The 57,671-nt window shown below is 66.4% G+C and carries 53 protein-coding genes (2 of these 53 cut by a window edge); 8 read left to right on the top strand and 45 right to left on the bottom strand.

What is annotated here, in order from left to right:
- The 16 genes from ppc to Cocul_RS03185 form a co-directional block, all read right to left on the bottom strand.
- Window positions 1-2,692: the 5' portion of a phosphoenolpyruvate carboxylase gene (gene ppc / locus Cocul_RS03260; protein WP_055121851.1), read on the bottom strand. Its footprint begins 74 nt before the window's first position; the window shows 2,692 of its 2,766 coding nt (coding positions 1-2,692); the start codon lies at window positions 2,690-2,692; the stop codon falls past the left edge of the window.
- An 88-nt stretch (window positions 2,693-2,780) separates the two neighbouring features.
- Window positions 2,781-3,563 carry a triose-phosphate isomerase gene (gene tpiA / locus Cocul_RS03255; RefSeq protein WP_055121850.1) on the bottom strand — a complete coding sequence of 261 codons (783 nt, stop codon included), beginning with the start codon at window positions 3,561-3,563 and terminating at the stop codon, window positions 2,781-2,783.
- Between the two features lie 33 nt (window positions 3,564-3,596).
- Window positions 3,597-4,814, bottom strand: coding sequence for a phosphoglycerate kinase (locus Cocul_RS03250; RefSeq protein WP_055121849.1), 1,218 nt, complete (start codon window positions 4,812-4,814; stop codon window positions 3,597-3,599).
- Window positions 4,815-4,902: 88 nt separating this feature from the next.
- Window positions 4,903-5,910: a type I glyceraldehyde-3-phosphate dehydrogenase gene (gap, locus tag Cocul_RS03245; RefSeq protein ID WP_055121848.1), complete on the bottom strand. Its 1,008-nt coding sequence runs from the start codon at window positions 5,908-5,910 to the stop codon at window positions 4,903-4,905.
- A gap of 303 nt (window positions 5,911-6,213) precedes the next feature.
- Window positions 6,214-7,245: a DNA-binding protein WhiA gene (gene whiA, locus Cocul_RS03240; RefSeq protein WP_055121847.1), complete on the bottom strand. Its 1,032-nt coding sequence runs from the start codon at window positions 7,243-7,245 to the stop codon at window positions 6,214-6,216.
- Between the two features lie 14 nt (window positions 7,246-7,259).
- The gene (locus Cocul_RS03235) at window positions 7,260-8,219 is read right to left on the bottom strand and encodes a gluconeogenesis factor YvcK family protein (protein WP_055121846.1); all 960 of its coding nucleotides are present in this window, start codon (window positions 8,217-8,219) and stop codon (window positions 7,260-7,262) included.
- A 9-nt stretch (window positions 8,220-8,228) separates the two neighbouring features.
- Entirely contained in the window at window positions 8,229-9,116 is an 888-nt protein-coding gene (gene rapZ, locus Cocul_RS03230; protein ID WP_150114326.1) for an RNase adapter RapZ, read from the bottom strand.
- A gap of 16 nt (window positions 9,117-9,132) precedes the next feature.
- Window positions 9,133-11,205 carry an excinuclease ABC subunit UvrC gene (uvrC, locus tag Cocul_RS03225; protein WP_055121844.1) on the bottom strand — a complete coding sequence of 691 codons (2,073 nt, stop codon included), beginning with the start codon at window positions 11,203-11,205 and terminating at the stop codon, window positions 9,133-9,135.
- Window positions 11,206-11,230: 25 nt separating this feature from the next.
- Complete coding sequence (locus Cocul_RS03220; protein WP_055121843.1) at window positions 11,231-11,782, bottom strand: PH domain-containing protein; 552 nt, start codon at window positions 11,780-11,782, stop codon at window positions 11,231-11,233.
- Window positions 11,783-11,832: 50 nt separating this feature from the next.
- The gene (gene ribH / locus Cocul_RS03215; RefSeq protein WP_055121842.1) at window positions 11,833-12,315 is read right to left on the bottom strand and encodes a 6,7-dimethyl-8-ribityllumazine synthase; all 483 of its coding nucleotides are present in this window, start codon (window positions 12,313-12,315) and stop codon (window positions 11,833-11,835) included.
- A 5-nt stretch (window positions 12,316-12,320) separates the two neighbouring features.
- Window positions 12,321-13,592 carry a bifunctional 3,4-dihydroxy-2-butanone-4-phosphate synthase/GTP cyclohydrolase II gene (locus tag Cocul_RS03210; protein ID WP_425388769.1) on the bottom strand — a complete coding sequence of 424 codons (1,272 nt, stop codon included), beginning with the start codon at window positions 13,590-13,592 and terminating at the stop codon, window positions 12,321-12,323.
- 16 nt (window positions 13,593-13,608) lie between these two features.
- Entirely contained in the window at window positions 13,609-14,223 is a 615-nt protein-coding gene (locus Cocul_RS03205; RefSeq protein WP_055121841.1) for a riboflavin synthase, read from the bottom strand.
- The gene (gene ribD, locus Cocul_RS03200) at window positions 14,223-15,224 is read right to left on the bottom strand and encodes a bifunctional diaminohydroxyphosphoribosylaminopyrimidine deaminase/5-amino-6-(5-phosphoribosylamino)uracil reductase RibD (RefSeq protein ID WP_055121840.1); all 1,002 of its coding nucleotides are present in this window, start codon (window positions 15,222-15,224) and stop codon (window positions 14,223-14,225) included. Before ribD ends, Cocul_RS03205 begins: the two co-directional genes overlap by 1 nt.
- Window positions 15,221-15,880 (bottom strand): ribulose-phosphate 3-epimerase, encoded by a 660-nt coding sequence (rpe, locus tag Cocul_RS03195; protein WP_055121839.1) that lies wholly within the window; start codon window positions 15,878-15,880, stop codon window positions 15,221-15,223. Before rpe ends, ribD begins: the two co-directional genes overlap by 4 nt.
- 17 nt (window positions 15,881-15,897) lie before the next feature.
- Window positions 15,898-16,740, bottom strand: a complete 843-nt coding sequence (locus Cocul_RS03190) for an aldo/keto reductase (protein WP_055121838.1) — start codon at window positions 16,738-16,740, stop codon at window positions 15,898-15,900.
- 18 nt (window positions 16,741-16,758) lie between these two features.
- Window positions 16,759-17,448: an NADPH-dependent F420 reductase gene (locus Cocul_RS03185; RefSeq protein WP_055121837.1), complete on the bottom strand. Its 690-nt coding sequence runs from the start codon at window positions 17,446-17,448 to the stop codon at window positions 16,759-16,761.
- A gap of 91 nt (window positions 17,449-17,539) precedes the next feature.
- Between Cocul_RS03185 and Cocul_RS03180 the strand changes: the two genes are divergently transcribed.
- The gene (locus tag Cocul_RS03180; RefSeq protein ID WP_055121836.1) at window positions 17,540-18,115 is read left to right on the top strand and encodes a TetR/AcrR family transcriptional regulator; all 576 of its coding nucleotides are present in this window, start codon (window positions 17,540-17,542) and stop codon (window positions 18,113-18,115) included.
- Window positions 18,116-18,119: 4 nt separating this feature from the next.
- On the opposite strand, the gene Cocul_RS03175 is transcribed toward Cocul_RS03180, so the two are convergent.
- From Cocul_RS03175 to carA, 12 genes are all read right to left on the bottom strand, one after another.
- On the bottom strand, window positions 18,120-19,601 hold the full coding sequence (locus Cocul_RS03175; RefSeq protein WP_055121835.1) for an RsmB/NOP family class I SAM-dependent RNA methyltransferase: 1,482 nt from the start codon (window positions 19,599-19,601) through the stop codon (window positions 18,120-18,122).
- Window positions 19,598-20,542 (bottom strand): methionyl-tRNA formyltransferase, encoded by a 945-nt coding sequence (gene fmt, locus Cocul_RS03170; protein WP_055121834.1) that lies wholly within the window; start codon window positions 20,540-20,542, stop codon window positions 19,598-19,600. Before fmt ends, Cocul_RS03175 begins: the two co-directional genes overlap by 4 nt.
- Window positions 20,543-21,061: a peptide deformylase gene (gene def, locus Cocul_RS03165; protein WP_055121833.1), complete on the bottom strand. Its 519-nt coding sequence runs from the start codon at window positions 21,059-21,061 to the stop codon at window positions 20,543-20,545. It abuts the gene before it with no gap.
- A gap of 19 nt (window positions 21,062-21,080) precedes the next feature.
- Window positions 21,081-23,111 (bottom strand): primosomal protein N', encoded by a 2,031-nt coding sequence (locus tag Cocul_RS03160; protein ID WP_055121832.1) that lies wholly within the window; start codon window positions 23,109-23,111, stop codon window positions 21,081-21,083.
- A gap of 11 nt (window positions 23,112-23,122) precedes the next feature.
- Window positions 23,123-24,346: a methionine adenosyltransferase gene (metK, locus tag Cocul_RS03155; protein ID WP_055121831.1), complete on the bottom strand. Its 1,224-nt coding sequence runs from the start codon at window positions 24,344-24,346 to the stop codon at window positions 23,123-23,125.
- 55 nt (window positions 24,347-24,401) lie between these two features.
- Window positions 24,402-25,655 (bottom strand): bifunctional phosphopantothenoylcysteine decarboxylase/phosphopantothenate--cysteine ligase CoaBC, encoded by a 1,254-nt coding sequence (gene coaBC, locus Cocul_RS03150; protein ID WP_055121830.1) that lies wholly within the window; start codon window positions 25,653-25,655, stop codon window positions 24,402-24,404.
- Between the two features lie 116 nt (window positions 25,656-25,771).
- The gene (gene rpoZ, locus Cocul_RS03145) at window positions 25,772-26,062 is read right to left on the bottom strand and encodes a DNA-directed RNA polymerase subunit omega (RefSeq protein ID WP_055121829.1); all 291 of its coding nucleotides are present in this window, start codon (window positions 26,060-26,062) and stop codon (window positions 25,772-25,774) included.
- A gap of 65 nt (window positions 26,063-26,127) precedes the next feature.
- Window positions 26,128-26,700 (bottom strand): guanylate kinase, encoded by a 573-nt coding sequence (gmk, locus tag Cocul_RS03140; protein ID WP_055121828.1) that lies wholly within the window; start codon window positions 26,698-26,700, stop codon window positions 26,128-26,130.
- Window positions 26,701-26,703: 3 nt separating this feature from the next.
- A complete protein-coding gene (mihF, locus tag Cocul_RS03135) occupies window positions 26,704-27,027 on the bottom strand; it encodes an integration host factor, actinobacterial type (RefSeq protein ID WP_055121827.1) in 324 nt (107 codons plus the stop codon).
- A 204-nt stretch (window positions 27,028-27,231) separates the two neighbouring features.
- Window positions 27,232-28,053 carry an orotidine-5'-phosphate decarboxylase gene (gene pyrF, locus Cocul_RS03130; protein ID WP_055121826.1) on the bottom strand — a complete coding sequence of 274 codons (822 nt, stop codon included), beginning with the start codon at window positions 28,051-28,053 and terminating at the stop codon, window positions 27,232-27,234.
- Window positions 28,050-31,391 carry a carbamoyl-phosphate synthase large subunit gene (gene carB / locus Cocul_RS03125; RefSeq protein WP_055121825.1) on the bottom strand — a complete coding sequence of 1,114 codons (3,342 nt, stop codon included), beginning with the start codon at window positions 31,389-31,391 and terminating at the stop codon, window positions 28,050-28,052. The genes pyrF and carB overlap by 4 nt, the downstream gene beginning before the upstream one ends.
- Before the next feature lie 30 nt (window positions 31,392-31,421).
- A complete protein-coding gene (carA, locus tag Cocul_RS03120; protein ID WP_055122024.1) occupies window positions 31,422-32,621 on the bottom strand; it encodes a glutamine-hydrolyzing carbamoyl-phosphate synthase small subunit in 1,200 nt (399 codons plus the stop codon).
- A gap of 282 nt (window positions 32,622-32,903) precedes the next feature.
- Here carA and Cocul_RS03115 point away from each other — a divergent pair, with 282 nt between their 5' ends.
- Both Cocul_RS03115 and Cocul_RS03110 read left to right on the top strand, forming a co-directional pair.
- Window positions 32,904-33,428 (top strand): YbjN domain-containing protein, encoded by a 525-nt coding sequence (locus tag Cocul_RS03115; protein WP_055121824.1) that lies wholly within the window; start codon window positions 32,904-32,906, stop codon window positions 33,426-33,428.
- Window positions 33,429-33,430: 2 nt separating this feature from the next.
- The gene (locus Cocul_RS03110) at window positions 33,431-33,874 is read left to right on the top strand and encodes a YbjN domain-containing protein (protein WP_055121823.1); all 444 of its coding nucleotides are present in this window, start codon (window positions 33,431-33,433) and stop codon (window positions 33,872-33,874) included.
- On the opposite strand, the gene nusB is transcribed toward Cocul_RS03110, so the two are convergent.
- The 15 genes from nusB to aspS form a co-directional block, all read right to left on the bottom strand.
- A complete protein-coding gene (nusB, locus tag Cocul_RS03105; protein ID WP_055122023.1) occupies window positions 33,871-34,479 on the bottom strand; it encodes a transcription antitermination factor NusB in 609 nt (202 codons plus the stop codon). The two genes, Cocul_RS03110 and nusB, sit on opposite strands and share 4 nt — an antisense overlap.
- A gap of 8 nt (window positions 34,480-34,487) precedes the next feature.
- Entirely contained in the window at window positions 34,488-35,051 is a 564-nt protein-coding gene (efp, locus tag Cocul_RS03100; protein WP_055121822.1) for an elongation factor P, read from the bottom strand.
- 44 nt (window positions 35,052-35,095) lie between these two features.
- Window positions 35,096-36,187, bottom strand: coding sequence for an aminopeptidase P family protein (locus tag Cocul_RS03095; protein WP_055122022.1), 1,092 nt, complete (start codon window positions 36,185-36,187; stop codon window positions 35,096-35,098).
- Between the two features lie 94 nt (window positions 36,188-36,281).
- Entirely contained in the window at window positions 36,282-36,719 is a 438-nt protein-coding gene (gene aroQ / locus Cocul_RS03090; RefSeq protein WP_055121821.1) for a type II 3-dehydroquinate dehydratase, read from the bottom strand.
- A 3-nt stretch (window positions 36,720-36,722) separates the two neighbouring features.
- Window positions 36,723-37,796, bottom strand: coding sequence for a 3-dehydroquinate synthase (aroB, locus tag Cocul_RS03085; protein WP_055121820.1), 1,074 nt, complete (start codon window positions 37,794-37,796; stop codon window positions 36,723-36,725).
- Window positions 37,797-37,826: 30 nt separating this feature from the next.
- A complete protein-coding gene (locus Cocul_RS03080; RefSeq protein ID WP_055121819.1) occupies window positions 37,827-38,336 on the bottom strand; it encodes a shikimate kinase in 510 nt (169 codons plus the stop codon).
- The gene (gene aroC / locus Cocul_RS03075; RefSeq protein ID WP_055121818.1) at window positions 38,333-39,577 is read right to left on the bottom strand and encodes a chorismate synthase; all 1,245 of its coding nucleotides are present in this window, start codon (window positions 39,575-39,577) and stop codon (window positions 38,333-38,335) included. The genes Cocul_RS03080 and aroC overlap by 4 nt, the downstream gene beginning before the upstream one ends.
- A 13-nt stretch (window positions 39,578-39,590) precedes the next feature.
- Entirely contained in the window at window positions 39,591-39,989 is a 399-nt protein-coding gene (locus tag Cocul_RS03070; protein WP_055121817.1) for a prepilin peptidase, read from the bottom strand.
- An 11-nt stretch (window positions 39,990-40,000) separates the two neighbouring features.
- Window positions 40,001-40,831 (bottom strand): shikimate dehydrogenase, encoded by an 831-nt coding sequence (locus Cocul_RS03065; protein ID WP_055121816.1) that lies wholly within the window; start codon window positions 40,829-40,831, stop codon window positions 40,001-40,003.
- Window positions 40,828-42,018 carry an endolytic transglycosylase MltG gene (gene mltG / locus Cocul_RS03060; protein ID WP_055121815.1) on the bottom strand — a complete coding sequence of 397 codons (1,191 nt, stop codon included), beginning with the start codon at window positions 42,016-42,018 and terminating at the stop codon, window positions 40,828-40,830. Before mltG ends, Cocul_RS03065 begins: the two co-directional genes overlap by 4 nt.
- Complete coding sequence (gene ruvX / locus Cocul_RS03055; RefSeq protein ID WP_055121814.1) at window positions 42,015-42,533, bottom strand: Holliday junction resolvase RuvX; 519 nt, start codon at window positions 42,531-42,533, stop codon at window positions 42,015-42,017. Before ruvX ends, mltG begins: the two co-directional genes overlap by 4 nt.
- A 200-nt stretch (window positions 42,534-42,733) precedes the next feature.
- The gene (gene alaS / locus Cocul_RS03050) at window positions 42,734-45,415 is read right to left on the bottom strand and encodes an alanine--tRNA ligase (RefSeq protein WP_055121813.1); all 2,682 of its coding nucleotides are present in this window, start codon (window positions 45,413-45,415) and stop codon (window positions 42,734-42,736) included.
- Between the two features lie 87 nt (window positions 45,416-45,502).
- Complete coding sequence (locus Cocul_RS03045) at window positions 45,503-46,852, bottom strand: replication-associated recombination protein A (protein WP_055122021.1); 1,350 nt, start codon at window positions 46,850-46,852, stop codon at window positions 45,503-45,505.
- 5 nt (window positions 46,853-46,857) lie between these two features.
- On the bottom strand, window positions 46,858-48,114 hold the full coding sequence (locus Cocul_RS03040) for a phosphotransferase family protein (RefSeq protein WP_082422151.1): 1,257 nt from the start codon (window positions 48,112-48,114) through the stop codon (window positions 46,858-46,860).
- A gap of 32 nt (window positions 48,115-48,146) precedes the next feature.
- The gene (aspS, locus tag Cocul_RS03035; protein ID WP_055121811.1) at window positions 48,147-49,958 is read right to left on the bottom strand and encodes an aspartate--tRNA ligase; all 1,812 of its coding nucleotides are present in this window, start codon (window positions 49,956-49,958) and stop codon (window positions 48,147-48,149) included.
- A 127-nt stretch (window positions 49,959-50,085) separates the two neighbouring features.
- On the opposite strand from aspS, the gene ypfJ reads away from it, so the two are divergent.
- Window positions 50,086-50,967, top strand: a complete 882-nt coding sequence (ypfJ, locus tag Cocul_RS03030; RefSeq protein WP_055121810.1) for a KPN_02809 family neutral zinc metallopeptidase — start codon at window positions 50,086-50,088, stop codon at window positions 50,965-50,967.
- A 6-nt stretch (window positions 50,968-50,973) separates the two neighbouring features.
- Here ypfJ and Cocul_RS03025 read toward each other — a convergent pair whose 3' ends face one another.
- Window positions 50,974-53,070, bottom strand: coding sequence for a YhgE/Pip domain-containing protein (locus Cocul_RS03025; protein WP_055121809.1), 2,097 nt, complete (start codon window positions 53,068-53,070; stop codon window positions 50,974-50,976).
- Window positions 53,070-53,996, bottom strand: coding sequence for a hypothetical protein (locus tag Cocul_RS03020; protein ID WP_055121808.1), 927 nt, complete (start codon window positions 53,994-53,996; stop codon window positions 53,070-53,072). Before Cocul_RS03020 ends, Cocul_RS03025 begins: the two co-directional genes overlap by 1 nt.
- Before the next feature lie 196 nt (window positions 53,997-54,192).
- Between Cocul_RS03020 and Cocul_RS03015 the strand changes: the two genes are divergently transcribed.
- From Cocul_RS03015 to Cocul_RS03000, 4 genes are all read left to right on the top strand, one after another.
- On the top strand, window positions 54,193-54,813 hold the full coding sequence (locus Cocul_RS03015) for a TetR/AcrR family transcriptional regulator (protein ID WP_055121807.1): 621 nt from the start codon (window positions 54,193-54,195) through the stop codon (window positions 54,811-54,813).
- A 117-nt stretch (window positions 54,814-54,930) separates the two neighbouring features.
- Window positions 54,931-56,079 carry a CE1758 family FMN-dependent luciferase-like monooxygenase gene (locus Cocul_RS03010; RefSeq protein ID WP_055121806.1) on the top strand — a complete coding sequence of 383 codons (1,149 nt, stop codon included), beginning with the start codon at window positions 54,931-54,933 and terminating at the stop codon, window positions 56,077-56,079.
- Between the two features lie 51 nt (window positions 56,080-56,130).
- The gene (locus Cocul_RS03005; protein ID WP_055121805.1) at window positions 56,131-56,736 is read left to right on the top strand and encodes an FMN reductase; all 606 of its coding nucleotides are present in this window, start codon (window positions 56,131-56,133) and stop codon (window positions 56,734-56,736) included.
- A gap of 72 nt (window positions 56,737-56,808) precedes the next feature.
- Window positions 56,809-57,671: the 5' portion of an L-serine ammonia-lyase gene (locus Cocul_RS03000; protein WP_055121804.1), read on the top strand. 535 nt of this gene lie beyond the right edge of the window; only the first 863 of its 1,398 coding nucleotides appear in the window; its start codon is at window positions 56,809-56,811; its stop codon lies off the right edge, out of view.

The following is a 57,671-nucleotide window of genomic DNA, read 5'->3' as shown; positions in this document are numbered from 1 at the left end:
GATCTCCGGCGCGATAACGGCGCAGCAATTCCACCTGGATGATATTCAACGGCAGAAGGTAGGGGTAGCGCGAACGCACCGAGCGCGCCAGGGAGGGGTTATCCGCCAGGAGGTGTTCGCGTCCGGTGATCCGCTCGAACATCGCCAGGGTGAGGTCGTATTCCTCCTTGATCGTGCCGTAGATGCGCTCGGCCACCTCCTCGTTATCAATGAGGTTGGCGTAGAGCCTCGCCAGGCCCATCTCCGCCTTGCTCATCACCTGGGCCATGTTGGAGAGCACCGAGTTAAAGAAGGGCCAGCACTCGTTGAGCGCCCGCAATTCCTCCACGCGCTCCTGCGGGTTACTCCCCTGCTCGATCCACTCGTGAAGCGCGGTGCCCACGCCGAACCAGCCGGGCAGCATCACGCGGGACTGCGACCACGAGAGCACCCAGGGGATCGCGCGTAGATCGCTCAAAGACTTCGTCTGCTTGCGGGAGGAGGGCCGCGAACCGATGTTCAGGGCGCCTATTTCCTGCAAGGGGGTGGACTCCGTGAAGTACTGGATAAAACCGGGATCGCGGTGGGCGAGGTCGGAGTACTTGCGCTGGCTGGCCTCGGAGAGCCAGGCCATGATCTCGTAGGCGCGTTGGGGATCATCGAGGTCATTGACGTCAAGCACGCTGGCCTCCAGGGTGGCGGAGACGAGGGCCTCCAGGTTCCAGCGCGCGGTATCCCGCGAGCCGTACTTGGCGGAGATGATCTCTCCTTGCTCGGTGATCCGAACGGAGCCGGTAACCGCGCCATGAGGCTGTGCCAGGATGGCGTCGTACGAGGGGCCGCCGCCGCGCCCCACGGTGCCGCCGCGGCCGTGGAAGAGGCGTAGCCGCACCCCGTTCTCGCGGCACACGCGCACCACGTCCATCTCACCGCTGTACAGCGCCCAGTTGGCGGCAAAGTAGCCTCCGTCCTTGTTGGAATCGGAGTAGCCCAGCATGACCTCCTGGACGTCGCCGCGCTGGCGCAGGTACTCGCGGTAGAGGGGAATGCCCCAGAGCTTTTCCATAATGCCGGCGCCGGCATTGAGGTCGTCGATCGTCTCAAAGAGCGGGATGATATCCACCGTGCCGGTGGGGCTTTGTCCGTTGGCCTGGATCAGCCCCACCTCCTTGAGCAGAACCATCGGCTCCAGAATATCACTCACGGATTCCGCCATGGAGATGATGCAGTGTGGCACCGTCTGCGGGCCGAAGCGCTCCACGGAGGCCGCGGCCTGGCGGAAGATGCCCAGTTCGCGGTTGGTTTCCTCGCCATAGCCCGCGTGGCCGGTGGGCACGAGGGGGCGCGGGGTTTCCAGCTCGCGCACCAGAAGCGCGATCTTTTCCTCCTCGCTGAGATCCCGGTAGTTCTCGGTCACGCGCGCCACGCGGAGGATCTCGGTGAGCACATCGGCATATCTCTCGGAGTTCTGGCGAATATCCATCGAATACAGGTGGAAGCCAAAGCTCTGCACCGCCACGCGCAGGCGCGCCAGGCGGTCATCGGCGATGATGTCATCCTTGCTGATGCGCAGGGAGGCGTCGATAATGGCCAGGTCCGCGGCGAACTCCTCGGCGGAGGCGTAGGGCTCGTGGGTGCGGTGCCACTGCCCCTCCACCGCATCCTCCCCGATGAGCGCGGTGATGGTGGCGAGCATCCGGCCGCGCACGCCGTGCAGGGCGCGGCGATACGGCTCATCGACGCGGCTGGGCACGTCGTTGTGGCCGCGCTCGGCCAGCGCGTAGAGATCCACGCTGACCTCGCTCATGCGATCCGAGATGCTCAGCTCGTGCTCCAGCCTGTGCAGCTCCGAGCAATAGTATTGGAGCGCCGTGTGCGCGGCGCGGCGGGTGGCGTAATCCAGGGTCTCGGCGGTGACGTAGGGGTTACCATCGTGATCGCCGCCGATCCAGGAACCCGGACGGATGATCGCGTGCGGGGGAACCTCGCGGCCCAGGGCGCGGCGCAGCCGGGCGACCACCTCCAGGTTGATCCGCGGAATCTCCTCCAGCAGGCTCAACTTGTAATAGCGCAGGCCCACCTCGATCTCGTCCTCGATGCGGGGCCGGGCCACGCGGATCAGCGCGGTCTGCCACAGCACGGTGAGGCGGCGGCGAATGTCGGCGTCGATAGCCTCCAGGTCGCGCTGCGCGTACACGTTCTGCGGGCCACCGAGCAGCGCGTGGCGACGCCGCATGGCCTTGGCGATGTGCTTTTGGGCATCGAACACGGTGCGGCGGCGCGTCTCGGTGGGATGCGCGGTGAGCACCGGGGCCACCAGCGTGTGCGGCAGCTCCTCGGCCAGATCCTCGGGGGGAACCGCCGCCTCCCGGAACTTCGCCCAGGTGGCCTCCAGGGTGGAATCCGGGGCCGGGGCCCCGCTGCGCTGGTGCTCCAGGCGGGAGCGCTCATCATGAATGTCCTCGGCGAGGTTGGCCATGAGCGCAAAGTGGCTAAAGGCGCGGATCACCGGCTCGGCGCGGTCGGGGTCGATGTCGCGGAACATGTCCACGAGCGCGCCCATATCGGCCTCCTGCCCGGCAACATCAAAGGCCTGGCGGCGGGCCGATTCCACGAGATCAAAGACCTCCGGGCCCTCCTGCTGGGCGATGACCTCACCGAGGATACGGCCGAGGTAACGAATATCGTCTTGGAGATTAATCGGGTTCTCCACGGGTGTGGGGTGTCCTTCCTAGCAACGCCGCGATACCACCCAGGCGGGTGCGCTGGGGGCATCGCGGCGTTTTCTCGGGTGCTTCCGGTTAGTTCAGCGGGCCAGCGGCGTTAGCGGCGAGTTTGGCAAAGGCCTGCCCGTCCAGGGAGGCCCCGCCCACCAGGCCGCCATCCACGTCCGGCTGCCCCACGATCTCCGCCACGGTATCGGCCTTAACCGAGCCCCCGTAGAGGATGCGCATGCCTTCGGCCACCTCCTCGCCGGCGAGATCGCGGATCAGGTTGCGCAGGGCGTGGCACACCTCCTGGGCGTCGGCGGCGGAGGCCACCTTGCCGGTGCCGATGGCCCACACCGGCTCATAAGCGATCACGGTGCGGGAAAGCTCCTCGGCGCTCAGGCCCTCCAGGGAGGCTTTAGTCTGCTCCACCACGTACTCCACGTGGGTGCCCTTCTCCCGAACCTCCAGCGGCTCGCCCACGCACACGATGGGCGAGATGCCCTTGCCCAGGGCGGCCTTGGACTTGGCCGCCACCTGGGCGTTCGTCTCCCCGTGGTATTCGCGGCGCTCGGAGTGGCCCGTGACCACCCAGGAGCAGCCCAACTTGGCCAGCATGGTGGCGGAAATCTCGCCGGTATAAGCCCCGGACTCGTGCTCGGAAACGTCCTGGGCGCCGTAGGTGATCTGGAGCTTATCGCCCTCCACCAGGGTCTGCACGGAACGCAGATCCGTGAAGGGGACGGTGACCGCCACATCGACCTTCTCGTAGTATTCCTTGGGAAGGGCAAAAGCGAGCTTCTGCACGGTGGCGATGGCCTCAAGGTGATCGAGGTTCATCTTCCAGTTACCGGCAATCAGGGGGGTACGTGCCATGAGGAAAAGCCTTTCTTGATTGGGGGTGTGGTTTTAAGAGTTGAGGACGGCCACGCCGGGGAGTTCCTTGCCCTCAAGGAACTCCAGGGAGGCCCCGCCGCCGGTAGAGATGTGGGAGAAACCCTCCTCGTCAAGCCCCAGCGCGCGCACGGAGGCCGCGGAGTCCCCGCCACCCACCACGGTGAAGGAGCCGTTCTTGGCCGTGGCGTCAATGATCGCCTGGGCCACACCCGCGGTGCCCCGGGAGAAGGCCTCGAACTCGAATACGCCCATCGGGCCGTTCCAGAACACCGTCTTGGACTCAGCCAGAACCTTGGCGAAGGCGCCCACGGACTCCGGCCCGATGTCCAAGGACTGCCAGCCCTCCGGGATGGCGTCGAGGGAAACCACGGTGTTCTCCGCATCCGCGGCAAAATCCGCGGCGGCCACCAGATCCACGGGCAACACGATCTTCTCCCCGAAGCGCTCCAGCAGGTCTGCGCAGGTGGACACCATTTCCTCCTGCAGAAGGGACTTCTGCACGTTATAGCCCTGGGCGGCAAGGAACGTGTAGCACATGCCGCCGCCGATGATGAGGTGATCGGCCTTCTGCGCCAGGGCCTCGATCACGCCGAGCTTATCGGAAACCTTGGAGCCGCCCAGCACCACCACGTAGGGGTGCTCGGGGTTGGCGGCCACCTTCTCTAGCACCTCAACCTCCTTGCTCACCAAGTACCCCGCGTAGGCCGGAAGGCGCTTGGCCACGTCGTACACGGAGGCCTGGGCGCGGTGCACCACGCCAAAACCATCGGAAACGAAGGCACCGTTATCGGCGGCCAGCGCCACGAGCTCATCGGCAAAGGCACCGCGCTCGGCCTCGTCCTTAGAGGTCTCCCGGGGATCAAAGCGCACGTTTTCCACCAGCAGAACGTCGCCGTCGTTGAGCCCGTTGGCGCGCTCGTGGGCGTCCTCCCCCACGACGTCGCTGGCCAGGGCCACGTACTGGCCCAGGGCCTCGGAGAGCGCCTCGGCCACCGGGGCGAGCGAGAACTTCGGGTTCACCTCGCCCTTGGGGCGGCCCAGGTGCGCGGTGACGATCACCTTGGCACCGCCCTCTACCAGGGCCTTGAGGGTGGGCAGGGAGGCGTGAATGCGGCCGGGATCGGTGATCTCCCCGGCGTCATTGAGCGGGACGTTGAAGTCTGAGCGCACCAGAATGTGGCGGCCTTCCACGCCCTCGTTGAGCAGGTCAGAAATGGTCTTGATGGTCATAATGTCTCTCATTCCTTTCAGAGCTAAGAAAAATGCGGCCCCGGTGTGCCGGAGGCACACCCCGGACCGCAGGGGACAAACGCACCAACTATGCAAGCTTGGAGGCCACGTGCTCCGTCAGGCGCAGCAGCTGGCAGGTGTAGCCCCACTCGTTGTCGTACCAGGAAACCACCTTCACCTGCTTGCCGATGACCTTGGTCAGGCCGGCGTCAAAGATGGAGCCGTGGGAATCGGTCACGATGTCATGGGAGACGATCGGATCCTCGGTGTAGGCCAGGGTATCGGCCATGGCGCCCTCGGCGGCGGCCTTGATAGCGGCGTTCACGGACTCCACGCTGACCTCTTCCTTGGCGGTGAAGGTCAGGTCGGTGGCGGAGCCGGTAATCACGGGCACGCGCAGAGCGTAGCCGTCCAGCTTGCCCTTAAGCTCGGGCAGCACCAGGGAAACGGCCTTGGCCGCGCCGGTGGAGGTGGGAACGATGTTCACGGCGGCGGCGCGGGCGCGGCGCAGATCCTTGTGCGGGGCGTCGTGGAGGCGCTGGTCGCCGGTGTAGGCGTGCACGGTGGTCATCAGGCCCTCCTCGATGCCAAAGGCATCGTTGAGCACCTTGGCCATCGGAGCCAGGCAGTTGGTGGTGCAGGAGGCACCGGAGATGACGGTGTGCTTCTCCGGGTCGTAATCCTCGTGGTTCACGTTGTACACAAAGGTGGCGTCCTCATTCTTCGCCGGGGCGGAGATGATGACCTTCTTTGCGCCACCCTCCAGGTGAGCCTTGGCGGCCTCGGCATCGGTGAAGAAGCCGGTGGACTCGATCACGATGTCCACGTTGTGCGCAGCCCAATCCAGGTTCTTCGGATCGCGCTCGGCGGAAACGGCGATGCGCTTGCCACCCACGGTGATGGAATCATCATCGAACTCGACGTCCTGGTCCAGCTTGCCCAGGATCGAGTCATACTTCAGCAGCGTGGACAGGGTCTGATTATCGGTCAGATCGTTCACGGCGACGACCTCCAGGGCCTCGCTGCGCTGAAGAACGGCGCGGAAGAAGTTGCGGCCAATGCGGCCAAAGCCGTTGATGCCAACACGAATGGTCACTATAAAACTCCTCTAGGTTTGAGAGTGGTGTCCAAAGCGCCCTGGAGCGCTTTGCCTCACGAGGACGAGTGTACCGGCCTCCGCCCGCGCCCGCAGGCAGATAACCAGAAATAACCTCACAAATACGGAAAAGAGAGAACCGGGAAATCGAGGGTTTTCCGCCCGCACGGGCTACCCTCCCCCACGAAAAGCGGAAAATTACCCCCACTTGGGGGCAGGCAAGCAATCCCCGCCACGCAATATCGCCCCACACCCCTAAAAAGTGATCCTTACCACTTTTTATTCGGCTTCCTCTTCCCCTTCCTATTCCTCGCCTTCGAAGCCCTCAAGCATCTCCTCGGTGAGCGCGGAGCGGGTGTCCTCCACCCCCTCCTCCTGGGCCTTCTTGTCCGCCATGGAGAGCAGGCGGCGAATCCTCCCCGCGATGGCATCCTTGGTCATCGGCGGATCGGCAAGGCGGCCCAATTCCTCCAGGGAGGCCTGGCGGTGCTCCACCCGCAAGTATCCGGCCTCCGCTAGGTACTCGGGGACGTCATCGCCCAGCAGTTCCATCGCGCGCTCCACGCGGGCGGCCGCCGCCACGGCCGCCCGAGCCGAACGGCGCAGGTTGGCGTCATCAAAGTTGACCAGGCGATTGGTGCCCAGCAGTTCCTCGCGTTCCCGGCGCAACACGTCCCATTCCAGGCGCGTGTGCTGGGCCCCCATGCGGGTGAGCAGGGCGCCGATGGCATCGGCCTCGCGCACCACCACCTTGTGCACGCCGCGCGTCTCCTTGGTCTTGGCCACCATACCCAGGCGACGGGCGCAGCCCACCAAGGCCAAGCCCGTTTCCTCCCGGGGGCAGGTCACCTCCAGGGATACGGCCCGCCCCGGGGCGGCCAGCCGACCCCGTGCCAAAAAGGCACCCCGCCAGGCGGCCTCCACATCGCTGATGGTGCCGGAGACCACCTGGGGCGGCAGCCCCACGACGATGACCCCGGTGGGGCCCACCAGCCCGGTGCGGCGCACCACCTCCATCGCCTCGTAGCCAAGGGTCAGCAGGTGCCGGGGGGCCTTGCGGCCCTGCCCGGATCCGCCGGGGCGCACGGTGCGCAGCCGGGCGCTGACGCCAAAGAGCGCCTCGATTTCCGTGCGCAGGCGCTTGGCGGCCGCCAGGGAATCCAACTCCGCCTCCACCAGCAGGGAGCCGCCATCGTTCATCATGGTAGAACTGCATCTCAGCATGGCGGCCACTTCCGCGATCCGGGCCGCCGCACTGCGGGTTTCCACGGCGGCCAGTTCCGCCTTCGCCTTAGCGGTCAGCTCCGCGCCGCCGAGTTCCTTCTGCCTTTCCATAGTGCCGAGCCAGTTTAGTCTGTGGCGGCAAGCGAGCGTAACGCGGCGGCGAGTTTCGCCGGGTCGTGTCGGTTGGTCCGGCGGCCGTCCTCCCCCACGGCCTCCACGTCCGCGAACTCCACCTCGGCACCCAGGCGGGCGGCGGCGCGCTCGATATGGGAGCGTTCACCCTTGGTGGGAATCGAGTAGGCGTCGATGAGGATACGATCCACCCGCAACGCCGGGGCATGTTGGGACAGCATGTGCAGGTGGCGCTCGGAGGAGAAGCCCTGCGTCTCCCCCGGCTCCGCAGAAAGGTTCAGCACCACGATCTTCTGCGCGGAGGTGGCGTTGAGGGCCTCCACGATGCCGGGTACCAGCAGGTGCGGGATCACGCTGGAGAACCACGATCCCGGGCCCAGCGTCACCACATCGGCCTGGGTGATCGCCTCCTGCGCTTCGGGGTTGGCGGCGGGTTCCTCCGGCAGGAGGCGCACCCGGCGCACCGATCCGGGCGTGGAGGCCACCGCCACCTGGCCGCGCACGGGGCGCATGATCCGGGGGTCGTCGTCAAGGCCGGAGACGTCCGCCTCGATGTCCAGCGGCTGCAAGCACATGGGAATCACGCGCCCGCGCGAACCGGTGAGCCGCGCGACGGTGTCCAGGGCCCGCTGGGTGCTGCCCAGCACCTCTTCCAGGCCGGAGATGAGCAGGTTACCCACGGCGTGCCCGGCCAGGGCCCCGTGGCCGCCAAAGCGATGCTGCAAGGCGGTGGCCCACATCTGATCCTCGGGAGCGTCCCCCGCCAGGGCCGCGAGCGCCATGCGCAGGTCACCCGGGGGGATCATTTGCAGCTCGCGCCGGATTCGGCCGGAGGAACCGCCGTCATCGGCAACGGTCACGATCGCGGTAATGGTCGTGGGTTCACACAGGCGGTCGGCGCGCAGCGTCTGAAAAAGGCCGTGCCCGCCGCCCAGGCTCACGATGTGCTCCATGCTCTCCCCTTAATCCCGGGCGATGTCGCGGTGCACGATATTCACGCTGAGATCCTCGCGCTCCCGCAGGCGCCGTCCGATCTCCTCCGAGATGGCCACGGAGCGGTGGTGCCCGCCGGTGCATCCGATGGAGACGGTCACGAAGTTCTTGCCCTCGTGGCGGTACCCCTGCTGCATGGAATCAAGCATCTGCAAAAAGTTACGCACGAAGGGCTCCGCGTCCTGCTGTTCTAGCACGTATTGGGCCACGGCGGCGTCGGTACCGCGATAGGCGCGCAGCTCCGGCTTCCAGTAGGGATTGGGTAAAAAGCGCACGTCCACCGTGATGTCCGAGTCCCGGGGCACGCCGTGCTTAAAGCCAAAGGATTGCACGGTGACATGGCGGCGCTTATCGACGCTCCGGCCAAAGGTTTCCTCGATCCTGCGGCGCAGATCGTGCACGGAAAGGTCGGAGGTATCCAGGGTGACGTCCGCGTCCTCCTTGATCTCGCTGAGCACCCGACGCTCGCGGGCGATGCCCTCCAGCAGGGTATCCTCCCCCTGCAAGGGGTGGGTGCGGCGCACGCTATCGAAGCGCTTAATCAGCACGTCATCGCGGGCGTCGAGGAATAAAATGGTGGGGGCCAGGCCACGGGCGCGCAACTCCTCTAGGGTTTGGAGCATGTTGCCGCGGAACATGCGCGCCCGCACGTCGGTGACCATAGCCACCTTGCTCACCGGGGAATCCTCCGCGTCGCACAGGGAGGCCAGTTGCAGAATCAACTCCGGGGGGAGGTTATGCGCCACGTACCAATCCCGATCCTCAAAGACCTTGGCGGCCGTGGACAGGCCCGCCCCGGACATTCCCGTAATCAGCATGGGGGGTTGAACAAGATGGTGCAGCGTCGTGGCGGTCATGGCGGCCATTGTAGCGCTAGGCCTCCGGGTGCAGGCCGGCGTAGACCGCCTGCGCCAGGGCCGGGCCAAAACCCTTGACCGCCTCGATCTCCTCCACGCTGGCCTCCTTGAGCTTTTTCAGGGAGCCAAAGTGCCGCACCAACTCCGTGCGCCGGGCCTGGCCTAAGCCACGAATATCGTCCAGCTCGGAGCGGCGCATCCTCTTGGAGCGCTGCTGCCGGTGATAGGTGATGGCAAAGCGGTGGGCCTCGTCCCGAATCTGTTGCAGCAGGTAGAGCCCCTGAGAGTTGCGGGGCAGGATCACCGGATCCTCCTCTCCCGGCACCCACAGTTCCTCTAAGCGCTTGGCCAGGCCCACCAGGGTGACGTCGATGATGCCCAGCTCATCAAAGACCCGCTGCGCCGCCGCCACCTGGGGCGCGCCGCCGTCCACGATGAACAATTGCGGAGGGTAGGCAAAGCGCCTGGTCGCGGCGCTCTCCGTGCTCATCTCCGTCACCTTCTCATCGCTAAACGTGGAGCCGTCAAACTCCTCGGCCTCCGGCACCTCGGAGCTCTGGGAGTGATGGCGCAGGAAGCGCCGCCTGGTGATCTCCGCGATGGAACCCACGTCATCGCTGCGCCCCTCCCCGGCCGCCTCCTTGATGCGGTACCGGCGGTAATCGGACTTCCTGGGCAGGCCGTCCTCGAACACCACCAGGGAGGCCACCACGTCGGTGCCTTGAAGGTGGGAAATATCCGTGCACTCGATGCGCAGCGGCGCCACCTCCATGCCCAGGGCGTCCTGAATGTCCTGGATCGCCGCCGAGCGTGCCGTCAAATCGCCCACCCGCTTCAACTTGTGCTGGCGCAGGGCCTCCCTCGCGTTGCGCTCCACCGTCTCCGCCAAGGCGCGCTTATCGCCGCGCTGCGGAACGCGAATCTCCACCGGGCCGCCGCGCATTTCGCGCAGCGCGCGGGCGGTCTCCTCCGGGTCCTGGGGTAGAGCCTGCACCAGGATCGTGCGGGGAATCACCTGGCTGCGGCGCTGCGGCTGGTGGGAGAGCTGATCCACTCCACGGCGGCGAACCCACTCCGCGTCCTCCTTGTCCTCCTGATCCGCGCGTTCGGCGGCATCTCCATAGAACTGCACCAGGAAGTTCTGCATGAGCGCCGGGAGGGCGGGATCGGGCTGGCCCTCCTCCAGGGGCTCGCTGCCCCCGGCCTGATCCCCGGACTTTTCCACCACCCAGCCGCGTTGGCCGCGCACCCGGCCGCCGCGCACGTGGAAGATCTGCACCGCGGCCTCCAACTCGTCGGTGGAAAAGGCAATGATGTCGGCGTCGGTTCCGTCGCCCAGCACCACGGATTGCTGCTCCGTGAGTTTTTCCATCGCCCCCAGGTCATCGCGCAGCCGGGCGGCGCGCTCAAACTCCAGCTCCTCGGCGGCGCGCTCCATCTGCGCGGTGAGGCGCTTGCGCACGGCGTCGGTATGCCCCTGGAGGAAGGAGCAAAAACCCTCCGCGATCTCCCGGTGCTCCGCCTCGGTTACCCGGCCCACGCAGGGCGCGGCGCATTTGTCGATGTAGCCCAAAAGGCAGGGCCGCCCCAGCTGCTCATGGCGGTTGAATATCCCCTTGGTGCAGGTGCGCATGGGGAAGATCCGGGTGAGCAGATCCAGGGTCTCGCGCACCGCCCAGGCGTGGGAATAGGGGCCAAAGTACCGCACCCCCTTGCGGCGCGGGCCCCGGAAGAAAAACGCGCGGGGAAACCGCTCGTTCATGGACACCGCGAGCATGGGGTAGGTTTTATCGTCCCGATACTTCACGTTAAAGCGCGGGTCGAAGCGCTTGATCCACGTGTATTCCAGTTGCAGGGCCTCCACCTCGCTGCCCACCACCGTCCACTCCACGGAGGAGGCGGTGAGCACCATCTGGCGGGTGCGCGGGTGCAGCTGGGTGATGTCCTGAAAGTAATTGGACAGGCGGGAACGCAGGTTCTTTGCCTTGCCCACGTAGATCACCCGGCCGTCATCCCCGCGGAACTTGTACACCCCGGGGTCGGTGGGAATGGTGCCGGGGGCGGGGCGGTAGGTGGTGGGATCGGCCATTCTTTCCGTGCCTTCCTTCCCCCCGCTAATCCTGCGGCATGTACTGAGTTTCTAGGGCGCGGAAGGCCTCCACGTCCTTGACGATGCTGGCCCGATCGGCGGACTGCATGGCCCACATGGGCACGTACTCAAAATCGGGCAATTCCAGGCGCGCCATGCGCGAACCCCGGGGAAAGGCCAGGCCATAGATCACGGACCAGTGATAAAACCGGGTGCCGATGAAGTTGCGCACCTCCACCCCGTCCTCGTTCACCCGCACCCTGGGGCGGGTGAAACCGATGAACACCACGATGGAGATCACCACGCCCACGCCGAAGAACGCGAAGCGATCAATGGTAGTCAGGGCGGCCCCGGTATCCCCCACCCCCACCACGGCGGACATGAAGATGTGCACTGCCATGATGACCGCCACGGCCACCCAGGCCAGCAGGCGCATGCGCGGAGAGGTAATCACCAGCTCCCACGGCTTCGTGGACACCATCGCGGTGGGGTCTGCGGCGTTATACCGCTGGAGGTCGGCCTCACTGAGCTCACTATGTTCACTGAGTGACTCGCTCGGTTGCTTGCTCGTATCCACCTTGTACTTACCTCTGCCTCGTGTGCTTGGCTCGCCCCAAAGAACTAACTTTAGCCCGTAATTCCCCGCAAGACCAGGGCGGTGTGCAGGGCAGCGACCGCCGCCTCCGAGCCCTTGTCCTCCAGCGCGCCCTCGCCCCCGGAACGCTCCACCGCCTGCTCGTAGGTGTAGGTGGTCAGCACGCCGTTGCCCACCGGGGTGGCCTCGGCGAGCGCGATGCGGGCCAGGCCCTCCATCACGGAATCGCAGACGTATTGGAAGTGCGGGGTGCCGCCCTCGATCACACAGCCCAGGGCCACCACGGCGTCGTAGCGTCGGGCCAGCTCCTGCGCCACCACCGGGATCTCCAGGGCGCCGATCACCCGGAACTCGTCCACGCTGGCCCCGGCCTGCCGGGCCGTGGCCACCGCGCGGGAGTGCAGCTGATCGCAAATCTCCTTGTTCCAGGTGGAGGTAATCACCGCCACCTTAAGGCCGGTGGCGTCGAGGGTGTCTGCCGAGGTGCCCACGGAGGGCAGGCCTTCCTTGGCCATCTTCTCTATTCTCCTTCCGGGAGGTTGTGCTGTGCCTCCCATTGAGCGAGGTCGGGCACGTGATGGCCCATGCGATCCCGCTTGGTGGCGAGGTATCGCGCGTTATCGTCGTTGATCTCCACGGGCACGGCCACGCGACCGGTGACCTCAAGGCCGTGCTCATGGAGGGCTTCGCACTTATGCGGATTATTGCTCATGATGGACAGGGAGCGCACGCCGAGGTCGCTGAGGATCTGTGCCCCGGTGTCATACTCCCGGGCGTCGGCGGGCTGCCCCAGGGCCAGGTTGGCGTCGATGGTGTCGAGCCCCTCGTCCTGCAAGGCGTAGGCCTTGAGCTTTTCGATGAGCCCAATCCCCCGCCCCTCCTGGCCCCGCAGGTACACGATGATCCCACGGCCCTTCTCCTGCACCATGCGCATGGAGTTGTGGAGCTGCTGGCCGCAGTCGCAGCGCCGGGAGCCAAAGACGTCCCCGGTGAGGCATTCGGAGTGAATCCGCACCATGACGTCCTCGCCGCCGTCGCGATCCGGCTCCCCGGCCACGAGCGCCACGTGCTCCTGCCCGCTGATGGGGTTGACAAAGCCGATGGCCCGGAAGAACCCGTGGTCGGTGGGCAGGGAGGTCTCCACCGTGCGCTCGATGAGCCGATCGTGGCGGCGGCGCCAGGCGATGAGCTGGTCGATGGAGATCATGCGCAGGCCGTGGCGATCGGCAAAGCGGCGCAGCTCCGGGCCGCGCGCCATGTCCGTGGGGTCCTCCTCGGAGACGATCTCACACAGCACGCCCGCGGGGTAGAGGCCCGCCGCCCTGGCGAGGTCTATGGCGGCCTCGGTGTGCCCGTCGCGCACCAGCACCCCGCCGTCGCGGGCCCGCAGGGGAACCACGTGGCCGGGGCGGGTGAACTCCGCCGGGGTGGACTGCGGATCGGCCAGGCGGCGAATGGTCTCCGCCCGAGAGGTCGCGGAGATGCCGGTGGTGCCGGTGGCGGCGTCCACCGTCACGGTATAGGCGGTGCCCCGGGCGTCCTCGTTGCGGCTGACCATCGGAGGGAGGCCCAGGCGATCGGCATCCGCGTTGGTCAGCGGGGCACAGATGTACCCGGAGGTGTAGCGCACCATGAAGCCCAGCAGCTCGGGCGTGGCCTTCTCCGCCGCAAAGATGAGGTCACCCTCGTTTTCCCGATCCTCGCTATCCACCACCACCACGGCCTCGCCCGCCGCGATGTCCGCAATAGCCGCATCGACGCTATCGAGGGGGATATTCTGCTCCGCATTCACAGTCACGTCGATCACTTTAGCCCTCCCGCGCCGCAGTGCGAGCGCCGGGGGCCAGCAACCTTTCCACGTACTTGGCTAGCACGTCCACCTCGATATTCACGCGGCTACCGGGCTCAAGCGCGCCGTGGGTGGTATCCCTCAGGGTGGTGGGAATCAGCGATACCTCGAACCAGTCCGCCCCCAGCGCGGAGACGGTCAGCGAGGTGCCGTTGAGGGTGATCGAGCCCTTCTCCACCACATAGCGCGCCACCGAGTCCGGCAGCGCGAAGCGCAGCACGTCCCAGTGCTCGGAGCGCTCGCAGCTCAGCAGGGGCGCGGTGGCATCCACGTGCCCCTGCACGATGTGGCCGCCCAGGCGCTCCCCCACGGCCATCGCGCGCTCCAGGTTCACCCGCGAGCCCGCTTGGAGTTCGCCCAGGTTACTGCGGTTAAGCGACTCCCGCATGACGTCGGCCGCGAAGGTGCGTTCACCCAGCGACGCCACCGTGAGGCACACGCCGTTGACGCTGATGGAATCCCCCAGCCGCGTGCCGTCGAGCACGGTGCCCGCCGCCACGGTCAGCCGCAGCGCGTCATCCTGCTCCACCACGGAGGATACCGCGCCTATCTCCTCAACGATCCCGGTAAACATCACTCGCCTCTTTCCATTTCTATCAACGTATCCAGCCCCAAGCGGCGCACCTCGCGGGTGCGCCAGCGCCGCGCCGCGCCCAGGGTAGGCACCAGGGGCTTATCGACGACCCCTCGGCCCCCACCCAGCAGGACGGGGGCAAGGTAGGCCTGAACGCTATCCACCACGTCGGCCTCCAGGGCGGAGTGGGCAAGGCCCGCGCCGCCCTCGATGAGCACGTCGCGGTCTCCTTTCTCCCATAACGCCGTCAGCGCCTGGGAGATTCCGGGGTACTGCTCAAAGCCCTGTTCGCGCATGTACTCCGGCAACTCCCTCCGGCCGATAACCACGCGGCGTGGCTGATGCGGATACAACCCGTTCTCCCCGCTCTCTGTGCGGGCGGTGAGCGCCGGGCGATCCGCCCAGGCGGTGCCCGTGCCGATGATGATGGCGTCGCGGCGGGATCGATCCAGATGCACCTGCGCGCGGGCCTCTTCCCCGGTGATCCACTGGCTCGTGCCATCAAGCGCCGCGGTAAAACCATCGAGGGTCTGCGCGAACTTCAGCGTCACGTGGGGGCGTTGCCTGCGCATGGCGGTAAGCCACGGAAGCAACGGGGCGATGTCCACAGAGATGCGGTGCACCTCTACTCCCCGGCTGCGCAGGTACTCGGCCCCGCCGCCTTCGTGCTCACCGGGATCGGGGTGCGCGTAATGCACCTCGACGATCCCCGCGCGCAACAGGGCCCGGGTGCACGGCCCGGTGCGACCGGTGTGATTGCAGGGCTCCAAGGTGACCACGGCCGCCCCTCCCCTGGCCGCCGCCCCCGCCTGGGCCAGGGCCATGACCTCGGCGTGCGCCCCGCCGGGCGGCTGGGTGGCCCCCACCCCAACGATGCTGCCGGAGGCGTCGAGAATAACGGCCCCCACCGGCGGGTTGGGGCTGGTGGTTCCCTTCACCTCCCAGGAGGCCCGAACGGCGAGGTCAAGGGCGCGGTTGATCGCGGCGTCGCTCAGGCTCATCGCCGGGCGAGGTCGCGCAGGGATTCCACCATCGGGGCCGGATCCTCTGCCTTGTACACCGCCGAACCCGCCACGAAGGCATCGCAACCCGCCTCCGCGGCCCGGGCGATGGTGGACTCGGAGATGCCGCCGTCGATCTCGATGAGGGTATTAAGGCCGCGCGCGTCGATCTCGTGGCGCAGGGTACGCACCTTGTTCAGCTGCTCCGGCATGAAGGACTGCCCGCCAAAGCCCGGCTCCACGGACATCACCAGCACCTCGTCGAAGTGCTCTAGATCGCCAAGGTACGGCTCGATGGGGGTTCCGGGCTTGAGGGAGAAGGCCGCGCGCACACCCAGCCCCCGGATTTTCTGCGCCAACCCCACGTGATCCTCCGTGGCCTCCACGTGGAAAATGAGGGTGTGCGCCCCCGCCTCGGCATAACGCTCCACCCAGCGCTCGGGTTCCTCGATCATCAGGTGGACGTCGAGGGGCTGATCCGTGAGGCGGCGGACGGTGGCGGTGATATCCGGGCCGAAGGAGAGGTTGGGCACAAAATGACCGTCCATGATGTCCACGTGAACCCAATCCGCGGTGGAAATGCGGGCAATCTCCTCGCCCAGGCGGGAAAAGTCCGCGGCAAGGATCGAGGGGGCGATGATCGGAGCGTGTTGCATGGAAGCCAGTGTAACCGCTACGCCAGCCGCAGCAGAGCCTCCAGCATGCGAGGATCCTGGTGGGTGAAGCCCGCGTTGGGCTGCCGACGATCCAGCCCCGCGATGGCCTCTATCTCCTCTGCGCTGAGGCTCAATTCCACGGCCTCCAGGTTGGCGCGCAGGCGCTCCGGTTTGGTGCTCTTGGCCACCATCGCCACGCCGCGCTGGGCCAACCAGGCGAGCATCACCTGCGGCACGCTCACCTCGTGGGCCTGGGCGATCCCGGTGAGCACCGGGTGCTCCAGCATTTCGCGGTTGCCCTGACCCAGCGATCCCCATGCTTGGAGCGCGGTGCCGTGCTGGGACATGAGTTCCTGCATGTCGCGCTGCTGGTGGAAGGGGTGGGTTTCGCGCTGGTTCACGGCCGGGGCCACGTCCATGTGGGTCACCAGATCCGCGTAGCGGTCGGCGTAGAAGTTGGATACGCCGATGGCGCGCACGCGGCCCTCCGCCAGGAGTTCTTCCATGACGCGCCAGGCGGAGTAGTAATCCCCGAAGGGCTGGTGAATGAGCCAGAGGTCGAGGTAATCCAGCCCCAGGTTATCCAGAGAGGTTTCAAAGGCGGCGCGGGTGGCCTCCGGGCCGTGATCCTTGAACCAGAGTTTGGTGGTGATGAAAAGCTCCTCGCGGGGAACCCCGGAGGCCTTGATGGCCGCGCCCACGGCTTTTTCGTTGTAGTAGCGCGAGGCGGTGTCGATGAGGCGATACCCCATGTTCAGGGCCTCGGGGATGGCCTGGGCCACCTGCTCGTCATTCATCTGGAATACGCCCAGGCCGAGGATCGGCATGTCTACGCCGTTGTTAAGGGTGAGGTTCTGCATGGTTTTTGCCTTTCCGGTTTAGTTGGCTCGGTGTACTTCGATGTTGAGGTCAAAGGTGCCGAGCAGTTGCGCCAGCTGGAAGTACAGGCGCATGTACATCTCCGATCCCCGCGCACCCGTGATTCCGCCGAGGTCGATGATACGGGCCTCCGGCCAGCCGAAGGAGTGGAGGATTTCCCGGGCGGTCTGCTTTGCCTCGGCATCGTCTCCGGCGATGAAGAGGGTGTGGTTGCCCGGAATCCGCTCCGGGTTCACCATCACCTCGCAGAACACCGTGTTGAGGGTCTTGACCACCTTGGTCTCCGGGAATGCGCGCTGAATCTGCTCCCCCAGGCTATCGGTATTGGCCACGGTGAGCGTGGGTGGCATGCCCTCGGAGAGGTCGAGGGGCAGAGCGGCGTCGATGAGCACCTTGCCCGCCATGCGCTCCCGTCCGATGAGGTCGAGGGGGCGCAGGGAGTTCGCGCCGTTGCTGGCGTTGATGAAGAGTTCGGCAAAGTCTCCGGCCTCCGCGTGAGGGAGCAGGCGTACCTCCGGATGCTCGGCTGCCCATTGGGCGTAGGGCGGGGTGCCCATGGCGTCCGGCTCCGTGCGGGACATGGTTGCACTGACGTTGCGCGTGGCAATGACCACCTGGTGCCCGAGCCCGGCTAGGCGCGCGGCGAGGGTTCGGCCAACCATGCCGGTGCCGATGACGGTGATGTTCATGACAATCTCCTTATTCCAACGGTTTCGTTGGAAACGACTGTAGTAGCATGACCCGGGAAAAGCAACGAAATCGTTGGAAAAGGGAGTTTTCATGGCTCGGGACACCGAAAAGACCAAGCAGCGCATCCTCGACGCCGCACTCACCGAGTTCACCGAACACGGCCCAGATGGCACCACCGTGGAAAGAATTGCCCGGTCCGCCGGAGTGAACAAAGAGCGCATCTACAACTACTTTGGCAACAAGCACGCCCTGTTTGCCCACATCCTCGACCAGGAGATGACCAGCGCCACCACCGCCCTCCCCGTGCCCTCCACCGGCGCCGCCGACATCGGAGAATACGCCGGAAACCTCTACGATTATTTAGAAGCTCACCCCGCGCTCCTGCGCCTCCTCCAATGGGAAGCACTCACCCTCCCCGCCCCCATCCCCGGCGAACAGCAGCGCACCCACACCTACGCACAGCGCACCGCCGAGTTCCGCGAGGGACAGCGCACCGGCACCTTCACAGATACTATCGACGCCGCCCACCTCAACATCCTCATTCTCGGGATCGCAGGCTATTGGCACCTTCTTCCCCAGGTCACCCGCATGATCGCCGCGCCCGATGAAGCCGCCAGCCGCCGCGCCGCCGTGGTGGAGGCCGCCCGGCGGCTGGTCACGCCCTAACTCCCTACTCCCTGCGCAACACGGCAAAGAACATCGCGTCCGTGCCGTGGCGATGCGGCCACATCTGCACCGAGGCGTATTCCCCCACGTTCTCCATTCCGGGAACCAGGCAGTGAGCGCTCATCTCCACGGCCCCCAGTTCCGCCACCGCCTTCTCCACGATTCCCCGGGTCTCCCGCAGATCGGGCGAGCAGGTGGAATACACCACCACCCCGCCCGGGCGGGTCAACCGCAGCGCCGAGCGCAGCAGCTCGTACTGCAACGCGGTGAGGTCTGCGATGTCGGATTCCCGCTTGCGCCAACGGGCCTCGGGGCGGCGTCGCAAAGCGCCCAGCCCGGAGCAGGGCGCGTCCACGAGCACGCGATCGTAGCCCGGTTCTAATCCAGGCTCGCGGCCGTCGGCGGTGTGCACTGTCACGGGGAGTCCGCGCACCGCTGAGCGCACCAACTCCGCGCGATGCGCGGCGGGCTCCACCGCATCCACCCGCGCCCCCTCGATCCGGGCCAGGGCACCCAGCAGGGCCGCCTTGCCGCCGGGGCCCGCGCACAGATCCAGCCAGCGCCCTTGATCTGCGCCCGCCACCGGGGCCTGGGCCACGGCGCGGGCGATGAGCTGGCTGCCCTCGTCCTGCACCGCCGCCAGCCCGCTGCGCACCGGCTCCAACTGCGCCGGGGCACCGGAATCCAGATACACCGCGTACGGGGAGTACCGGCCTTGCTCCCCGCCCACCACCAGGGCAAGTTCCTCCGCGCTCATCTCCCCGGGGCGGGCCACCAGGTGCACGGTGGGGCGCCGGGAATCCGCCTCCAGCGCGGCCTCTAGTTCCGTGGAATGGGAGCCCAGAGCCTCGGCAAAGGACCGCGCGATCCACTCCGGGTGCGCGTGGCGGAAGGCCGCCCCGGCGAGATCACCCGGCGGGGTAAGCCTGATAATCCACTCCTTAGCCGGGGTGCGCGCGATGGTGCGCAAGATGGCGTTGGCAAAGCCCCTGGCCTTCTCCTGCCCCGCCCCCACCACCAACTCCACGCTGGTATCCACCGCCGCGTGCGGCTCCACCCTGGTGTAGAGCACCTGGTACGCCCCCAGGCGCAGGGCATCGAGCACCTCCGGCGCGATTTCCGCAAGCGGGCGCGAGGAACACTCCGCGATCACCGCGTCCAACACCCCCTGGGTGCGCAGGGTGCCGTAGGTGATCTCCGTGGCAAAGGCGGCATCGCGGCCGCGTACCCGCCGCTCCTTGAGCGCCTTGGGCAGCACGAGGTTGGCGTAGGCATCCTGGGAGCGCACCGCGCCGATGACCTCGTAGGCCACGCGCCGGGGCGTATCCACCCGCGAGGTGGTTTGAGCGGGGCTCTGGGCGCGCTGCTTTCCCCGCTGCGGGGCGCGCCCCCGACCCCCTCCCTTGCCCGTCCGTCGGTCGGGTTGAGGCGCCGCCTGCGCGGCGGACTTGGAGCGGGAGCGGAAGCCCCCGGATCGGGTGCTCACTGGAATCGTTCCCCTTCCTTCGGCTGCGCGCCGCGCGCCCAATCGGCAGCATCCATCATCTTCTTCCCCGGCGGCTGCACGCGGGTCAGGCGCACCGGGTGCGTTCCCGTGCCCACCAGCACCTCCTTCTTCGTCGCCGCGATCTCCCCGGGTTCCAGCCCCCGTACTTGCGTATCCAGGGGAATCTCCACCGGGGCGAGCTTCACCCGCCGCTCCCCCCACGCAGTCCACGCCCCGGGGCCGGGGGTATAGGCGCGAATGGCCCTGGCGATCTCCTCCGCGGTGTCGTTCCAGCGCACGCGGGCATCCCCGGTGGCGATCTTCGGAGCGTAGGTGGCCGGGCCCTCCTGGGGGCGCGGGATCAGGGTGCCTGCCTCCAGGCCCGTCATGGTGTCCACCAGGAGATCCGCCCCCAGGTGGGCCAGGCGGGTGAGCAGGTCATCGGCGGTGTCGTGCGCGCGGATCTCCTCGTTGCGGCTGGCCAGGATCTCCCCGGTATCCAGCCCCTCATCAATGCGAAATGTGGTGGCTCCCGTGGCGCGATCCCCCGCCCGGATCGCCGCCTGCACCGGAGCCGCGCCCCGCCACCGGGGCAGCAGGGAGAAATGCAGGTTCACCCAGCCGTGCGGGGCCGCGTTCAACAGGTCGGGGGTGATGAGGTTGCCGTAGGCCACCACCGGGATGGCCTCGGGTTGAAGCTCCCGCAGGCGTTGCCGCAGCGCCTCCCCCTCCTCGGTGCCCGGCTTGAGCGTGCCCGGGGTGAGCACCTCGATCCCGTGCTCCACGGCGAGCGCCTTGACCGGCGAGGGGTGAAGGGTACGCCCGCGCCCGCGCGGGGCGTCCGGGCGGGTCAGCACCGCAACCACCTCGTGCGGGGAATCCAGCAGCGCCTTCAGCGCCACCACGGCGGGTTCCGGGGTACCGGCAAAAACGAGCCTCATCTACTTGTCTCCCTTCCCAAACCAGGCGGCGGCGCGGATCTGCGCCATCGCCGCCTTGCGCTCCTCCACCGCCGCGCGCTTGAGGTACAGCACCCCGTCGAGGTGATCGGTCTCGTGCTGAATACACCGGGCCAGCAGACCCGAGGCCGTGATGCTCAGCGGCTTGCCCGCCACGTCCGTCCCGCTGAGCCGAACCCGGCGATAACGCGGAATCGAGAGCGAAATATCCGGGATCGAAAGGCAGCCCTCCGTGCCCGCCTCCATCTCCTCGTCAAGCGGCTCCCACACCGGATTGACCACGTGCCCGCGCAGGCCCCCCTCCACGTGCGAGCAATCGAACACGAACACGCGCCGCAGCACGCCCACCTGGTTGGCAGCCAGGCCCACGCCCCCGGCGTCGGCCATCGTCTCTGTCATATCCTCCACGAGGGTGCGCAGCGCGGCGTTATACTCCGTGACCTCGCTGGCGCGGGTGGTGAGCACCGGATCGCCGAAAAGGCGGATGGGCAAAACAGTCATGGTGCCTCATTGTATCCGCTTAACCAATGCGCACCGGGTCCACCCGCACCCGCAGCGGCAAATCCTCCCGCCGGGCGATCCGCGCCACCATCGCGCTTTTCAGAGCCGAACCCAGCTCCCCCCGGGGCCCCAGCGGGGCGCGCACCAGCACGCGCTGCGCGGGGCCGAACCGACGCTCGTCGTATTCCCCAGGCAGGTGCTCACCGGGCGGCAAGTCCACCGGGCCGAGCACCTCCGCCCCCCTCGGCAGGCGCGCCTCCTTCAACAGGCTATCGACGGCCGCCGCCGCGCCGTCGATAGCCGCCATGTGCACCGCCGGGGGAAAACCAACCTCGCGGCGCTGAGCCAATTCCCGCGCGGCCGCACCCGGCATGTCCCACCGGATCAACTGCTGCACCACCGCCAACGCGGGATCGGCCACCACCACCACCTGCCCGCCCCGGCGATGCGGCTCCACCAGGGTCGCCACCGCCGTCCACGTGGCCAGGGCATCCTCCGTGGCCCGCAGGTCCTGCCTCCCCAGCAGCGCCCAGGTATCCAGCAGCACCGCCGCGCCGTACCGTCCGCCCTGCGCTACCCTCGGCTCCGCTCCCGGCGTGGCCACCACCAGGGCCGGGGCCTGGGCGATCTCCCTATGCACCTGGTTGCCCCCCGAGGAGATAACCCGCACCGAGGGGAAGGCGCGCCCCAATTCCTCGGCGGTGCGCTGATTGCCCAGCACCACCGCGCGCAACGAGGCGGAACCGCACTGCGGGCAGCGGTATCGCGCGTCCGGGCGCCCGCACCACCGGCAGGTGGGCACGGCGGCCTCTTGCTCCCTCCCCGTGGGCAGGCCCACGGGGCCGTTGCAGTGGCGGCACCGCGCCGGGGTGCGACACTGGCGGCAGGCCAGGGTGGGGATATACCCCTTGCGGGGGGTGTGCACCAGCACGGGCTTGCCCGCCGCCAGCCCCTCGCGCAGCGCGCGGAACGCCACCGCCGGAATCCGCGCCGAGCGGGCCAACGGGTCTTTTTCCAGCTCAAAGTCCGAGTCCGCCACCGCCTGCACCCTGGGCATCCGCGCCCGCAGGGCCTCCCTCCCGGCCACCAGGCCATGCGCCCAGCCAGATTCCACCAGCAGCTGCGCCTCCGCGGTGCGGGAATGCCCCGCGATCACCAGCGACGCCTCCGTGGCCGCCACCCTGGTTGTGAGCACCTCGCGGGAGTGCGCATAGGGGGCGCGCGGATCCACGTGGTTTTCATCGCCGTCGAAGAGCACCACCGCCAATTGGAGGTTTGCCACCGGGGCAAAGGCCGCCGAGCGCGTGCCGATCACCAGCCGCCCCTGGCCGTGCAGGATAGACAGGAAGCGGCGATATCGCGCCTGCGGCCCCAGGGAGGCCCCCAGCACGGTGATTTGTTTGGGCCCCACGTGCTCCCGCAACGCCGCCTCCAGAGCGTCCACGTCGCCTTGATCGGGGGCCACGATGAGCACCCCTCCGCCCCCCAGGGCCACCTTGGCTGCCAGGGCGGCCACCGCGGCGGCCCAGTCATCGCCGGGGGCGATCTGCCAGGCCACCCGCGCGCGCTGTCGCGCCAACACCGCATCCACAAAGGATTCCCCGTGCTCGTAGGCCGACCACGCGGAAAGATCGGGCTCCTGGGCCCGGCCCAGTTCCTCCCAGGGAGTGCTGGTATCGACGGATTCGGCGGCGGCGTGGCGCGCCGGAACCGCCGCCCGGATCAGATCCGAGCGGGTTCCCGCGTACCGGGCGCACAGCGCGTCCACCAGGCGGCGGGTGGGTTCCGGGTACACCACCTCCGGGGAGATCACGCGCTCAAGGTAGCGCAGCTGCCCCGGGTGGCTCGTCTCCTCAGCCCTTTCGATCAGCAGGGCATCGACGAGCCTCCCCGCGAAGCGAATCCGCACCCGCACCCCCGGCTGCGCCTGCGCGGACTGCTCCTCAGACACCTGGTAATCAAAGAGCCTATCCAGGTGCGCCAGTCCCAGAAGCGGCAGCACCCGCGCCACCGGCTGCTGTGCTGCGGGAACGCGGGGTGAGGTGGCCATGCTGGCCGATTTTACAGGCCGGCGGCCTGCCGCAGAAGGGGCGCGCGCTGCGTGCTCTCCCAGGGGAAATCCACGTCCGTGCGCCCAAAATGACCATAGGCGGCGGTGGGAGCATAGATGGGGCGGAGAAGATCCAGCTCGCGGATGATCGCGGCGGGGCGCAGGTCAAAGACCTCGCTGACCGCGCGCTGAATATCCACGTCGCTCAGGCCCTCCTTGGCGGTGCCAAAGGTCTCCACGTACAGGCCCACCGGGGTGGCCCGCCCAATGGCATAGGCCACCTGCACCTCGGCGCGATCCGCCAGGCCCGCCGCCACGATGTTCTTGGCCACCCAGCGCATCGCATAGGCCCCGGAGCGATCCACCTTGCTGGGGTCCTTACCCGAGAAGGCACCGCCGCCGTGGCGGGCCATGCCGCCATAGGTGTCCACGATGATCTTGCGGCCGGTCAGCCCGGCATCACCCATCGGCCCGCCCAGGGTGAAGGAGCCCGAGGGGTTAATCAACAGCGTGAGATCCTCGGTGAGGAAGTTCGCCAACCCGGCGTCATTTATCACCCAATCCAGGACGTGCGGGCGCAGCTGCGCCTCCAGCCAGGCTGAATCCACCTCGGGATCGTGCTGGGTGGAGATCACCACGGTGTCCAGGTAAAGGGGCTTGCCCTCCTCGTCATAGGCGAAGGTCACCTGGGTCTTGCCGTCGGGGCGCAGGTGCGGAACGATCCCCTCCTTACGCACCTGAGAAAGACGCCGGGACAGGCGGTGCGCCACAGCGATGGGCAGCGGCATGTACTCGGCGGTCTCGTTGCTGGCGTAACCAAACATCAAGCCCTGATCCCCGGCTCCGGCCTGATCGTCGTCCTCGTAATGCCCACCGGAACGCATCTCCTGGGAGGTATCCACGCCGTGTCCGATCTCGGCGGACTGCTCTCCGATGGCGATGTTCACCCCGCAGGTGGTGCCGTCGAACCCCACGTCCGAGGAGGTAAACCCAATGCGCACCAGGGTGCTGCGCACCAGGCTAGGAATGTCCACGTATCCGGTGGTGCGCACCTCCCCCACCACGTGCACCTGCCCGGTGGTCACCAGCGTCTCCACCGCCACGTGGGCGTGGGCGTCCTCCCTCAAGATCGCATCCAGGATCGTGTCGGATACGGCGTCACAGATCTTATCGGGGTGCCCCTCTGTCACGGACTCGCTGGTAAAAAGCCGCACGGAGCGCGGGGAAGGTGCCACGGATTTTCCTTTACTGCCCGGAAATGAATTATTACGTCAGGATAGACCAAGCGGTCTAGCGCTGCAAGAGCCTGGAGCCAAGCGCCACGTTGAGGGTATCAAGGTACGCCCCGGCGATGACGTGCTTGCTGGCGTCTTGAAGCTCGGTGACCTCCGCGGGCTGCCCCTCTCGGGAACGCAGCAGCCATCCCCTATTGCGCCGCTCTCCAAAGACCTTTCCCACGCCCACCTCGTTGCACATGAGCAGATCGCAGCCCTTGCGCTCCAACTTGGCCAGGCCGTAATCCAGGGCGGAATGGGTATCGTCTCCCGTCTCCGCCGCAAAGCCCGCGATAACCACGCGCGCCGGGATCTCGCCGCGCTCCCGCGCCCGCACCACGCCGCGCAAAATATCGGGATTCTCCACCAGGCTCAGGGTGCCCAGGGCGGCATCATCGCCGCCCTTTTTCAGCTTGGCCTCGGCCTGGGCGGCCGGGCGAAAGTCCGCCACCGCGGCGGCCATGATAACGGCGTCCGCCTGCGGAGACCACTCCGCCACCGCCTGCGCCATCTCCCTGGCGGACACCACGCGCCGAACCCGTGCCCCGATGGGTGCGGGCATATCCTCCGTGGCACCGGCGATCACCTCCACCCGGGCGCCGCGCTGGGCCGCCACCTCCGCGAGGGCAAACCCCTGCCGCCCGGAGGACCTATTGCCCAGGTAACGCACGGGATCGAGGTTCTCCTGGGTGCCACCAGCCGTAATCAGCACGCGCTTGCCCTCCCAGTCCCGGGGCAGCGCGGCCCCCGCCACCACCATGCGCGCCAGATCCGCGATCTGCTCCGCCTCCGGCAGCCGCCCCGGGCCGCTATCGACGCCGGTAAGCCGGCCGGAGGCCGGTTCCAGCACCGTGATACCCCGGCGGCGCAGCGTATCGACGTTCGCCTGGGTCGCGGGATTGAGCCACATCTCCGTGTGCATAGCCGGGGCGACGATGACGGGGCAGGTGGCCACCAAGACGGTGGCGCTCAAGAGATCATCGGCGCGCCCCGCCGCCAGCCGGGATAGCAGATCGGCGGTGGCCGGGGCGATCACCACGGCATCCGCCTCCTGCCCCAGGCGCACGTGCTGCACCTCATCGACGGCCTCGAACACCGTGGTGCGCACCGGATTGCCGGACAGCGCCTCGAAGGTCGCCGCGCCCACGAAGTTCAGCGCGCTGGGAGTGGGGATCACCCGCACCTCATCACCGGACTCCTTGAAGTTTCGCACCAGGTGACAGGTCTTGTACGCCGCGATGCCCCCGGCGACCCCCACGATGATCTTCACGCCGCTTGTTTCCTTCCCACTGTGATCGGACTGTACTGAACTCTACTGGCGCCACGGCAAAGGCCGCCACCCAGCATGGGCAGCGGCCTGGCGTCTTTCATCGAGTCACGTAAAGCCTAGCGGCCTTCCTCGTGTTCCAAGAGATCCCCGTCAATCTCGCGCAGGGCGATGGACAGCGGCTTCTCCCCGGCCTCCGGGGTAACGAGCGGGCCGATGAACTCAAAGACACCCTCGTCGGCCTGCTGGTAGTAGCTGTTAATCTGACGCGCGCGCTTGGCGGCGTAAATCACGAGGGCATACTTGGAGGAGACCTTTTCCAAAAGGCTGTCGATCGGCGGGTCAGTAATACCCACCGGCGGGTCAAAAACCGGCTGCTTCTTCTCGGTCTCGTTACTCACGTTTGTCACTTGCACCTTAAGATTTTTCGGTAGAAAAAGATTCCTCGGGGTACGCGCCGCTGCGCCACCCCGCACTACTCGCCCAGCAGGATACCACCGATGGCGGCCACGGCGGTATCAACGTCCTCGTTGACCACCACCTGATCGAACTCATCCATCGCGGCCAACTCCCCGCGCGCCGTGTCCAGGCGACGAGCGATCACGTCCTCCGGCTCCGTGCCGCGCCCCGTGAGGCGCTCCACGAGCACCTCCCAGGAAGGCGGGGCCAAAAACACCGTGGTGGCCTCAGGCATCATCGCCTTAACGTTGCGGGCGCCCACCAGATCCACCTCGATGAGCACGGGGCGCCCTGAAGCCAGCGCCTGCTCCACCGGGGCCGCCGGGGTGCCGGAGCGTTGCAGGCCGCCATGAATATCGGCCCACTCCAGCATCTCGCCTCGGTCGATGCGCTCCTGGAACTCCTCCGGGGTGACATAAAAATAATCCACCCCGTCCACCTCGCCCGGGCGCGGGCTGCGGGTGGTCATGGAGACGCTAAAGTACAGATCGCTGACGCTCCCGCGGAGGCGATGAACCACCGTGGACTTCCCCACGGCAGACGGGCCGGCCAGCACCACCAGCCGACCCCGAGGGTTCTCGCCGACCATGAATTATTCCTCGGTGTAGCCGAAGCGATCCAGCAGCGCGCGGCGCTGACGCTCACCCAGGCCGCGCAGGCGGCGGGTGGGAGCGATCTCCAGCTCCTCCATGATCTCCTTGGCCTTGACCTTGCCCACCTTCGGCAGCGCCTCCAGGAGCGCAGACACCTTGGTCTTACCCACGATCTCATCGTCCTGGGCCTTATCCAGGACTTCCTTCAGGGTCATGTCCCCGCGCTTGAGCTTTTCCTTCAACTCAGCACGGGCCTTGCGGGCCTCGGCAGCCTTAGCAAGGGCTTCCTTGCGCTGCTCATCGGTCAACTTCGGAAGGGCCACGGGGTTCCTCCAGTTCGTTTTTGTTTCTTTCTTTTCGGCGGTGCGCCTGGAATACCATCGCTACCTCACGCCGATGTTCGCTCAGTGTAACACCGCTAGGGGCGGGCCACCGCAATCGACGCAGGGCAGATGGGTTATCGAGCGGGAGATTCCGGCACAACTCTCCCTAAAATAGCAGGGCAAAAGCCCCGCCTCGGCAGCCGGTCACCCGTTAAGGTCAAAACCAAAAGATTCTGCGGCTTTGCGCAGGCCAGACACCTGCGGACCCGCGCCAAGAACGGCACGAGACACATTGGGATAGGCCAAATCCATCCTCGATCCCATGATTTGCGCTACGTCGCTGGCGCTACCCCCCTGCGCGCCCACCCCGGGCATGAGCACCGGGCCACCAAGCCGCTGGCAATCCGGAGCCTGCGCCACGGTCGCGCCCACCACCACGCCCAGGTTTCCCAGGCCGGGGTGGGCCGCGTTGCGCCGAGCCACCTCGTCGATCACCTGCTGGGAGATGCTGCGCCCCTCGGCGTCCTCGTGCCCCTGCAACACGCGGGCCTCCGGGTTCGAGGTGGCCGCGAGCACAAAGACGCCCCTGCCCGTGGCCTCCGCGAGATCAAAGGCCGGGTCCAATGCCCCCACCCCCAGGTAGGGAGAGACCGTCACGGCATCGCTGCACAGGGGGGAGGAATCATCCAACCAGGCCGAGGCATAACCCGCCATCGTGGAGCCGATGTCCCCGCGCTTGGCGTCCGCCACCACCAGCGCTCCCCCGGCCCGGAGCCCGGCGATGGTCTCTTCCAGCACCGCGAAGCCCGCGGAACCGAAGCGCTCATAGAACGCCACCTGCGGCTTGACCAGACAGACCGTGGGGGCAAAGGCCTCCACGCATATGCGGGAAAACTCCGCCAGTCCCGCCACCGTGTCCCCCAGCCCCCAGGCTTTCAGGAGGGCCGGGTGCGGATCAATGCCCACGCAGAGGCGGCCGCGCCGCTGCGCCAGCTCTGCGAGCCGATCGCCAAAGGTTTGAGTCACTTCCCTGCCGCCTTTGCCGCCGGGGTGTGATCCAATTCCTGAAGGGCACGCACGGCAAAACCCGCCCCGCGCAGGGCCTCGATGCCCTGCACCGCGGCGGTGACCCCCTGCACGGTGGTCACCGCAGGCACGCCCACGCTCACGGAGGCTGCGCGGATGTCATAACCATCGTGGCGCGCCCCGGAGGAACCCGCCGGGGTATTGAGGATAAGGTCTACCTCTCCCCCGCGGATTCGATCCAGGATGGAGGGCCCCTGGGCACCGGCGCGGACGTCAGAGCCCTTGAGCACCTCCTCGCACTCAATGCCGTTGCGGCGCAACATGCTCGCGGTGCCCGCCGTGGCCAGGATCTTAAAGCCCAGGGAGGCCAGGCGCTGGATGGGGAAGATCAGGGTGCGCTTATCCCGATTAGCCACGGAAACAAACACCGTTCCCTCGGTGGGCAGGCCACCAAAGGCCGCGGCCTCAGCCTTGGCATAGGCCGCGCCGAAGTTCGTGGCCACGCCCATGACCTCGCCCGTGGACTTCATCTCCGGGCTGAGCAGGGTATCCAGCATGGTGCCGTCCGGGCGGCGGAAGCGGTTGAACGGCAGCACGGCCTCCTTCACCGCGATGGGGGCGTCGATCGGCAAGGAGCCGCCGTCATACTCGGTGGGGATCATGCCCTCCCCGCGCAGTTGCTCCAGGGTGGCCCCCATCATGATGCGGGAAGCCGCCTTGGCCAGGTGCACGCCGGTGGCCTTGGACACAAAGGGCACGGTGCGGGAGGCGCGCGGGTTGGCCTCGATGACGTACAGCACGTCATCCTTGAGGGCGTACTGCACGTTCATCAGGCCCTTCACGCCGATCCCCCGGGCCAGGGCCGCCGTGGAGCGGCGCACCTTATCAATGTCCTCCGGGCCCAGCGTCATGGGCGGCAGGGCGCAGGCGGAGTCGCCGGAGTGAATACCGGCCTCCTCAATGTGCTCCATCACGCCCGCTAGGTACACCTCGGTGCCATCGGCAAGGGCGTCCACGTCAATCTCGATGGCGTTATCTAGGAAACGATCCACCAGCACCGGGTGATCGGAGGTGAGTTCCGTCGCGCGCTCGATATAACTGCTCAGGGAGGACTCATCATAGACGATCTCCATGCCGCGCCCGCCCAGCACGTAGGAGGGGCGCACCAGGACCGGGTAGCCGATGCTGGCGGCCACCTCGCGGGCCTCGCTAAACGACGTCGCGGTGCCGAAGGCCGGGGCGGGAAGCTCGGCGCGGCGCAGCACCTCCCCGAACTCACCGCGATCCTCCGCCAGGTTGATGGACTCCGGCGTGGTCCCCACCACCGGCACGCCCGCAGCCTCCAGGCGCTCCGCCAGGCCCAGGGGCGTTTGCCCGCCGAGCTGCACGATCACGCCCGCCATCGTGCCGGACTGGCACTCCGCGTGGTAGACCTCCATGACGTCCTCGAAGGTCAGCGGCTCGAAGTAGAGGCGATCAGCGGTGTCATAGTCCGTGGACACGGTCTCCGGGTTGCAGTTGACCATCACCGTCTCATAGCCCACCCGGGACAGTTCCAGGGCCGCGTGTACGCAGGAGTAATCAAACTCAATGCCCTGCCCAATGCGGTTGGGGCCAGAACCCAAGATGATGACCTTCTCTTTATCCCGCTGTTCGGTGACCTCGGACTCCGCGGCTGGATCGAGCTCGTAGGCGGAATAGTGGTACGGGGTGCGGGCCTCGAACTCCGCCGCGCAGGTATCCACCGTCTTGTACACGGGGCGGATTCCCAGCGACCAGCGCAGACGACGCACCCCCTCCTCCCCGGCAAACTCGGGGCGCAGGCGGGCAATCTGGGCGTCGGAAAGCCCAAAGACCTTGGCCCGGCGCAGCAAGTCCTCCGTGAGCACCTGGGCCTGGGTCAGCTCCTCGCGGAAATGCACCAGCTCCGCCAACTCCGCCAGGAACCAGGGATCAATGCCGGAGGCCTCATGCACCTGCTCGATGCTGGCCCCCCAGCGCAGCGCCAACTCCACGTCATACATGCGCCCCTCGGTGGGGCGGCGCAAATCAGTCAGGATCTCCTCCACGGAACCAAACTCCGGATCCGGCGCGGTCCAGAACCCGGCCTGCTTCTGCTCTAGGGAGCGCATGACCTTGTTGAGGCCGGCGATGTAGTTGCGGCCGATGCCCATCGCCTCGCCCACGGACTTCATGGTGGTGGTCAGCGTGTCATCGGAGCCCACGAACTTCTCAAAGGCAAAGCGCGGAGCCTTGACGATCACGTAATCCAAGGTGGGCTCGAACGCCGCCGGGGTGACCCCCGTGATGTCATTGGTGATCTCATCGAGGGTGTACCCAATGGCAAGCTTGGCCGCGATCTTGGCGATCGGGAAGCCGGTGGCCTTGGAGGCCAGCGCCGAGGAGCGCGAGACGCGCGGGTTCATCTCGATGGTAATCAGGCGGCCATCGCGGGGATTAAGCGCAAACTGAATGTTGCAGCCGCCGGTGTCCACCCCCACCTCTCGAATGATCGCGATGCCCTGATCGCGCATCTTCTGGTACTCGCGGTCCGTCAGGGTCATCGCCGGAGCCACCGTCACGGAATCGCCCGTGTGTACTCCCAGGGCGTCCACGTTCTCGATGGAGGCGATCACCACCACGTTATCGTCCCCATCTCGCATGAGCTCCAGCTCATATTCCTTCCACCCCAGGATGGACTCCTCGATGAGCACGTTCGCCTCCGGCGAGGCCGCCAGGCCACCGCCGGCGATGCGCTCCAGATCCTCCTCGTCAAAGGCCAGGCCGGAGCCCAGGCCACCCATGGTAAAGCTGGGGCGCACCACCACCGGCAGCCCCAGCTCCGCCACCGCCTCGTGCACCTCCTCCATGCTGTGGCACACGCGCGAGCGGGCGGATTCCCCGCCGATGGACGCCACGATGTCCTTGAACTTTTGGCGATCCTCGCCGCGCTCGATGGCCTCAATATCGGCGCCGATGAGTTCCACGCCGTACTTCTCCAGGATTCCCTGGCGGTCCAACTGAATGGCGGCGTTTAGGGCGGTCTGCCCGCCCAGCGTGGCCAGCACCGCGTCGATGGGGTGGCCCTGCGCGGCCTCCTTGGCAAAAATCTTGTCAATGTACTCCGGAGTGATCGGCTCCACGTAGGTGTGATCCGCAAACTCGGGATCCGTCATGATCGTGGCCGGGTTGGAGTTAATCAGGGTGACCCGCAGCCCCTCCTCCCTGAGTACGCGGCAGGCCTGGGTGCCGGAGTAATCGAACTCGCAGGCCTGGCCGATCACGATGGGGCCGGAGCCGATGACCAGGACGTGATTAATATCGTTGCGCTTGGGCATGAGATTCCTTAACTTACCTTCCTGGTCTGCTTACTTCTGTTCGCCCGCGTGCTTAGCGCTCGCGTGCTCGGCCATGAGGTCGATGAACTGATCGAAAAGCGGGCTGGCATCGTGCGGGCCCGCCGCGGCCTCCGGGTGGTACTGCACCGAATAGGCCAAGCCGCTTTCGAGCGCCACGCCCTCCACCACGTCATCGTTGAGGCACACGTGGGTGACCTTGGCCGGGCCGAAGTCCGTGTCAAAGACCTCCCCCGCCCTGCCCTTGAGCGCAAAGCCGTGATTCTGGGAGGTGATGTCAATCTTGCCGGTAACCACGTTCAACACCGGCACGTTGATCCCCCGGTGGCCGAACTTCATCTTGTATGTTTCCATGCCCAAGGCGCGGCCCAGGATCTGATTGCCAAAGCAAATACCAAAGAACGGAATCTTCTTGCCCAGCACCTCGCGCACCACGGCCACCATGGCATCGGCAGTGGCGGGATCGCCCGGGCCGTTGGATACGAACACCCCGTCCGGGCGATACTGCTCGATGTCCGCCCAGGTGGCGGTGGAGGGAACCACCACGGTGCGCACACCACGGGCGGCAAAGTTGCGCGGGGTGTTGGTCTTGATCCCCATGTCAAAGGCCACCACCGTGTAGCGGTGCTCGCCGTCCGGCTCCACCACGTAGGGTTCCTCGGTACTCACCTGCGCGGAGAGATCGGCCCCCTCCATCGCGTCCTGCTTTTGTACCAGGCGCACCAATTCCTCCACCGGGCACGCAGCCTCCGGGCCGGAGAAAATACCGGCCGCCACCGAGCCCTTATCGCGCAAATGACGCACCACGGTGCGGGTATCCACGCCACGGATACCCACGATCCCCTGCCTCTCCATCTCCTCGTTCAGGCCGCGCGAGGCCCGCCAATTGGACACCCGCGCCGAGAGGTCGCGGATCACCAGGCCCGCCACCCAGATACCGCGATCGCGGGACTCATCATCCTCATCGTTCCAGCCGGTATTGCCGATCTGCGGGGCCGTGGCCACCACGATCTGACGGTGGTACGAGGGGTCGGTCATGGTCTCCTGGTAACCGGTCATGCCGGTGGTAAACACGGCCTCGCCCAAGGTGGAACCCACCTTGCCCAGGCTGTATCCGCGGAAGGAGCGGCCGTCGGCAAGCACCAAAACGGCGGGAACGGGCGGGGTAGACGTCACAGTATTGACCTTTCGGTTATGCGTGCTGGGCTGCATCAAAGAGGATTGATTCATCGAGACCTCTCCCCCAATGCTAACCCCCCGTAATATATCGCTGCCTCCACGCAGCTGATGTGCCGGTGCGCGATGGACACGACGACGCCGTGCGCGCTCGTCTGACTCATCGTGACCTCCTTTCCCGCCTCTCTGTGCGGCCCTTAAAGGATGTCCAGTGATTACTCCCGTCAAAGGGATCCCCGCAAGCATATCACCGCAATTTGGCTACAGTGGCATACACAAGGCCCCGCGCCATAGAAAACCCCTACGACAAGGAGATGCGTGACTCACCCCGAACACGACACCCCCATCGCACCTGTATCCGAACACACCGTGGTGGATATTCTGGAGGCCGAAAACCTCGATTACCGTCTGCAACAAGACCCCACCCCGATGGTGCGCACCGGCTTCATCAACGCCGCCGTCTCCTTTGCCATCGAGGGCGACTACCTGCTGTGCGACTCCATGTGGCGCGGGCAGGTCGATGCCCAGCGCGCCGCCACGGCCCTGGCCGCCGTGAACGAATGGAACCTCACGCAGCTCACCCCCACCCTGCGTTTCTTCGAATCCACCCCCGGCACCCTCGCCTTTTCCGCCTGCCGACGCCTCCACATCGCCCAAGGACTCAGCCGCAACCAAGCGGGAGCCTTCGTGATGTCCACCCTGGACTCCATCGTGGCCTGCTTCCAGTGGCTTGAGGCCCAGTTCCCCGAGGCGATCACCTGGGAACAAGGCGATGATGAGCACACCCACGATGGGCACGACGATCGCCCCGGCCAAGCCGACGATGCCGAGGAGGAAAAGTAAAAATGAGCGAGCAGAAGATTCCCGCCCTGACCTTTGAGCGCGTCACCGACGCAATGAAGGGCTTTCACATCACCCTCTGGCCCACCGAAGATCCCAACGTGGCCACCGCAAACCTCAACGGCTTCCGGGTGACCTTCGCCCTCCTGAACTCGGTGCTCATCGTGCGGGCCGATAACCCCACCGACCTCTCCTCCGATTCCGGGGTGCCCACCCTACACCTGGCGGCTAACCAGGTGAACTGCTCCGGGTTCGGGGTCAAGGCCGTAGTGGCCGACCGGGAAGAAAACCTCATGGTGCGCACCGAGTGCGATCTCCCCATCGCGGCCGGGATCTCCGAGGAACAACTCTCCGCGGCCCTCCGCGGGGCCGTAGACGAGGTGCTCGCCGGCCAGGAGCGCGTGGCCCAGGCCGCCGAGGGGTTGCTTGACCAGCAGAAAGGAAGCTAGTCATTCGCCGTGGTGGCCTGGGAAGCCTCGGGGGTGGTTTCCGCTTCCTTAGCCTGATTTTCCGCGGTCTGATTCTCCACGGGATCGGCCTTGGCCTCAGCGTTCTCAACCGCCTCAGCAACCTCAGTAGCCTCGGCGCCCACCGAGGCCCGCACCTCCGCAAGGTTTTCCGCCACATCATCGAGCACCGCGTGAATATACGGCGCGCCCTGCTCCCCGGAATACTCGCTGGCGATCTCCACGCCCTCCACCACGGCGGTGGGGGTGGGCACATCGGGATTAAAGATCAACTCCCACACGGACATGCGCAAGATGGCGCGATCCACGGCGGGGAGGCGGCCCAGTTCCCACTGATCGCTGAGAAAGCGCTCGATGGTGCTATCCACCGCGTCTAGTTCCTCGGCCGCGCCCAAAACGATCTGCCTCGTGTACTCCGCAATGGGGGCCACCTGGTTTTCCGGCACCCGCGCCAACTCCGTGCGATCCTCCACGATGCGCATGGGGTCAATGTCGCGGGCCTCGGCCTCGAAGAGCACGTCCACCGCGCGACGACGGGCCTTATAACGAGCGCCGTGGCGGCGCCACTTCTCCTGGCGTTTGGTCACGGTGGCCACTAGTTATTAACGCGGGAAAGGTACTCGCCAGAGCGGGTATCCACCTTGAGCACGTTGCCGGTCTCGATGAACAGCGGCACCTGAATCTCCGCGCCCGTCTCCAGGGTGGCGGGCTTGGTGCCGCCGGTGGAGCGATCACCCTGCAAACCGGGATCGGTGTGCTCCACCTTGAGATCCACGGACACGGGCAGCTCCGCAAAGAGCGGCTCCTCGTCATGGAAGGACACCTGCACGCGCATGTTCTCCAGCAGGAAACGAGCGGCGTCCCCAAACTTATCCGCGTCCAGCTCCACCTGATCGAAGGTCTTATCGTCCATGACCACGTAGTTGCTGCCGTCGTGATACAGGTAGGTCATGTCGCGGCGATCCACGTTGGCGGTCTCCACCTTGACGCCGGCATTCCATGTCTTGTCCACCGTCTTACCGGAGACAACGTCCTTGAGCTTGGTGCGCACAAAGGCCGGCCCCTTGCCCGGCTTCACGTGCTGGAACTCAATGATCTGTTGCAGCTTGCCGTCGATCTTGAGCACAAGACCGTTCTTGAAATCAGCGGTGGTTGCCACTTAGCGGTTCTCCCTCGTGTGATCCGGTATCTAACTGTGCCAGTCTACAATACCGTGAGGTCCTTGCTCACCCGGGTAATCACTTCCGGGGAGCCGGGCGTGATGATGAGGGTATCCTCGATCCTCACCCCGCCCCGCCCCGGCACGTAGATTCCCGGCTCGATGGTCAGCGTCATGCCCTCGCGCAATTCCCCCTCCCCCGAGGAGGAGGCGTAGGGCCCCTCGTGCACCTCCAGACCCACGCCATGCCCTGTGGAATGAATGTAGTACTCCCCGTACCCGGCCTCCTCGATGATCTCCCTGGTGGCACGATCGACGTCCGCGAGCGCCGTGCCCACCGTGGCGGCCTCCACCCCGGCCGTTTGAGCCCTCTTGACCACCTCGTAGATCTCCGTGGAAAACTCGTCGGCCTCGCCCATGACCACCGTGCGAGTCATGTCCGAGTTAAAGCCCCCCATGAACGCCCCAAAGTCCACGGTCACCAGGTCTCCGCGCTGAAGCACCCGCTCCCCCGCCCCGTGGTGAGGTTTGGCGGAGTTGGGCCCGGAGGCAATAATTGTGTCAAAGCTCGTGTGCTCCGCGCCGGCCTTTCGCATGCGGTATTCCAGATCCGCGGCGATGTCCCGCTCCGCGCGGCCCACCGCCAGTTCCCCCGCCGCGAGAAGATCCCGGTACGCCTGCGAGGCTAGTTCCGCGACCTCGCGCAGGCTCTCCAATTCGCGGGGATCTTTGACCAGGCGCAGTTCCTCCACCACCCCGCGCACGGGCACTAAAGTGACGTCTTCCCCCGCCACCTTCTGAAGGGCCTCCCACTGCGCCACGCTTATCTCGTCAGCCTCGATGCCCACGCGGCGTGGGCCCTCCACCTGGGACAACAAGGCTGCGGCGCAGTTGCGAGCGATGAGCGCCTCAATATCGGGCACCTCCTCCGCCACCTGGGTGATGTATCGCCCGTCCGTGGAAATCTGCGGATTGAGTTCCTTGGAAAGCATGAGCGCCGCGTTGGAGCCAGTGAAACCGGAGAGGTATTGCACGTGAATGAGGTTGGTCACCAACATCATGTCAATGCGCTGTCCCGCCAGGCGCGCCGCAAGGGTGCGACGACGCTGGGAATAACGAGTATCGGCTAGGGCCATGATGTCCTCCTTGAATACGGATTGTCTGTGAGCGATCTCCACCGCTCAGTGTAAGCGCTTCCCTGCCTTATCTCCCCCAACTCTTACCCCCGCGCTATCCCCGGCGCGCCAGGTAACCCAGCGCCACCCGGTAGCCCTCCACTCCCAATCCCGCGATGACCGCCAGCGCGATCGGGGAGAGATAACTGTGCTGGCGGAAGGCTTCGCGCGCGTGCACATTGGAGATGTGTACCTCGATAAAGCCGGGCCCCTCGGCGATCTCCGCGAGGGCATCGCGCAGCGCCACCGAGGTATGCGTCAGGCCCCCGGGGTTGATAATCACGGGGTACCCGGCGTCCGCGGCCTCGTGCACCCACTCGATGAGCACGTGCTCCGCGTTGGATTGGCGGGACTCTACCTCCACGCCCAGGGTCCGGGCCTCCTCCAGGAGCATGGCCTCCACCTCGGCCAGGGTGGTGGAACCATAAATATGCGGCTGGCGCTTTCCCAGGCGGTTCAGGTTGGGCCCGTTGAGCACCATGATCGTGGTCATCTTTTACGCCTTTCCTTCCTGTCCCATGCCCGCTAACGCCCGGTACGCCGCCTTCAGTTCTGTCTCGCTGGGCCCCTCCAGGCGGGTGGTGCTCCCGGGTTCCCCGTCGAGCACCACAAACCGTATGGTTCCCTCGCGGTTCTTCTTGTCCTTCGCCATCGCAGCGTGGAGGGCTTCAAAGTGTCCCTGCTCGTAGGAAACGGGCAACCCCACGGAATCCAGGATGTCTCGGTGCCTGCGTACCAGGGCGGCATCGATAAGCCCCCGGCCGTGAGCAAGGTGGGCCACGAACATCATGCCCACGGCTACGGCGGAGCCGTGCCGCCATCGGTAATCCTCACGCAGCTCCACGGCATGGCCAAAGGTATGGCCGTAATTAAGGATCTCCCGCAATCCGGCCTCCTTGAGGTCCTCCCCCACCACCTGTGCCTTAACCCGCACGGATCGCTCGATGAGTTCCGGCAGGAACCCCTCGGGATCGAGAGCCGCGGCGGGGTTCTCCTCATAGCGATCCAGGATCACCGGATCCGCGATGAATCCGATTTTGATGATCTCCGCGGAACCCGCCACCATCTCCGCTCGGGGCAGGGTGCGCAGGTAATCGAGGTTAATGATCACCGCGGCGGGCTCGTGGAAGGCGCCCACCAAGTTCTTCCCCAGGGAGGTATTAATGCCCGTCTTTCCGCCCACGGCGGCGTCCACCATCGCCAGCAGGGTGGTGGGCACCTGCACCACGCGAATCCCCCGCATCCAAGTGGCGGCGGCAAAACCCGCCACGTCCGTGACCGCCCCGCCGCCCAGGCCCACCACGGTATCGCGGCGCGTCCAGCCGGCCCGGCCCACGCGGTCCCAGATCATCGCCAGCGTGTCCAGGCTCTTGCCGGCCTCCGCGTCCGGAACCTCGATGAGGAGGCTATCGGGACCGCATACCTCGGCCAGTTCCGCCGCCGCCGGGCGCATCACCGGCTGGTGAATGATCGCGGCGCGTCCCCGAACCTCGTCTCGCACCCGCTGTCCCAACCCGGAACCAATGGTCACGGTGTAGGGGTGGGGGCCTCGAACCTCAATGCTCGGCATGATTATCTCTCCGATCGCCGTCGCGCATGGTTATTGCTCTACGTCAAGAATCGCCAGAATCCTGGATACCACCTGGGCGGGGGTACGCCCGTCGGTGCGCACCCGGTGCGTGGACACCTCCTGGTACCACGGCTCCCGCTGCTCCAGAAGGCTGCGGTAGCGCGCGGCGGGATCCTCGGCCTCCAGCACCGGGCGAGTTCCCTCCGCCAGGGTGCGGCGCACCCCCTCCTCCGCGCTGACGTCCACCCACACCACCACGTGCTCCCGCAGCGCCTCGCGGCTCTCGGGGTGAGTCACCGCCCCGCCGCCCAGGCTCACCACGCCGCCGTGGTTAAGCGCCTGGGCCACGTACCGGGCCTCCACCTCTCGGAAGGCAGACTCACCGAGCTCCACAAACGCCTCGCCGCAGGGTTTGCCGCATTCCTGGGCGATGAGCTCGTCCGTATCCAGCACCGGGAGGTTCAGCGCGTTACCCAGGCGGCGCGCCACCGTGGACTTTCCCGCCCCGGGGGGGCCCACCAGGATCACCGCGGGGCTCATTGGCGCTCCCCCTCGGTATCGTCCACGCCCATATCCTCGGAATCGAAGGAGAGCCGCCGTTGCACACCCTCCAGGTACCCCCGGATATTGCGCCGAGTTTCCCCCAGGGAGTCTCCGCCGAACTTGTGCAGCACCGCGCGGGCGAGCACCAGGGCCACCATCGCCTCGGCCACCACGGCCCCCGCCGGGACGGCGCACACATCGGAACGCTGGTGAATGGCCGAGGCGGCCGCGCCGGTGGCCATATCCACCGTGCGCAGGGCGCGCGGCACCGTGGAGATCGGCTTCATCGCGGCACGCAGCCGCAGCGCCTGCCCGTTGGTCATGCCCCCCTCCAGGCCTCCCGCTCGGTTCGTGGTGCGCTCCACTCCCTGTGCGGTGCGCACCATCTCATCGTGTGCCTCGCTGCCCCGGCGGCGAGCCTCCTCAAAGCCGTCACCCACTTCCACTCCCTTGACGGACTGAATCCCCATGAGGGCCGCGGCGAGCTGAGAATCCAGGCGATCCTCGCCGGAGACATGGGAGCCCAAGCCGATGGGAAGCCCATGCACCACCACCTCCACGATTCCACCAAGAGTATCCCCGGACTTCTTGGCCGCCTCAATCTCCTCGATCATGGATGCCTCCGCCTCAGGGTCGCAGGCGCGCACCGGGGAGGCGTCGATGGCCTCGGTATCGCCGGGTTGCGGCTGCCCCTGGGAGGGCCGCGAAGCGCCGATGGAAACCACGTGCGAGAGCACCTCCACGCCCAGCGCCTCGCGGAGGAAGTTGCGCGCTAAGGTGGCGGCCGCCACGCGCGCGGCGGTTTCCCGCGCGGAGGAGCGTTCTAGCACCGGGCGGGCCTCGGTGAAGCCGTACTTCACCATGCCGGAAAAGTCCGCGTGGCCGGGGCGCGGCCGGGTCAGGGCCGCCCCGCGCCCGGAGTTCATCGCCGCAGCCACCTCGGGATCGGAAAGATCCACCGGATCGGCGGACATGATGGTGGTCCACTTGGGCCATTCCGTGTTGCCGATCATGATGGATACCGGGCTGCCCAGCGTCCGGCCGTGGCGCACGCCGCCTATGATGGTGACCTCGTCCGCCTCGAACTTCATGCGCGCCCCCCGGCCATACCCGAGGCGACGTCGCGCCAACTGGCCAGCAATATCCTCACGAGTAAGCGGAACGTCGGCCGGCATGTGCTCCACCAAGGCGATCAGCGCCTGGCCGTGTGATTCCCCAGAGGTAGTCCAACGAAGCATGCCCGCCATTCTTTCACATCAACGCGCCGCATAGCGTAGATAGAACCATCGACGGCCCGTGCGGCACCCTGCCGCGCCGCAGTACCACCATGAGCGCCAGAGAGAGGATTGAGGCCCCGAGGGTGGCCACGCACCAACCGCTTATCCCGCCCCCGGCACAGGCCATCACGCCCAGGCTGGCCGCCAATTTTACATCGCCCCCGCCTATTCCCCGCACCACCCAGCCGATCACGGCGTACATCACGGCCCACGCCGCCCCGCCAACGATCCACCACGGGTTCTGGTGCAGCGCCCAGGCCCAGGCCACCACGATGCCCGGCAACGTCAGCGCGTGCGGCAGTATTCCCCGCCGTGCGTCCCACCACACGAGCGCGCACAACCATAACCCCACCCCCATGTATGACCCCCACATGGGATACCAGGCTAGCCGATGTGCTCCTCCAAGGCGCGGTGCATGGCCGTGCGGGGGGCCGTAACGCCCGTGAACTGCTCGAACTGGCTATACGCCTGATGGGCCAGCATCACATGCCCGCCCACCGTGCGGAAGCCATTGGCCGCCGCCTGGGTGCACAGGGGCGTGGGCCAGGGATCATAGATCACGTCCAGCACCCGGCCGTGGGCCAAGTCCTGCACGTAGTCCGCTATCGCCGCGCTGGGCACGGTGGAGACGATGACCTCCGCGCTGCGCGCGAGCGCGGCTAGACCCACCGTCTCATCGCCAAGCCGGTGCCCCACCACCTCGCAGGGGGTTCCGGCCACCAGCGGGCGCAGCTCCGCCACCCGATCGCTGCGGTTGAGCACGTCCACGCGCCGTACCCCCATCTGCGCCAAGGCATAGAGGGCGGGCCGGGCCGTGCCGCCGGATCCCACCAGCAGCGCCCGCCGGGGAGAGCGCACCCCCAGTTCTCCTAGGGCGCCGAGGATCCCCTCCACGTCCGTGTTATCCGCCCGCCAGCCACCGGGCACGCGCACCAAGGTATTAGCCGCGCCGATGGCGCGGGCGCGATCGGTGGCCTCCGTGGCGTATTCCAACGCGGCAAACTTTCCCGGCATGGTCACGGAAAAACCCGCGTATTCCGGGCCGGCCTGCCCCACGATCCCGGGCAGATCCTCCGCCCGGCATTCCCGGCGGTGGTACTCCCAGCCCGTCAGATCCGCGGCCGCGTAACCCGCCCGGTGCAGCACCGGGGAAAGCGAATGCTCGATGGGCGCGCCCAGCACGGCCGCGCACCGAGGCTGATTGGCGTGGTTCATCGGTTGCTGTCGAGGATACCGCTGCCCATGGCCTCTTCCACGGAACGCTGGTGGGAATCAAAGTCATCGTTGAACACGGTGGTGCCCTGCTGATCCACGGTGACAAAGAAGAGCCAGTTACCTTCTGCCGGATTCTCCATCGCCTCAATGGCCTCGTCGGAGGGGGCCGCGATGGGGGTGTCCGGCAGGCCGTCCTTGGCATAGGTGTTCCACGGGGTAACGCGGGCGCGATCGCCGTCCGTGGTTGCCACCTCCTGCTCGGAGAGGCCATAGTTCACCGTGGAATCGAACTCCAGGCGCATGGGCTCATGCAAACGGTTGAGGATCACGCGGGCCACCTTGTCAAAGTCTCCGGCCGGGGCCTCGCGCTCCACCAGGGAAGCCGCAGTGAGCAGCTCGTAAGGGGTCAGGCCGATGGCCTGCGCGCGCTGCTCGATGTTGGTGGACTCGTAATAATCCGCGGAACGGGTGATGAGATCCTTGAGGATGGCCTTGGCGTCCATGCTCGGGTCAATCACGTACTGCGCCGGGCGGATCAGTCCCTCGATGCGGCGGGGATCATCACCGCGCTCCAGCACCGAGGCCACCGCCCAGTCCGGCACGCCCAGTTCCTGCGGGGCGGTGGTGGCCGCCACCTGGCGGAGTTGCTCGGCCGTCACGCAATTGCCCTGCCCGGCCTCCGCGCAGGAGACCTCGGAGATCATGGTGTAAATGCCCTTGCGGGTATCCCCCGCCACCACCGTCACGTCCATGAGGGTGGAGCCACCCTGAACGTCCAGCATCTCCACCTTGTTCGCGGGGTTAAGCAGAGCCGCCACGGCCGACGCCGCGCTCATCTCCTCCTGGAGGCGGTAAAAGCCCGGCTGGATGCTTCCCGCATTGGGGTTGCTAAAGGCGGCGCTCTGGTAGGCGGCGTCTGTCTTGACGATGCCGCGCTCCTCTAGCTCCTGGCCCAACTCGGACACGGAGGAGCCCTCCGGCACCTGCACCAGCTGCACCACACCGTTGCCCTCGCCCTCGTAGTCATTACCGCCCACGGCACCCACCACATTCAACGCGATCCACCCCAGGGCACCGACAATCAAGATGATGGCGGCCACCAGCACCGCGGCGCCGCGCTGACGGCGCTTCACGTACTTGGGGTCCATCCGACGCCCCTTGGGCGAGCGGCGCGGTTTCTTGGTCATTGAGACTTCTCCTCGTCGTCGGCAATGGCATGAGCGCGGCCATCGAGCCAGGTTTGCAGGATTTCCACCGCTGCGGCCTGATCGATGAATGCTCGCCCTTTCTTGGCGCTAACCCCCGAGGCCTGAAGGGCCTGGGTGGCGGCGACGGTGGTCAGGCGCTCGTCGGCAAGGCGCACGGGTGCCCTGCTTCCGGCCCTGCTCAACCGCCGCTTGATGCGAAACGCAATATCCTTAGCGTGTTTGACGCTGCGTGATCCATTTCCCTTGAGGTCACGGGGCAGCCCCACAACAACCTCCACGGCCTCGTAGGACTCGATGATCTCCATAAGGCGATCAATATCGCCCCGGTCATGATCCTTCAGCCCCGTCTCGCGGGGCACCGTCTCCACCGGGGTGGCCAACATGGCGGCGCGATCGCTCACGGCCACGCCGATGCGGACGGTCCCCACGTCAATCCCCACGCGCCGACCGGCACCGGGATCATCAGAACCGGGGGTGTCCACTCTGACCGCCATAAAAGACCGCGTACCTCCTGGGTTGGATAACAAAAAGAAAATGGTCGCAGAAACCGTACCTACCAGGCAATACTGATTGTCCGGCGCACCAAGACCACACATAGTGTAACGAAATGGTCACAGAACCGCTACTGGCCGTGACCTTTTCGCAATATACTTATACGGTAATTCCCCGGTTTATGCGAGCGGTGCGAGGAAGATTACAGCGATTCCAGCTCCCGCTTCACCGCGTCAAAGCCGTCTACCAGGCCTTCTTCCCTCACACCGGAGCCCTGCGCCATGTCTGCCTTGCCGCCGCCGCGGCCCTCCACATACTGGCCCAGGAGCTTGACCAGGGAACCCGCGTTGGCCCCCCGCTCCACCGCGGACTTCGTGGCCGCCACGATGAACGGCACGTTACCCTTCTCCTCGTTCTGAGAGGCAAGGAGAATCACCGCGTCCTCACCGCCAAAGCGCTGGCGCGCCTCCGTGGCCAGCACGCGCAGGTCACCCGCAGCGGTGTTCTTGGGAAGGCGAGCGGTGACCACTCGGAAACCGTTGATGACGGCGGCCGCCGCCGCGAACTGCGCGGACTGCGCTGCCAACTGCGCTCGGCGCAGGCGCTCCACGGCTTTTTCCGTCTCCTTGAGCTTGGCGGTGAGCTGCGCGATGCGTTCCGGGAGATCCTCGCTGGAGGACTTGAGCATGGTGGCAAGCCCCGAGGCCAAGGCCGTCTCCTTGGACATGTAGGCAAAGGCATCCATGCCGGAGTAGGCCTCAATGCGCCGCGCGCCGGAGCCCACGGAGGACTCCCCCAGCACGGAGATGGGGCCGATCTGGGAGGAATGGGCCACGTGCGTGCCGCCGCACAGCTCCATGGAGAACGGGCCACCAATCTCCACCACGCGCACCACCTCGCCGTAGTTCTCGCCAAAGAGGGCCATCGCGCCCATCTTCTTGGCCTGATCCAGAGAGGTCTCCACGGTGTTAACCTGCCAGTCCGCGTCCACGGCCTGGTTGGCGATGCGCTCGATCTCGCGCACCTGCTCCGGGGTCAACTGATCGGTGTAGTTGAAGTCAAAGCGCAGATAACCAGGGCGGTTCAGTGAGCCCGCCTGCACCGCCGTGGGGCCGAGTACCTGGCGCAGCGCGGCGTGGATCAGATGCGTGGCCGAGTGCGCCTGGCGCGCGCCGTGGCGCCAGGCGCCGTCTACCACCGTGGTCACGGGGCTGCCCACGTCGAGCCCGCCCTTGGTCACGGTGGCCTTGTGTACCCAGAGCTTCTTGCCGATCTTTTGCACGTCATGGACGTCCAGGAGGGCATCGCCGGTCTTGATCTGCCCCCGATCGCCCAGCTGTCCGCCGGACTCGGCGTACATGGGCGTGGAGTCCACGATGACCTCCACCTCCTGACCCTCGTGGGCCTCCCCCACCAGGGTGCCCTCGCTGAGCAGGCCCAGCACGGTGCCGGGAGCCTCCAGGGTGGTGTACCCCACGAACTCCGTGGGGTGGTTGTCCACGAACTCGCGGTACACGGAGAGATCGGCATGCCCGTGCTTCTTGGCCTGGCTATCGGCCTTGGCGCGGGACTTCTGCTGCGCCATCGCGGCCTCAAAGCCCGCCATGTCTACCTCCAGGCCCGCCTCCGCGGCCATCTCCAGGGTGAGGTCGATGGGGAAGCCGTAGGTATCATGCAGCGCGAAGGCCTGGTCGCCGGTGACGGTGCTGCTCTTATCCTCTTTGAGCGCGTTCACCGCCTGCTCAAAGAGGTGCGTCCCGGATTCCAGCGTCTTGAGGAAGGCGGTTTCCTCCGCCACGGCCACCTTCACGATGCGCTCGCGGTTCTCCGCGATCTCCGGGTACGAGGGCGTCATGGTGTCCATGATGGTGTTCATGAAGGTTTCCATCGTGGGCCCGGTGGCCCCCAACAGCCGGGCCGAGCGCACAATGCGGCGCAGCAGGCGGCGCAGGATATAGCCGCGCCCCTCGTTGGAGGGGGTCACGCCGTCCAAGATAATCATCATGGCGGTGCGCGAGTGATCCGCGATCACGCGGAAGCGAATATCCTGAGCCCGATCGCTGCGGGGATCCTCGTAGGAGGTGCCGGTGATCTTCTCGGCGGCCTCGATCACCGGGCGCAGCAAATCCGTCTCATACACGTTATCCACGCCCTGCAAGATGCAGGCCACGCGCTCCACGCCCAGGCCGGTATCAATGTTCTTCTTGGGCAGGGGGCCAAGGATCTCAAAGTTCCCCTTGCCGGTTCCCTCCCCGCGCTCATTCTCCATGAACACGAGGTTCCAGATCTCCATGTAGCGGTTATCGTCCGCGATGGGGCCGCCCTCTTTGCCGTATTCCGGGCCGCGATCGTAATAGATTTCCGAGGACGGCCCGCAGGGGCCGGGAACGCCCATGGACCAGTAGTTATCCTCCATGCCCAGGCGCTGAATCCGCTCGCGCGGCACGCCCATCTTCTCGTGCCAGATGTCGGCGGCCTCGTCATCGTCTAGGTACACCGTCACCCACAGGCGCTCCGGGTCAAGGCCGTATCCGCCCTCCTCCACGGAGCCGGTGAGCAGCGTCCAGGCGTGCGTGATCGCGCCCTCCTTGAAGTACTGGCCAAAGGAGAAGTTGCCCGCCATCTGGAAGAACGTGTTGTGGCGGGTGGTAATGCCCACCTCGTCGATGTCCAGGGTGCGCACGCACTTCTGGATCGAGGTGGCCGTCCCCTGCGCAAAGGGCGGATTCTGTTGCCCCAGGAAGTAAGGCTTGAACGGCACCATGCCGGCGTTGACGAACAACAGGTTCGGATCGTCCAGGATCAGCGAGGCGCTGGGCACCTCGGTGTGGCCGGCGGCCACGAAGTGCTGGGTAAACCTCTCCCGGATCTCATGAGTCTGCACGAGCGTCTCTTCCTTAACTATTCGTCCGTTACTACGGGTGGTTACTTTACCTCAGACGGCACCCCAGCCGGCACGCGGTCGCTTCCCCTACCGCCGCTTGGTTCCGCGCACCATGCGGCGCAGCCGTCCCAGGTAATCGCTGATGCGTTTTTCCCCGCCGTGCTCGGTGGGCTGGTAATACACCGCGTCATCCAGTTCCTCGGGGATATAGCGCTGCTCCACCACCCCGCGCGGGTCATCGTGGGGGTATCGGTACCCCACCGCGTTGCCTAGATTCTTGGCCCCCTCATAATGCCCATCGCGCAGGTGCGGGGGCACATGCCCGATTCTTCCCGCACGGATGTCCGCCTGGGCGGCGTCGATAGCCCGCACCACGGCGTTGGATTTGGGCGCGGTGGCCAGATGGATGGTGGCCTGGGCGAGCACGATGCGCCCCTCCGGGAAGCCGATCTTTTGCACCGCCTCGGCCGCCGCCACCGCCGTGGGGAGAGCCGTGGGATCGGCGAGACCGATGTCCTCGCTGGCGTGAATGATGAGCCTGCGGGCGATGAATCGGGGGTCCTCCCCGGCCTCGATCATGCGGGCCAGGTAATGCAGGGCGGCATCGACGTCGGAACCGCGTATGGACTTGATGAAGGCGCTAATCACGTCATAGTGCTGGTCGCCGTCGCGGTCATAGCGCACCACCGCGCGGTTCACGTTGGCCTGCACGGTCTCCGCCGTGAGTTCCCCGCCGTCCGGTACCGCCTCGGCCGCGGCCTCCACGTAGGTGAGAACGCGGCGGGCGTCTCCCCCGGCCAGTCGCACCAGGTGATCCACGGCCTGTTCCGCTACCGTGATCCGCCCGTCCAGGCCCCGGGGATCTGTCACCGCGCGGTGAACAAGCACCCGCAGGTCCTCTTCCGAAAGCGGCTGTAACTGGAGCAGCAGGGAGCGGGAGAGCAGCGGGGCAACCACGGAGAAGGAGGGATTTTCCGTGGTTGCCGCCACCAGCAACACCGTGCGGTTTTCCACCGCCGCCAGCAGCGCGTCCTGCTGCGTCTTGGAAAAGCGGTGCACCTCATCAATAAAAAGCACGGTGCGCTCCCCGCGCGCCAGGTCTCGGCGGGCCTGGGTAATGACCTCGCGCACCTGCTTCACCCCAGCGCTCAGCGCGGAAAGCCCCACGAAGTGCTGGCCCGTGGCCGCGCTAATGAGGGAGGCCACCGTGGTCTTGCCCGTGCCCGGCGGCCCGTAGAGGATCACCGAGGCCTCCCCCGAGCCCTGAATGAGCCGCCGCAGCGGGGTACCCGGCCCCAGCACGTGCTGCTGACCCACCATTTCCTCCAGGCTGCGCGGGCGCATCCGCGCCGCCAGGGGCGCGTCCGAGGAGGCCTCGAAGTAATCCGTAGCGCGATCTTCCCGATCCTCCGGGCCGAAGAGGGATTCCTGTGCCACTGCCACTAAACTTCCGACGCCCCGACGCCCCGCGCCTCGCGGGCCACGCCCTCCTGAAGGCGCGCCACCACGTCCCGCGCGAAGTCCGCCACCGGCCCGCCATCGCGGGCGGCGTAGCGGTATAAAGCATCAAAGGTCTCGTAGAGGTCCCGGCGGATCATCGTTTCCGCCTCGCTAAAGCCCCCCTGCTCCGCCGGGCGCAGCAGGCGCTCCACGGGCAGCACCTGATCCTCCTCCAAGCCGATGGAGGGGTCTCCCGCCGCCTCGGCCACCGCGTGCACCAGGTTGTGCGAGGTTCCCAGGTGCATGGAGGTGACCTCGCCCAGGGCCAATCCCACCAGCGCGGTGACCAGGCGGGAACGCAGGGTATCCTCGCCGCGATCCCCGCCGACCTCCGGCCATAGCTCTTCCACCTCCCGCGCCCAGGCGTCGATGAAGGCATCCGCCTCATCATCGCTGATGGTGCGGGCGAATAGGAACTGCGGGAAGCCCGCTACCACGCTGGCCAGGTCAAAGGCGGTATCCCGGAAATCGGCCCACTCGTAATCCAAAAAGTGCGTGCGCTCGGCCACGATGATGTTATCCGGGGAGAGATCAAAGGGGGTAAACGCCCGCTGCCCGCTGCGCAGGCGCCGGATTGCCTCCCGCGCCGTGCGCTCCACCGCGTCCGGTACCTCGATGCCCGCCCGGCGCACCAGATCAAGGCCCTGGCGGATACCGTACTCCTGGGAGGCCACCCGGTAGCGGTTGATCTGCGCCGCCTTGGGGTGCGCGCGCGCCATGCGGGAGCGCAGGGAAACAAAGTCCTGCTCGCGCCTGGCGGTGGCGGCGTGCATGAGCCCCAGGGCCTGCCCCAGGTTGCGCAGGATATTGATCCGCCGCTCCTCGTCCCCGCTGGTGAGCAGGTCCGCGAAGGTATCGCCGTCGCCGGAATCCGTAATCACGATGATCCGCTGGGCGATGTCATAGGCCAGCAGCACCGGGCCGGGACGCGCCTCCTCGCTCAGCGAGGTGGTGAACTGATAGGCCACCACCTCGCGCACCAGGGCGGCGTCATCGAGGGCATCGTCGGTGACGGGAATGTATTTCACCACCGCCGAGCGCTCCTGAAGGAAGGGATTGGGGCTCAGCTTCACCCTGTGCACCACGGCGTTACCACCCCCGGTGAGCAGTTCCGCGTCCACGCAACGCTGGGTTCCGCCGAAGCGCTTGGACAGCAGTGCCTCGGCGCGATCCAGAATCTCCTGGTTACTGGGCAGCAAATCGCCACATCCCTCGTCCATCTTCGGGGCAGTTAGCCCTGGTTTTCCGCCTTCTCTGCTTTCCCGGCCTTGGCCGGTTTGGCGTCAATGCCGGATTCCTTGCGCTGCTGCGCGGTGATCGCCGCCGGGGCGTCGGTCAGCGGATCGACGCCGCCGCCGGACTTGGGGAAGGCAATGACGTCTCGGATGGAATCGAACCCACCCAACAGGGAGACGATGCGATCCCAGCCAAAGGCGATGCCGCCGTGCGGCGGGGCGCCAAAGGCAAAGGCATCCAGCAGGAAGCCGAACTTCTCGCGGGCCTCCTCCTCCGCGATGCCCATCACATTGAACACGCGCTCCTGCACATCGCGGCGGTGGATACGGATGGAACCGCCGCCGATCTCGTTGCCGTTGCACACGATGTCATAGGCGTAGGCCGTGGCCTCGCCGGGGTTTTCATCGAAGGCATCCAGCCACTCGGGCTTGGGCGAGGTAAAGGCGTGATGCACGGCCGTCCACGCGGAATGACCCAGGGCCACGTCGCCGGAGGCGGTGGCGTCGGCGGCCGGCTCGAACAGCGGGGCATCTACCACCCAGGTAAAGGCCCAGTCGCCCTCCTTGATGAGGCCCAGCTTGGCGGCGATCTCCCCGCGGGCCGCGCCCAGCAGGGCCCGGGAGGACTTGGTGTCCCCCGCCGCAAAGAAGATGCAATCGCCCGGCCGCGCGCCCACGTGCTCGGCGATCCCGGCTCGCTCCTGCTCGGTGATGTTCTTGGCCACCGGCCCGCTCAGCTCGCCGTCCTCACCCACCAGGATGTAGGCCAGACCCTTGGCCCCGCGCTGCTTGGCCCACTCCTGCCAGGCGTCGAGCTGGCGGCGCGGCTGGGAAGCCCCACCGGACATGACCACGGCACCCACGTACTCATTCTGGAACACGCGGAACGTGGTGTCCTTGAAGAACTCCGTGCACTCGGTGATCTGGATGTCAAAGCGCAGGTCGGGCTTGTCGGAGCCGTATTTTTCCATCGCCTCCGCGTACGTCATGCGCGGGATCGGGGTGGGGATCTCATAGCCGATGAGCTTCCACAGCTCCACCAGGATCTCTTCCGCGAGGACAATCACGTCCTCCTGATCCACGAAGCTCATCTCCACGTCGAGCTGGGTGAACTCCGGCTGACGATCCGCGCGGAAATCCTCGTCCCGGTAGCAGCGCGCGATCTGGTAGTAGCGCTCCATGCCCGCCACCATGAGCAGCTGCTTAAACAGCTGTGGAGACTGCGGCAGCGCATAAAAGGTACCGGGCTTCAATCGGGCCGGAACCAGGAAGTCCCGCGCCCCCTCCGGGGTGGAACGGGTGAGCGTGGGCGTCTCGATCTCGGTGAAGTCATGCTTGTCCAGCACCACGCGCGCCGCGCGGTTGGCGCGGGAGCGCAGACGCAGCGCCTCCCCCTGCTCCTTGCGGCGCAGATCCAGATAGCGGTAGCGCAGGCGGGTCTCCTCGCCCACCTCGCCGCTGGCGGAGGGATCGTCGATCTGGAAAGGCAGGGCGGCGGACTCGTTGAGCACCTCCAGCTCGGTGACGTTCACCTCAATCTCGCCGGAAGGAAGATTGGGGTTCTCCGAGCCCTCCGGGCGGGCCTCTACCACGCCGGTGACCCGCACCACGTATTCGCTGCGCAGGTCGTGCGCGCGGGTGGCCACCTCGGAATCACGGAATACCACCTGGGCCACCCCGGAGCGATCGCGCAGATCAATAAAGATCACGCCGCCGTGATCGCGCCGCCGGGCCACCCAGCCCGTGAGGGTGATAGTTTGACCGGCATGTTCTTTGCGGAGTTCCCCCGCAAGGTGAGTACGCAGCACGGAGCCTCTGGTCCTTCCCCTAGAGATACTGTCAGGATAAATAGTACAACCGCGTAGTTTACCTCCCCGGGGCCTCCTCGGCCGCGATACCCCTGCCCGCGCGGGTGCCTGTGGCAGCATAACAATCATGACTTTCCGCAACGATGCCTCGTATGATGCCGGGCGCGCCTCCTCTTCCGACGGCCGGGGAGGCCTCATCGCCGGTGGCGGCGTGGGCACCCTGGTCTTGGTGGGTCTCTACCTCTTCCTCGGTGGTAACCCCTCCGACCTCGGCGGCCTCCTGGGCCAGAACGGGAACCTGGCCACCGACCGCAACACCGGAGGCTACAGCCTGGAGCACTGCCAGGGCACCGCCGAGGACGCCAACGCTTATGACGACTGCCGCATGATCGCCACCGCGCAGACCCTCGACGAGGTGTGGGAAACGCTGCTTCCCGAGCAGTCCGGCATCGCCTATACCCAACCCGGGCTCAACCTCTTCCGGGCCTCCGTGACCACCGGGTGCGGGGCCGCGAGTTCGGCCACCGGCCCGTTTTACTGCCCCGGCGATGAGACCGTGTACCTTGACGTCTCCTTCTTCGAGCAACTCTCCTCCCTGGGCGGCTCCGCGGGCCCCCTGGCGCAGATGTACATCGAGGCCCACGAGTTTGGCCACCACATTCAGCACCTGGAAGGAACCCTGGGCCTAAGCGATTACCGCAACCCCGGCGCGGATTCCAACGCCGTGAAGATCGAACTCCAGGCCGATTGTTATGGCGGGTTGTGGGCGCATCACGCCAACAACAACCACGGCCTTGAGGCCTTTAGCGAGGAACAGCTCAACCAGGCCATCGAGACCGCAGGGGCCGTGGGCGACGATAACATTCAGCGGCGCTCCGGGGGCGAGGTCAACCCCGAGGGCTTTACGCACGGCACCTCACAGGAGCGCAAAGAGGCCTTCCTCCGCGGCTATGAAACCGGGAAGATGGCCTCCTGCGATACCCTAGAGCGCGGCGTGTACCAGGGATAATGCCGGTTATACCTGCAACTCCGGGTGAAGATCCTTGTGCTTGATTACCCGGTGCCGCCGCGCGGCCATCGAGGAGAGGAACAAGGAGAGTGCACCCACGAAGATCAGCACGCCCACGGCGGTAATCGCGCGGTGATCCCCGGCCTCCGCGCCCAGGATGGCGTAGCGGAAGAGGTTCACGCTGTAGGTCATGGGGTCAACCGGGTGCACCCAGCCGAAGAAGGCGGGCTGCGTTTCCACCGGATAGAGCCCGCCCGAGGAGGTGAGCTGCACGGCCATGAAGATCATGCAGATCACGCGCCCTGCGGTGGCCCCCACCACGGCGTTAATCATCTGGCTCACCGCCACGAATACCGCCGAGACCCCCCACATGCAGCCCAGCATGAGGATCGGGTGCTCGGACTTCAGCCCGATGAGGAACTCCAGCACCACCCACACGATGGTGGCCTGGGACAGGCCCACGATCACACCGGGGAGGTAGCTGGCCAGCACGGCGCGCAGGGGGTTGGTGCCCGAGTCCACGGCGCGCAGTTGCAGGGGGCGCAGCACCATCCACATGGCGAAGGAGCCCATAAATAGCGCCAGGCTCATGAAGAAGGGGGCGAGCCCCACGCCAAACTTGGTCACGTCCTGATCCACCAGTTCCCGTTCTACGGGTTGACCGGCAGCGGTGGATGCGTCGTCAAGGCGCTGCCCCTCCCAGGTGGGTACCTGGGAGGCTCCCTGGCCCAGGCGCAGGCTGAGTTCGCCCGCGCCGTCGTCCAGCCGCCCCAGGCCATTGGCGAGGTCACCGGCCCCAGAATCCAGGGTCACCAGGCCATCACGCAGGGCGGTGGCGCCCACGGTGAGTTGTCGGCTGCCCTCGACAAGCTGGCTGGTGCCGTCGGCAAGCGTGTTTGCCCCCACTCTCAACTGCGCGGAACCGTCCTTGAGTTGGGAGATTCCGGCGGCGAGTTCCTGCGAGGCGCTGGCGGCGCGATCCATGCCGGAGCGGTATTCGGACACGGGGTTGCCCAGTTGATCCGCGATCTGCCGGGCGCCGTCTTGGAGTTGCAGCAACTGGTTGAGCCGATCCTGGCTCAGCCCGGATTCCCGGATGCTCGCGGCGAGACCCTCCACTTCGGCGGCCAGACCGTTAGTGGGTGGAAGATTCGCCTCGCGCAGCAGGCCCGCGGCGTTGTCCAGGCGGCCCACGAGGTTTTGCTGCACCCCGGCCACGGCGTTGAGGCTATCCACCACCTGATCCACACCGCCGGAGACCTGACCCGCGCCGTCGGCCAGGCGCTCGGTGCCCGCGCTGAGCTGTCCCAGGCCGTCCGCGAGTTGCTGAGAGCCGTCCTTGGCACGGCTTAAACCGTCATCGAGCTGTCCGGCACCGTCGGCGAGTTTGTGGGCGCCGGCATCGGCCTCCCCGAGTTTCTCGGTGAGCGTGCCGGATCCCTCGGTGAGCTGCTGGGAACCGTCGCGGGCCGTGGTGGAGCCGTCGGCAAGCTGCTGGGAACCGTCGCGGGCCGTGGTGGAGCCGTCGGCAAGCTGCTGAGAGCCGTCCACGGCCTGCCCCATCTTCTCCCCGATGGTGTTGAAGCCCACCAGGAGTTGATTGCTGATCTGCTTGCCTAACTCCGCGTCGATAGCCTGAAGCATGATGAGGGTGGCCTGGTTACCCACCATCGTCGGAATGAAGCCGTTGTTGTTGTACAGAGCCACGTTGAGCTTGGCGCTGTGCGGGTTCTCCGAGTTCACGCTCACGGCGGCCTGGGAGAAATCGGTGGGCAGTTCCACCGCGAAGTAATAATCGCCCTGGGTCACGCCTCTCTTGGCGTCATCGGCGGAAACCAGGTGGAAATCCAGTTGATCGGATTGGAGCATGTTCTCCGCCACCTGCTGCCCCGCGTTGATGGTGGTACCGTCCCTCTGCGCTCCCTCATCGGAGTTCACCAGGGCCACGGGGAGTTTATCCATGTGCCCGATCGGGTCATAGTAGGCCCACACGAAGAGCCCGCCAAAGACCAACGGCAGGCAGGTGACCACGAGGATCGCCAGGCGCGGGAGCACCCCGTGGCCAAAGCGCCGGAACTCGGAACCAATATGGAGCAGGGACATCAGTTTTCCTCCGACAAGGTAGGAATCTCATCCTGGTGGGCCGGGATACGGGCGCGATCCTGCGCGGTCATCGCTGTGGCAGTCATCGCCGTGGCGGGCGCGGCCGGGGTGTCGGGAGTCATGGGCGTGCCGCCTGCCTCCCCGGACCCGCGTTGACCGTGCCCACCGTGCCCACCGTGCCCGCTGTGTTCTCTGTGCCGCTCTTCGCTTTCGCCGTGCGCGTTGCCTTCCCCGGTAGCCTCGCCGGAAGCGCGCAGGTCAATCACCCTGGTGGCCAGGCCGGAGAAGTCTGGGTTCACCGTGGAGGCCACCACCGGAAGGCTCAGCGAGAGTTCCCGCAACTCCGCGAGGATCTCGTCGCGCAGTTCCATATCCCGCACCTGATCCACGTCATCCATGATAAGCACCGCGGCGTCCTTGCGGGCCACGAGCGCCAGCAGCACCCGCAGGCGGAAGCGATCATGCGGGTCAATCTCGCCCACCTTGGCGTCGAGGTCGATGTCCAGGCCCAGGGGTTGCAGCCAGGGGCGCACCAGATCGTGCTCCCACAGATCCTTGCCCACATGCTTCCACCAGGGGCTGGCCCAGTTGACCTGTTCGCGCAGGACGGCGCGCACGGGAACGATGCGGTCGAGGGTATCCACCTCCGCGGCGCCGGCCAGCGCCACAAGTTTAAAGAGATCCGCATGGCGCTGCGTGGTGATCCCACGGTGGTCGAGGCTGACCGAACCCGCGGTGGGGCGTCGCCGCCCCGCCAGGGTGAGGCTTAAGGCCGTGTGAAAGTTCTCGCGGCTGTTGCGCAGCAGGGTCAGCCCCGGCCCCACGGAGAAGCTCCACCCCGGCTCGGGCTGCTCGGCCTGCACGCGCACCTCGTTGGCCGCGAGGGTAAAGGCCGAGCGATGCCGGGCTGTACTCCCATCATTCATGGTGACTTCCTCTTGTTCGCGATCAAGTGGAGGATAGACTCTCACTTCCCACCGATCTATACTTCATGCGCGGCAGTGCGGTGTCAACCCGTGTGCAACCACGCCACGCGCCTCACCCGCAAGCACCCGCAGCACCCCATCATCCCACCCCCACCGCCCCATCGGGCCCAATATCACGAGGGAGGCCTCCCGCGCCGTGCGCACCGACGCCCGCGAACGCAGGCAACGCATTATCGACGCCGCCTGCGATCTCTTCCGCACCCATCACCCCGCCGAGGTCACCATGGAGCGCGTAGCCGAACGCGCCCAGGTGGGAATTGCCACGGTCTACCGCAACTTTCCCGGCCGCGCGGCACTCATCCTCACCTGCTCCTTTTATCTCCTGGAAGTGGTAGAGACCATCGAACTAGACACCCTCACCAGGCTCTCCGCCGACCCCTCCCGCGCCGATCAAACGTGGCGAGGCTTCGTCCTCTCCCTCGTCGATCTCGGCACCGGCGCGCTGATCCCCGCCCTTGCCCCCGCCCCCCTGGAGGAGCTGGGCGAGGAGGGGGCCCGGCACCGCGCGCTGGTACGCCAGCGCACGCAGGCCATCCTGGACGTCGCCGCGCATCACGGCCTTGTTTCCCCCGACCTCCTGGCCCATGAGTTCATTACCCAACTCGCCGTACTCACCCGGCCCCCGGTTCCCGGCGTGCGCAGCCTCAATTCCGATGTCACCGCGCAGTTGGTGGCGGCATACCTGGATCACCAGCACACCCTGGGCCAGGCGGGTACACAAGGCCACGGCACACGAGGCCGCAGCGCGCGAGAATAGGAGGCGAGGGAATGGGGCGCATAGGTCGGGAATAGGCCGGGCAGGGTTTTGTTGACATGTCATAGAAGGGCTCGTGATTAGAGCCTCCAGGATCGACAGGAAGTAAGGAACAAGATCATGCAATTCGGAATCATGAGCGTAGGAGACGTCACCCAGGACCCCACCACCGGCCGCACCCCCAGCGAGGCCGAGCGCATCGAGGCCATCACCGCCATCGCCCTCAAGGCGGAAGAAGTGGGCTTGGACGTCTTTGCCACCGGGGAACACCACAACCCGCCCTTCGTTCCCTCCTCCCCCACCACCCACCTGGCCTACATCGCCGCCAAGACCACGCGGCTGCGGCTTTCCACCTCCACCACGCTGATCACCACCAACGATCCCGTGAAGATCGCGGAGGATTACGCCTTCCTCCAGCATCTTTCCGGCGGCCGCAATGACCTCATGCTCGGGCGCGGCAATAGCGGCCCGGTGTACCCGTGGTTTGGCAAGGACATCCGCCAGGGAATACTCCTCGCGGTGGAGAATTATCACCTGTTGCGCAGGCTGTGGCGCGAGCGCACCGTGAACTGGGAGGGCAAGTTCCGCACCCCGCTGCACGGCTATACCTCAACCCCGTGGCCTCTCGATGACGTCCCGCCCTTCGTATGGCACGGCTCCATCCGCTCCCCGCAGATCGCGGAGCAGGCGGCCTTCTACGGAGACGGCTTCTTCCACAACAACATCTTCTGGAACAAGGAACACACCGCCTCCATGGTGCATAACTATCGACGCCGCTTCGAGGCCTTCGGGCACGGCCGCGCCGACCAGGCCATCGTGGGCCTCGGCGGACACGTGTTCCTGGCGGATTCCGAGGCCGAGGCGAAAAAGCAATTCCGCCCCTACTTTGATAACGCCCCCGTGTATGGGCACGGCCCCTCCCTGGAGGAGTTCACCGAGATGACCCCGCTGACAGTGGGTACCGCCGAGCAGGCCATCGAGCGCACCATGCAGTTCGCTGACTGGGTAGGTGATTACCAGCGCCAACTCTTCCTCGTGGATCACGCCGGCCTGCCCCTGGAGGTGGTACTGGATCAGGTGGAGAGGCTGGGCCGGGACGTCGTGCCGGAGGTGCGCCGCCGCATGGAGGAACGTCGCCCCGAGCACGTTCCCTCCGATCCCCCGACCCACACCAGCCTGCTTAAGGATACCTCCCGCAGCAACCCACACTTCCAGGTCAGCCCCGGCGCACCCACCGCCGAGAAAGAAAACACGGGGAGCCGCAGCTAACTCGCATACACTGGCACCACCCCGCGATACGCCATTGAGGAGAAGCACACCATGTACACACTCACCGCCATTACCGCAGGACTGTCCACTCCGTCCACCACCCGGCTAATAGCGGAGCAGATTGCCCAGGCCACCTCCAAGCAATTGGGCCACGCGGGCCACGAGGTGCAACTCATCACCATCGAACTGCGCGACCTCGCCTCCGACCTCGCCGGGGCGATGACCAGCGGCGGCCTGCTCACCCCCGCCCTGCAAGAGGCCATCGAGCAGGTAACGGGGGCCGATGGGCTCATCGTGGTCACCCCCGTGTTCAAGGCCAGCTACTCGGGGCTGTTCAAGATGTTCTTCGACACCCTGGATACCCAGGCCATCGTGGGCAAACCCACCGTGATCGCCGCCACGGCAGGCTCTCCCCGCCACTCCCTCGTGCTGGATTATTCCCTGCGGCCCCTGTTTAGTTACCTGCGCGCCACCATCATGCCCACCGGTATCTTTGCCGCCACGGAGGACTTCGGCGGCAGCCACTCCGGGGCGCTGACCAAGCGCATCGAGAAGGCCGGAGGGGAACTCGCCCAGGCCGTAGCCGGGGCCGTGCCCACCCAGTCCGCTCCCGAGGAATCCTTCCTCGGATTGCTCGGCCAGCACAGTGGGGCCTAAGCCACACATGCGACGGTAACCATGTAACGTCGTGGAGGATCTGTGACCTCAACCTGATTTGAAGGGTTCTCCATGACCATTAGCGTTGTCGATCTCTTCAGCATCGGCATTGGCCCCTCCTCCTCCCACACCGTCGGCCCCATGCGCGCCGCCCTCGCGTTCACGCGAAGGCTTGACGACGCCCCCGCCACCATTCGCGTGGAACTGCGCGGCTCCCTGGCCGCCACCGGGCGCGGCCACGGCACCGACCGCGCCGTGATCCTCGGCCTCGCCGGGTACGACCCCGTCACGGTTCCCTCCGACGTCTCCCCCGCCCCCGGGGAAGCCGTGGCCGTAGTAGGCACCGCCACCGGGCCCGCAGGCACCTACCCCTACGAGATCGACTTCAACCCCGTGGCCCTGGAACTCCACCCCAACGGCATGATCTTCACCGCCCTGGACACCCACGGACAGCCCCTGCTCACCCAGGACTACTACTCCGTGGGCGGCGGCTTCATCCTCACCGGCGCGGAACTACGCGAACAGATCGACAGCGAGGGCGGCCTTGGCTCCGGGGCATCCACCCAGGCCACCGAAACCCCCGTGCCCTACCCCTTTAACACCGCCGAGGAACTCCTCACCCAGTGCCAGGCCAGCGGAAAAAGCGTGGCGGAGGTCATGGCCGCCAACGAGGAGGCCCTGCACGGCGACATCGCCGTGGTCAACGAGCACCTCGACCACGTATGGCGCACCATGCGCCAATGCGTCACCGCAGGCATCTCCACCCGAGGCATCCTCCCCGGCGGGCTCTCCGTGGTACGCCGCGCCCCCGAGGTCTACGAACACCTACTCCAGGAACAAGAAAAGAACGCCGCCGGATTCGGCGCAATGGAATGGTCCAACCTCTACGCCCTGGCCGTCAATGAAGAAAACGCCGCCGGCGGGCGCGTGATCAC

It is taken from the genome of Corynebacterium oculi (assembly GCF_001412105.1).
GTDB lineage: Bacteria > Actinomycetota > Actinomycetes > Mycobacteriales > Mycobacteriaceae > Corynebacterium > Corynebacterium oculi.
This window is presented reverse-complemented; position numbering and strand designations above follow the sequence as displayed.

What these genes read in the sequence shown, in the direction of transcription:
- Cocul_RS03080 (WP_055121819.1), bottom strand. Translation starts at nt 38,336, where the DNA reads ATGAGCCCCGCGGTGATCCTGGTGGGCCCCCCCGGGGCGGGAAAGTCC.
- Cocul_RS03095 (WP_055122022.1), bottom strand. Translation starts at nt 36,187, where the DNA reads ATGGCCCTAGCCGATACTCGTTATTCCCAGCGTCGTCGCACCCTTGCG.
- Cocul_RS03250 (WP_055121849.1), bottom strand. Translation starts at nt 4,814, where the DNA reads ATGACCATCAAGACCATTTCTGACCTGCTCAACGAGGGCGTGGAAGGC.
- ribH (WP_055121842.1), bottom strand. Translation starts at nt 12,315, where the DNA reads ATGGCCAAGGAAGGCCTGCCCTCCGTGGGCACCTCGGCAGACACCCTC.
- Cocul_RS03010 (WP_055121806.1), top strand. Translation starts at nt 54,931, where the DNA reads ATGCAATTCGGAATCATGAGCGTAGGAGACGTCACCCAGGACCCCACC.
- Cocul_RS03160 (WP_055121832.1), bottom strand. Translation starts at nt 23,111, where the DNA reads ATGGCCACCTCACCCCGCGTTCCCGCAGCACAGCAGCCGGTGGCGCGG.
- ribD (WP_055121840.1), bottom strand. Translation starts at nt 15,224, where the DNA reads ATGAGCCTGAGCGACGCCGCGATCAACCGCGCCCTTGACCTCGCCGTT.
- ypfJ (WP_055121810.1), top strand. Translation starts at nt 50,086, where the DNA reads ATGACTTTCCGCAACGATGCCTCGTATGATGCCGGGCGCGCCTCCTCT.
- mltG (WP_055121815.1), bottom strand. Translation starts at nt 42,018, where the DNA reads ATGACCAAGAAACCGCGCCGCTCGCCCAAGGGGCGTCGGATGGACCCC.
- Cocul_RS03020 (WP_055121808.1), bottom strand. Translation starts at nt 53,996, where the DNA reads ATGAATGATGGGAGTACAGCCCGGCATCGCTCGGCCTTTACCCTCGCG.
- Cocul_RS03235 (WP_055121846.1), bottom strand. Translation starts at nt 8,219, where the DNA reads ATGGAGCACATCGTGAGCCTGGGCGGCGGGCACGGCCTTTTTCAGACG.
- aroC (WP_055121818.1), bottom strand. Translation starts at nt 39,577, where the DNA reads ATGCTTCGTTGGACTACCTCTGGGGAATCACACGGCCAGGCGCTGATC.
- rpe (WP_055121839.1), bottom strand. Translation starts at nt 15,880, where the DNA reads ATGCAACACGCTCCGATCATCGCCCCCTCGATCCTTGCCGCGGACTTT.
- carB (WP_055121825.1), bottom strand. Translation starts at nt 31,391, where the DNA reads ATGCCCAAGCGCAACGATATTAATCACGTCCTGGTCATCGGCTCCGGC.
- tpiA (WP_055121850.1), bottom strand. Translation starts at nt 3,563, where the DNA reads ATGGCACGTACCCCCCTGATTGCCGGTAACTGGAAGATGAACCTCGAT.
- Cocul_RS03110 (WP_055121823.1), top strand. Translation starts at nt 33,431, where the DNA reads ATGAGCGAGCAGAAGATTCCCGCCCTGACCTTTGAGCGCGTCACCGAC.
- Cocul_RS03070 (WP_055121817.1), bottom strand. Translation starts at nt 39,989, where the DNA reads ATGTGGGGGTCATACATGGGGGTGGGGTTATGGTTGTGCGCGCTCGTG.
- Cocul_RS03205 (WP_055121841.1), bottom strand. Translation starts at nt 14,223, where the DNA reads ATGTTTACCGGGATCGTTGAGGAGATAGGCGCGGTATCCTCCGTGGTG.
- rapZ (WP_150114326.1), bottom strand. Translation starts at nt 9,116, where the DNA reads ATGACCGCCACGACGCTGCACCATCTTGTTCAACCCCCCATGCTGATT.
- carA (WP_055122024.1), bottom strand. Translation starts at nt 32,621, where the DNA reads ATGCAGCCCAGCACGCATAACCGAAAGGTCAATACTGTGACGTCTACC.
- Cocul_RS03180 (WP_055121836.1), top strand. Translation starts at nt 17,540, where the DNA reads ATGGCTCGGGACACCGAAAAGACCAAGCAGCGCATCCTCGACGCCGCA.
- fmt (WP_055121834.1), bottom strand. Translation starts at nt 20,542, where the DNA reads ATGAGGCTCGTTTTTGCCGGTACCCCGGAACCCGCCGTGGTGGCGCTG.
- Cocul_RS03005 (WP_055121805.1), top strand. Translation starts at nt 56,131, where the DNA reads ATGTACACACTCACCGCCATTACCGCAGGACTGTCCACTCCGTCCACC.
- Cocul_RS03025 (WP_055121809.1), bottom strand. Translation starts at nt 53,070, where the DNA reads ATGTCCCTGCTCCATATTGGTTCCGAGTTCCGGCGCTTTGGCCACGGG.
- aroQ (WP_055121821.1), bottom strand. Translation starts at nt 36,719, where the DNA reads ATGACCACGATCATGGTGCTCAACGGGCCCAACCTGAACCGCCTGGGA.
- def (WP_055121833.1), bottom strand. Translation starts at nt 21,061, where the DNA reads ATGACTGTTTTGCCCATCCGCCTTTTCGGCGATCCGGTGCTCACCACC.
- whiA (WP_055121847.1), bottom strand. Translation starts at nt 7,245, where the DNA reads ATGGAAAGGCAGAAGGAACTCGGCGGCGCGGAGCTGACCGCTAAGGCG.
- Cocul_RS03185 (WP_055121837.1), bottom strand. Translation starts at nt 17,448, where the DNA reads ATGAACATCACCGTCATCGGCACCGGCATGGTTGGCCGAACCCTCGCC.
- Cocul_RS03190 (WP_055121838.1), bottom strand. Translation starts at nt 16,740, where the DNA reads ATGCAGAACCTCACCCTTAACAACGGCGTAGACATGCCGATCCTCGGC.
- Cocul_RS03065 (WP_055121816.1), bottom strand. Translation starts at nt 40,831, where the DNA reads ATGAACCACGCCAATCAGCCTCGGTGCGCGGCCGTGCTGGGCGCGCCC.
- ruvX (WP_055121814.1), bottom strand. Translation starts at nt 42,533, where the DNA reads ATGGCGGTCAGAGTGGACACCCCCGGTTCTGATGATCCCGGTGCCGGT.
- uvrC (WP_055121844.1), bottom strand. Translation starts at nt 11,205, where the DNA reads ATGGCCGATCCCACCACCTACCGCCCCGCCCCCGGCACCATTCCCACC.
- gmk (WP_055121828.1), bottom strand. Translation starts at nt 26,700, where the DNA reads ATGGTCGGCGAGAACCCTCGGGGTCGGCTGGTGGTGCTGGCCGGCCCG.
- aroB (WP_055121820.1), bottom strand. Translation starts at nt 37,796, where the DNA reads ATGCCGAGCATTGAGGTTCGAGGCCCCCACCCCTACACCGTGACCATT.